The organism is Streptomyces sp. RK62 (assembly GCF_018070255.1).
In the GTDB taxonomy this organism is placed as follows: domain Bacteria; phylum Actinomycetota; class Actinomycetes; order Streptomycetales; family Streptomycetaceae; genus Streptomyces; species Streptomyces nigra.
Genome location: NZ_JAGPYD010000011.1, coordinates 113,427 through 171,097 on the forward strand (window position 1 = coordinate 113,427; position 57,671 = coordinate 171,097).

Here is a 57,671-nt window from a genome sequence, read left to right on the forward strand (position 1 = left end):
ACTTCCGCGAGGTGCGGCCGGGTGGCGCGATGGAGCGGGTGTTCCTGTGCTGGCGCGGTCCGCGGCGGCGGCTGCGGGACTCGCTCTGCCTGGAACTGCCCGCGCTGCCCCTGGAGGACCTGGTCGGACGGCTGCCGACGGGCCGGGCCCGGCGGATCCGCAGCAAGGTCAACCAGCTGTCCCGGCTGGGCGTGCAGTGGCGGGTCGTGCCGCACGAGGAGACGGAGGCCGCGCTGCGCCGGCTCCTGGAGCTGCACCGGCTGCAGTGGCAGGGCCGGCAGGTGTCGCCCGAGCATCTGCGGCCGCGGTTCATGGAGCACCTGGTGCGCGCGGCGGTCCCGCTGGCCCGCTCCGGGGAGGCGGCGACCACGGAGTTCGTGCTGGACGGCTCGGTGGTGGCGGTCAACATCTCGCTGCTGTCGGGCGCGCTGGCCGGCATGTACCTGTACGGCTTCGACCCGGAGCTGCGGCAGCGCCGGGTGGACGTGGCGACGATGCTGCTGCACGGCGCGACCGGGCACCTCGGCTCGGGCGGGCTGCGCACGCTGAGCCTGCTGCGGGGCGCGGAGCCGTACAAGTACCGCTGGCTGCCGACGACCGTCGTCAACCAGCGGTACCTGCTGGCCCGGAACCGCACCGCGCCGCTGCTGGGGGCCGCGCTCGCGGAGGCGGCGGCGCGGCGGCGGGCCAAGGAGATGCTGCGCAGGGAGGCCGAACCGGCGGCTCAGCGGTAGCGCTCCGCCCACTGCAGACACGCGGAGAGCCGGCCGCCGATCTGCTGCTCCAGCCACTTCTCCAGGTCCAGCAGGGTGCAGTGCGGGGCCTGGGCGGTGGTGGGTGCCGGGGCCGGTGTCGCCGCGGCGGCCGGCTCCGGCGCGGGGGACGGGGTCGCCTCCGGCAGCGAGGGGACCGGCCGGGGGCGGGAGTACAGCGGGGCGGACAGCAGGAGCCGGTACAGGGCGGAGGCGCGGGGGTTGTCGGAGCACAGCCACACACCGTGCGGGCAGTAGTCGGTGATGGTGTTGTAGAGCGGCTTGTGCTGGTCCATCCAGGCCAGCATCCGCAGCATGTACGTGATGTTGTCGCCGTTGCGGAACAGGCCCCACTCCGGGTACGAGATCGGCTTGCCGTGCCGGCGGGCGAAGTCCACGTGGTACTGCAGGCCGTACGGCTCGGAGACCTGCTCGTCGAAGCTCAGGCCGCGCGGCTGGTCGTAGGCGTCCATGCCGATGATGTCGACGACGTCGTCGCCGGGGTAGCACTCGGGCCAGGGGACGGCGTCCACGCCCCGGCTGGGGGCGAAGTCGAAGCGGAAGCGCTGCCCGTCGACCGCGCGCATCACCCGGACGATCCGGCGCCAGTACTGCTTCCAGCTCTCCGGGTCGGGGCCGCAGCGGTGGGTGTAGGTGATGCCGTTCATCTCCCAGCCGAGCACGATCACCGTGTCCGGGATGCCGAGGTCGACCAGGCGTTCGGCGAGCGCCTCGAAGTGCTCGTCGAAGGCGCCGGACGCGGCGCGGCGCAGCAGGGTGCGGACGGTGGCGTCGGGGAGGCCGCGCTCGTTGCGTTCCATCATCGGCACGTTGAGCACGAGCATCCGGTCGGACTTGGCGCGCCGCCAGGCCGCCCAGCTGTCGAGGAAGCCGTGCCCGCCCTCGATGTTGGTCCACAGGTCGCCCGGCAGATAGGTGTGCCCCACGCGGGGTTCCTGGCCGCCGAGCCAGCGGCTGAGCTGCTTCATCCGCTGCACTCCGGCGGGCCCGTAGTGCAGGTAGGCGCCGAACGCGGGCGCGTGCGCGGGCACTCCGGCCGGGGCGTGCGCGCCCTCGGACGACTGCGGCGCGGCGGGCGGAGGCGTGGGCTGGGCCACGGGCACCGGGCGGGCCGGGTCGGGGTGGGAGGCGGAGTCCGCCGCGAGGGCCGGGCCCGGCGCCAGGGCCGCCGCGGCGATCACGGCGGCGGTGATCAGCGCCGGTCCTCTTCGGGCGGACCGTCGGCGGTCACGGGCCATGCGTCCTCCTCGGCGGGGCACTTCCCCTGTAGGTGACAGGAGGTCATATCCGCCGGGGCGGCACCATCGGAGCGCCGCCGAACGGGCCATCGGCCACCGAACGGACCATCAGCCGCCGTACAGCGCCTCGATGTCGGCGGCGTACGTCTGGGTCACGGCCTGCCGCTTGACCTTCAGCGACGGGGTGAGCAGTCCGTTGTCCTCGGTCCACTCCCCCTCGACGAGCCGGAACGCGCGGATCGACTCGGCGCGCGAGACGGCCGCGTTGGCGTGGTCGACCGCCTTCTGGACGTCGGCGAGCATCCGGGGGTCCTGGACGACCTCGGACATCGGGGTGCCGGCGGGCAGTTTGCGGACGGCGAGCCAGTGCGCCACCGCGTCGGGTTCGAGGGTGATGAGGGCGCCGACGAAGGGGCGGCCGTCGCCGACGACGAGGCACTGGCCGACGGGCGGGCGGCTGCGCAGCCGGTCCTCCAGGACGGACGGGGAGACGTTCTTGCCGCCGGAGGTGACGAGGATGTCCTTCTTGCGGCCGGTGATGGTGAGGTAGCCGTCCTCGTCGAGGGCGCCGAGGTCGCCGGTGGCGAACCAGCCGTCGCGCAGCACGGCGTCGGTGGCGGCCGGGTCGCCCCGGTAGGCGCCGAAGACGATGCCGCCCTCGATGAGCACCTCGCCGTCGTCGGCGATGCGGACGGCGGTGCCGGGGACGGGCCGGCCGACCGTGCCGGGGCGGGGCCTGAGCGGCGGGACGATGGTGGCGGCGGCGGTGGTCTCGGTCAGTCCGTAGCCCTCGTAGACGAGGATGCCGGCGGCGTAGAAGAACAGGTTGAGGTCGCGGTCGAGCGGGGAGCCGCCGCTGATGGCGTAGCGCAGCCGGCCGCCGAGCTCCTTGCGGACCCGGCGGTAGACCAGCAGGTCGTACAGGGCCCAGGCGGCCCACAGTCCGATGCCGGGGCCCTTGCCGGTGCCGAGGAAACGGCTCAGGTGGGCCTCGGCGAAGCGGACGGCGATCCGGTGGGCGCGGTCGAAGGAGGCACCGCGGCCCAGCTTCTCGGCGGTGGCCCGGCCGGTGTCGTGGATCTTCTCGAAGAGGTAGGGGACGCCGACGAGGAAGGTCGGCCGGAACTCCCGGAGCGCGGGCCGCAGTTCGTCGGGTTTGATGCTGGGCCAGTGGCCGATCTCGATACGGCCCATCAGGCAGGCGATCTGGATGGTGCGGCCGAGGATGTGGGCGAGCGGGAGGAAGAGCAGGGTGGAGGCGGTCTGGCCGGTGACCGCCTGGAAGACGGGGTGCAGCAGTTCGACGGTGTTGGCCGCCTCGGCGTGCAGATTGCCGTGGGTGAGGACGCAGCCCTTGGGCCGGCCGGTGGTGCCGGAGGTGTAGCAGATCGTCGCGACCGTGTCGGGGGTGAGGGCGGCACGGCGTTTGACGACCTCCTCGTCGGACAGGTCGCGGCCGAGCGCGGTGAGCGTGCCGAGGGCGTCGTCGTCCAGCTCCCAGACGCGCGGGGGCTGTTCGTGCGCGGCGGTGCCCGTCGTCACCGCGGCGGTGTTCTCCGCCGTCTCGGTGACGACGTGCCGGACGCCGGAGTCGCGGACGATCCACTCGATCTGGTCGGCGGACGAGGTGGCGTACACCGGCACGCTCTGCCCGCCGGCGGCCCAGATCGCGAAGTCCAGCACGGTCCACTCGTAGCGGGTGCGGGACATGACGGCGACCCGGCCGCCGGGTTCCAGTCCGGCGGCGATCAGCCCCTTGGCGACGGCGGTGACCTCGCGGGCGAACTCCGCCGCCGTCACCGGCCGCCAGCCGTCGCCGGTGTGCCGGCGCAGGACGACGGCGTCGGGCGCCTCGGCCGCGTTGGTGTGGGGCAGATCGGCGATGCTTCCGGTCGCCGGGCGGGGCACGAGCGCCGGGGTGCGGGCCTCGCGGACCACGCCCCCGGCGTCCTTCACGACCTCGACCTCGCCGCGTTCCAGCAGTTCGGTTCGCTGCGCGGCCCGCTTCAGATCCTTGCGTACGCCCATGTCGGCTCCCGTGCCCGTCGTACTTACCGGAGAGTAAACTTACTCAAGCGTAAGTAGACGTCAATGGGTGCGGCACGACTCAGTCCCGGTCGGTGAGGCGGCTCGCCCGGCGGATCGCCTCCGCGAGCCGGGAGACGTCCTTGTCCTCGGTGGTGGAGGCCAACTCGTCGGCCCGCTCGGCCAGTTCCCCGAGCCGGACCCGGCCCGGCAGGGTCGTACGGCCGTCGCTCCCGCGCAGGGTGTCGGCGAAGTAGGCCGCCGTCGCCGTGACCTGGAAGCGGGGGCTCGCGCTCCACACCGAGTCCTCCAGGGCGCCGGTCTCGATGTCGCCCGACTCCTCGTGCGGGGCGCGGGTGCGCGGGTCGAGCCAGCGGACGCTCGCCGTCGCCAGATGGCCCTCGGCGTCCGGTGCGGTGCGCACGGCGTACAGGGCGGTGACGGTGTGGCCGGGGCCGACCTCGCCGCCGTCGACCCGGTCGTCGCGGAAGTCCTCGTCGGCGACCTGCCGGTTGTCGTAGCCGATCAGCCGGAACTCCTTCACCGTCTTCGGGTCGAAGGCGACCTGGGCCTTGGCGTCGCGGGCGGTCAGGTCGACGTTGCGGGGCAGGTCCTGGCTGAAGACCTTGTGCGCCTCGCGCTCCCCGGAGACGTACACGGTGTGGCCGTCGCCCTTGTCGGCGAGGCGCTCCATCAGGGCGTCGCCGTAGTCGCTGCCGACGCCCACCCCGAACAGGGTGATGCCGTGCTCGCGGCGCTCGGAGGAGATGCGCTCCAGGATGGTGTCGGCGTCGGTGTCGCCCGTGTTGGCCAGGGCGTCGGAGACCAGCACGACCCGGTTGGTGGCGCCCTCGCGCAGGCCGTCCTCGGCGGTCTCGTAGCCGGTCTCGACCCCGGCGCCGAGGTTGGTGGAGTCGGTGGGCTCCAGGCTGTCGATGGCGTCGTGGATCTCGTCCCGGTGCCCGCCGACCCGGGTCGGCCTCAGCACCCGCTCGGCCTCGTCGCTGAAGGTGACCAGGGCGACCGAGTCGTCGTCGCGCAGCCGGTCCGTCATCACGCCGAGGGAGTCCTTCGCGAGGTCCAGACGGCCCGGTTCGGCCATGGAGCCGGAGATGTCGACCACGAAGGTGAGTGCGGCGGGCGGGCGTTCGCCGGAGTCCTCGGCGGGCCGGGTGGCGAGCCCCACCCGGACCAGGGACCAGTCCTCGCGCGCGGTGCGGGCGCCGTCGACGGTGACCGTGAACCCGTCGCCGCCGGGGCGGTCGTAGTCCTGGCGGAAGCTGTTGACGAACTCCTCGGGGCGGACCGTCGACGGGTCGGGCAGGCGGCCCTCGGCGAGCGTGCGGCGGGCGTAGCCGTAGGAGGCGGTGTCGACGTCCAGGGCGAAGGTGGAGAGCAGGTCGGGCTCGGGCGCGAACTCGCGGCTGTCGTCGCCGTTCTTCTGCTCGTCCGGACCGCTGTCGCCGTCGTACTCGGGGGCGGCCGGGAAGCCCCTCTCGTCGGTGCTCCGGTCCGCCTTCGACATGCCGCCGTCCTGTGCGCTGCAGCCGGTGAGCAGCAGGCCGCCCGCCGTGAGCGCGAGCAGCGCGCCCCTCAGCCGTCGCACGTGGTGTCGCTCCATCGTCCGTTCCCCCTTGGTCCGTTGACGTCGACTTCTGTGACTGTGACGGGCCAGGGGGCCGGAACGTGCGTGACGGAGTGTTGCGGATGGGTCTCGAAGCGGGCACGACGGGCCCCCACCGAGACCGGTGGGTGACCCTCCGTTGACCTACGACACGATGTCCTTGCGGGTGAAACCCCGGAAGGCCAGCGCGAACAGGACCAGCGCGTACGTCACGGAGACCGCGGCGCCCTGGATCATGCCGGACCACTCGGGGCGGGGCTGGACGGCGTCCGCCCAGGCGAACTGCCAGTGCGCGGGCAGGAAGTGGCGCCAGTCGCCGAGGGCGGTGACGGCGTCCAGGACGTTGCCGACGATGGTCAGGCCGACCGCGCCGCCGACCGCGCCCAGCGGGGCGTCCGTCCGGGTCGACAGCCAGAACGCCAGTCCCGCGGTGACCAGTTGGGACACGAAGACGTACGCGACGACGATCAGCAGGCGCTGGGCCGCCGTGCCCGTGCCGAGCGAACCCCCGGTGGGGATCTGCAGCGGCCCCCAGCCGTACGCGGCCGTGCCGACGGCCAGGGCGACCACCGGCAGCAGCACCATCGCGGCCAGGCTGAGCCCGAGGCCGACGACGAGCTTGGACCACAGCAGCCGGACCCTCGGCACGGGGGCGGCGAGGAGATAGCGCAGCGAGGACCAGCCCGCCTCCGAGGCGACGGTGTCCCCGCAGAACAGGGCGACCGGGATGACCAGCAGGAAGCCCGCCGACACGAAGAGGTTCACGGCGGCGAAGTTGGCGCCGGACGCGGTGGCCGTGTCCATCAGGGTGATGCGGTCGCCGCGGCCGTCCGGCTCGCCGCCGATCGCGAAGGCGGCGACCAGCACGAACGGCAGCACGGCGAGGATGCCGAACATGACCAGCGTCCGGCGCCGCTTGAGCTGGCGGAGCAGTTCGACCCGCACGGGCAGGGTGCGGCCCGCCCGGTAGCCGGAGGCGACCTCGGTGCGCTCGGTGAGCGTGCTCATGCGGAACCTCCGATCAGGGTGAGGAAGGCGTCCTCCAGCCGGCGGTGCGGGCCGACCGAGCGGACGGGCACCTCCAGCCGGACGAGTTCGGCGACCAGGTGCTCGGCGCTGCCGTCGGCGTCGAGCCGCACCAGCAGCCCGTCGTCGGTGGGGACGGCCGAGACCACCCCGGGCAGCGCGGCGACCTTCTCGACGACGGGTCCGTCCGGGACCGTGGCCGTGCCGACCAGGAGGGTGTCACCGGAGCCGATGATCTCGGCGACCGGGCCGGCCTGCACCAGCCGGCCGCGGTCCATGACCACCAGATGGGTGCAGGACTGCTCGACCTCCGCGAGGAGATGGCTGGAGACGATCACCGTGCGCCCCGCGGCCGCGTACCGGATCATCACCTCGCGCATCTCGCGGATCTGCGGCGGGTCGAGGCCGTTGGTCGGCTCGTCGAGGATGAGCAGGTCCGGCAGGCCGAGCATGGCCTGGGCGATGGCGAGGCGCTGGCGCATCCCCTGGGAGTAGGTGCGCACCGCGCGGGCCAGGGCGTCGCCGAGACCGGCGATCTCCAGGGCCTCGTCCAGGTGGGCGTCCTCCGGCGGGCGGCCGGTCGCCTTCCAGTACAGCTCCAGGTTCTCCCGGCCGGACAGGTGCGGCAGGAAGCCGGCGCCCTCCACGAAGGCGCCGACCCGGGACAGGACCGGGGCGCCGGGGCGGATGGCGTGCCCGAAGACGCGGATCTCCCCGGCGTCGGGCCTGATCAGGCCCATCAGCATGCGCAGGGTCGTCGTCTTGCCGGCGCCGTTGGGGCCGAGGAGGCCGAGCACCTGGCCCTTCTCGACCCGGAACGACAACTCGCGCACCGCGTACCGGTCCTGGGCGCGGGCGTACCGCTTGCTCAGGCCGGTGATCTCCAGCGGGACCTCGGCCAGTGCAGGGTCGGGCGCGGGGGCGACGGTGCGGCGGCGGGCCGTCAGCAGCAGGGCCAGGGCGACGGCCGCGCCGGTGGCGGGCAGCCACCACACCCAGGACGGCAGGGGGGCGGCGGCGCTGCTGACACCGGGGGCGGTCGGCACGGACAGCGCGCTCTTCAGGGAGACGGTGTACGTCGCCGGGGCGGCCGGGGAGGCGTAGCCGAGGTCCGTGGAGGAGAGCACCAGACGCAGCCGGTGGCCCTTCTCGATGTCGTGGTCGATGGCCGGGAGGGTGATCCGCACGTCCTTGCCGGACTTGGCGTCCGTCACCCGCAGCGGGGTGACCAGCTGGGAGGGCAGGACCTGCTGCCGGCCGCCGGGGCCGACGTCGTAGACCTTGGCGAACAGGACGGCGTCCTCGCCGCTGGAGCGGACGTGCACGGTGGCCGTCGGGGAGCCGGTGATGTGCAGGTTGTCGGCGACGGGCGCGGACTCGAAGCGGGCGAACTGGCCGGGGAAGTCCAGCGAGACGCCGACGCCGAGCGAGGACAGCTGGGCGAGGCCGCCGGAGCCGCCGAGGCCGGGCAGCGCGGACACGGCGGGCGGGCTGGCGCCCGCCGGGTTGGCGACGGACTGCTCGCCGCCGGTGAGCGGCACCCGGCGTATGCCGCTGCCGAGTCCGGGGTACGTGTCGGCGCTCGCGCCGCGCAGCTGGGCCTCGCCGTCGGTGGTGTCGATGCCCCCGGTGCGGGTGACGCGGAAGGCGGGGCCGGTGTCGGCGCCCTTGTCGCCCTTGAGGTACCGGTCGAACCAGGCGGTGGTGCGCGCCTGCAGACGGGACGTCTCCATGTCGCCGCCGTCGTGTCCGCCGGCGATCCAGTCGACGTCCACGGGCGCGCCGTTGGCGCGGATCGCGCGGGCCGCCTCGTCGGCCTGGCCGAGCGGGAAGAGGGAGTCGGACTGGCCCTGGAACAGCAGGGTGGGCACCTTGATCCGGTCGCCGACGGCGGACGGGGAGCGTTTCTCCAGCAGGGCGCGGGCCTCGGCATCGGGGACACCGGACTCGGCGACCCGCTCGTACATCGCGCACAGCGCCGGCTCGAACTTCGCGCAGCCGCCGCCGGAGTTGACGAAGATGCCGGCCCACAGCTTCTTGAAGACGCCGTTCGGGAAGAGGGCGTCCGCGAGGTTCCAGTAGGTGATGGCCGGGGCGATGGCGTCGACGCGGGCGTCGTGTCCGGCGGCCAGCAGCGCGATGGCGCCGCCGTAGGAGCCGCCCGCCATGCCGGCGCGCGGGTCGCCGGGCTTGTCGAGCTGGACCTGGGGCTGCCGGGCGAGCCAGTCCAGCAGCCGGGAGACGTCGGCGACCTCGCCCTTGGGGTCGTTGAGGCCGATCGCGCCGGTCGACCTGCCGAAGCCGCGTGCGGACCAGGTGAGGACGGCGTACCCGTCCCGCGCGAGGTCCTCGGCCTGCCGCCGTACGTCGTCCTTGCTGCCGCCGAAGCCGTGCCCCAGGAGGACCGCGGGGCGTCGCCCGCCGCCCGGCGTGGTGAAGAACGAGGTGTCGACGCGCACTCCGCCGTCCATCGCCATGACCCGGTCGGCGCGCCGCACCTTCGGGGCGTCGTCGCCGGAGGCGGCCGCGGTCCAGGTCCCGGCGCCGGCCAGCACCACGACGGCGGCCGCGGCGGCCGTCAGCCGTCGCGGCCCGCGCAGCGCGCGCAGTGCGGCCCGTCCGGGCAGTCGAAGATCCATGCGTCAACGGTACGGGTCGAAGCTGTCGGTCCGTTGTCGACCGGGGACCGAACTCCGTCACCTCCTCTGGAGGTACGCCGTGCCGCCCGCGTACACCAGGCGCGGTACGCGGGCGGGCGGGACGGTCAGTCCCGGGCGTCCTCCGGCAGGGTCACCAGCCAGCGGGTGGCGCGGCGCGGGCGCAGATACAGGGCCCAGTAGAGGGTGGCTACGGCGGTGATGCCGCCGGTCCACAGCAGATGCTCGGGTTCCTGCCGGGTGAGGATGTAGCCGAGGACGACGATCAGCAGGACCGGCACCGCGGGCCACAGCGGCATCCGCCAGGCCGAGGTGTGGCGGTGGGAGCCGCGCCGGGCGAGCAGGGCGGCGACCGCGACGAGCAGATACATGCCGGTGACGGAGACGCCCGTGACGCCGTACAGGGTGTCCAGGTCGACGAAGCACAGGGCGGCGCCGGGCACGCCGACGGCGAGGGTGGCGACCCACGGGGAGCCGAAGCGGCCGAGCCGGGAGAGGACGCCGTTGACCGGCCGGGGCCACGCCTTGTCGCGGGCCGAGGCGAACAGGACGCGGGAGTTCTGGATGACCATGACGATGCCCGCGTTGACGATGGCGAGGGCCACGCAGAGGCTGACGAAGGTGCCGACGGCCGAGTTCGACCAGGCGGTGACCATGGCGGAGAGGTCGCCGCCGGTCAGTTCGGCGACGTCCGAGGCGCCCAGGGTGAGGGCGACGACCGGCACCAGGATGATGACGGTGGAGAGGGCGAGGGTGGCCAGGACCGTGCGGGCGACGTTGCGGCGCGGGTTCTCCAGCTCCTCGGAGAGGTAGACGGCGGTCGAGAAGCCCTGGGTGATGAACAGCGCGACGGCGAGTCCGGAGACGACCAGCAGCGCCGTCACCGTGTCGGTACGGCCGTCGGCGCCGGCCACCTCCAGGGAGACCAGGCTCGCGGGGCCGCGCTCGGCGTGGGCGAAGCCCAGGACGGCCACGACGGCCGCCGCGATGACCTCCAGGACCAGGAAGATCCCGGTGATCCAGGCGTTGGCGCGCAGGTCGAGCAGGCCGGCGAGGGTGGCGAGCAGCATGACGCCGGCGCCGGCGAGGGCGGGGTCGAGGTGGACGATCGGGGCGAGGTAGTCGGCGGTGCCCATCGCGATCACCGGCGGTACGACCATGACGACCAGCAGGGACAGCACGAACACCAGCCAGCCCGCGAGCCGTCCGGCGAGCGTGGACACCATCGCGTACTCGCCGCCGGCGCTCGGGACGAGGGTGCCGAGCTCCGAGTAGCAGAAGGCGACGGCGACGCAGAGCAGGGAGCCGATGGCGATCGTCAGGGCCGTGGCGGTGCCGAGCGAGCCGAACAGGTCGGGGACGACCACGAAGAGCGTGGAGGCGGGCGTCACGCAGGAGAGCGTGAGCAGCCCGACCACGCCGATGGAGCGCTTGAGCTGCCGGGGGCTGTCCGACGTCTCTACGGCGGGGGCCTCGGCGGGGGTGAGGGTGTCGGTCACGAGGGGGATGCAACATCGACGGAAACCGTCACGTCAATGGGTGTTTCCCTACGGAATTCGTTGTCCGCGATCTTGATTTCGCGCGTTAACGTCGCGTCAAGGCCCACGCCCGTGAGGATTTCGCAGCTGCGGGAACCGCAGTGGACGCGCGCGAAAAAAGGGGCCGTCCGCGATGCGGACGGCCCCTTCCGGCGAGTGTCAGTGGTTGCGCGGGAAGCCCAGGTCGACACCGGTGGGGGCGTCGGCCGGGTCGGGCCAGCGGGTGGTGACGACCTTGCCGCGGGTGTAGAAGTGCGTGCCGTCGTTGCCGTAGATGTGGTGGTCGCCGAAGAGGCTGTCCTTCCAGCCACCGAAGGAGTGGTAGCCGACCGGGACCGGGATCGGGACGTTGACGCCGACCATGCCGGCCTCGACCTCCAGCTGGAAGCGGCGGGCGGCGCCGCCGTCCCGGGTGAAGATCGCGGTGCCGTTGCCGAACGGCGAGGCGTTGACGAGGGCCAGGGCCTCCTCGTACGTCTCGGCGCGCAGCACGCACAGGACGGGGCCGAAGATCTCGTCCTGGTACGCCTTCGCGGACGTGGGCACCTTGTCGAGCAGCGAGATGCCGATCCAGTGCCCGTCCTCGTACCCGTCGACGGTGTAGCCGGTGCCGTCGAGGACGACCTCGCAGCCCTCGTCGGCGGCGCCCTTCACATAGGAGGCCACCTTGTCGCGGTGCACGGCGGTGATGAGCGGGCCCATCTCGGAGGCCGGGTCGTCGCCGGGGCCGATCTTGATCTTCTCGGCGCGCTCACGGATCTTGTCCACCAGCTCGTCGCCGATCGCGCCGACGGCGACCACCGCGGAGATCGCCATGCAGCGCTCGCCCGCGGAGCCGTAGGCGGCGCTCACGGCCGCGTCCGCCGCCGCGTCCAGGTCGGCGTCCGGGAGGACCAGCATGTGGTTCTTGGCGCCGCCCAGCGCCTGCACCCGCTTGCCGTTGGCGGAGGCGGTGGTGTGGATGTAGCGGGCGATCGGAGTGGAGCCGACGAAGGAGACGGCCTTGACGTCCGGGTGCTCCAGGAGGCGGTCGACGGCCACCTTGTCACCGTGGACGACGTTGAAGACGCCGTCGGGCAGACCGGCCTCGGCGAGCAGCTCGGCGATCTTGATGGACGCCGAGGGGTCCTTCTCGGACGGCTTGAGCACGAAGGTGTTGCCGCAGGCGATGGCGATCGGGAACATCCACATCGGGACCATCGCCGGGAAGTTGAACGGCGTGATGCCGGCGACGACGCCCAGCGGCTGCCGGATCGACGACACGTCGACGCGGCTGGCGACCTGCGTGGACAGCTCGCCCTTCAGCTGCACGGTGATGCCGCACGCGAGGTCCACGATCTCCAGGCCGCGCGCCACCTCGCCGAGGGCGTCGGAGTGCACCTTGCCGTGCTCGGCGGTGATCAGCTCGGCGATCGCGTCACGGTTGGCGTCCAGCAGCGCGCGGAACGCGAACAGGATCGAGGTGCGCTGCGCGAGGGAGGACTGCCCCCAGGTCAGGAAGGCCTCCTTGGCGGCCGCGACCGCCGTGTCCACCTCCTCGACCGAGGCGAAGGCGACCTTCGTGGTGACCGCGCCGGTGGCCGGGTCGGTGACCGGCCCGTAATTGCCCGACGCGCCTTCGGCGGTCTTCCCGCCGATCCAGTGGTTGACGATCTTCGTCATGCCCGGTTACTCCTTCACAGATGGCGGCGTCGGGAGGACACGTGCCGTTCGTACAGCTCTCGGGCCCTGACCGCCGACGCTCCGGTCGCGGTCTCGGCCACAGGTACATCCCACCAGGCCGGCGCGGGCGACGGGCCCGACACAGTGTCGGCCGTTTCGGTCCCGTCGTAGACACATGTGGGAGTGTCGGCGGCGAGCACCTGGCACAGACCCATGGTGCGGGACGACCGGGCTGTGCGGGGACCTCCGGCGCGGGGCCGTAGCGGGCGGGGAGTCATCGCTCGCTCTTCGCTCCTGCCAAAGCAAAGCGGCCTCCCGCGCCGGAGGCGTTCGGGTCGCCGGGGCCGCGCTGGGCGGGCCGGCGGTGTCGTGCCGGGCCGGACGGGGGCCGTGGTCCGCGGAGGCGCGGGGCGGGGCGTCCGGCACGTCGTCATGGCGGGCTCACAGCAGTCCCACCGCGGTGTCCACGGCGGCGGCCACATCGCCGTCGGCCGGGTGCCGGGCGCGCAGCCGGACCAGCTTCGCGACGTCGACGCTCACCGGACCGCCCCCGCGGCGAGCGCGGCCTCGATCTCGCCGGGTGTCGGCATCGCGGAGGAGCACTCCAAGCGGGAGGCGACGATGGCGCCGGCCGCGTTGGCGCGCCGCATGACCGTCTCCAGGTCCCAGCCCTCGAGCAGGCCGTGGCAGAGGGAACCGCCGAAGGCGTCGCCAGCGCCGAGGCCGTTGAGGACCGTGACGGGCAGCGGCGGCACCTCGGCCACGCCCCCGTCCCGGTCGACGGCGAGGACGCCCCTGGGGCCCTGTTTGACGACGGCCAGTTCGACCCCGGCGTCCAGCAACGCCCGTGCGGCGGCGTGGGGTTCGCGGACGCCGGTCGCCACCTCCACCTCGTCGAGGTTCCCGACGGCGATGGTGGTCTGCTTCAGCGCCTCGGCGTAGAAGGGGCGGGCCTCGTCGGGGTCCTGCCAGAACATGGGGCGCCAGTCGAGGTCGAAGACCGTGACGCCGGACTTCGCGCGGTGGGCGAGGGCCGCGAGCGTCGCCGTACGGCTCGGCTCCTCGCTGAGGCCGGTGCCGGTGACCCAGAAGACGCGGGCGTCTCGGATGGCGTCGAGGTCGAGCTCGTGCGCGTCGATCTCCAGGTCGGGGGCCTTGGGCCGGCGGTAGAAGTACAGCGGGAAGTCGTCCGGCGGGAAGACCTCGCAGAAGGTGACCGGGGTGGGCAGTCCGGGGACCGGGGTGACCCAGCGGTCGTCGACGCCGAAGCCCTGGAGGGCCTCGTGGAGATAGGTGCCGAAGGGGTCGTCGCCGGTGCGGGTGATCACGGCGGTCCGGCGCCCGAGACGGGCCGCGGCGACTGCCACATTGGCCGCCGAGCCGCCGAGGAACTTGCCGAAGGACGTGACCTGGGACAGCGGGACCCCCGTCTGCAGCGGGTAGAGGTCCACCCCGATCCGGCCCATGGTGATCACGTCGTACGCCATCGGTGCCCTCGGTCTCCCTCGTCACGAGTCCCCGGAGCCGGCGGCGAGGCGCGGCCCTCCACGGCTTTGTAGCCCGCCCCGGGGAGCATGTCAATGTTTTGTCCAGACATTCGAACGAGGGTGTTGTGGGGAGGCGTTGGCCGCGCGCCGGTGATCGACCCCTCTGTCAACCTGCCGCGCCGATACGCCCGCGTGCGCCTTTGCTGCACACGCGTCACAAAGACCACCTCCCTGTCACGGGTGTCCCAGGTCCGCGCGACCTGCGTCACACCCGGCGCACAGGCCCTGCCCACGATCACGCTGCGTCGTTGACCGGACACAGGCTTGTGATCGCCGAAGCAGCGCCCGGTCCCCCCGACGACCGCTCCCGGTCGCCACCGGGCGCGCGAGGAGGTGCCACCGATGACCGACCGAAGGCTCTGGTCGTACAAGGAGATCGCGGCGCACATCAAGGTGCAGCCCGACACCGTGCGCTCCTACCGCAAACACGGACTGCTGCCCCCACCCGACCATGTCGAGAACGGCAAGCCCTTCTGGCACCCCGACACCGTGCGCGCCTGGGTGGCGTCACGGCCCCGCAACCGGGGACTGCGGCCGGACTGACCCCCGGTTCGCGGACGGACGGCCACCCGGAAAACCACCTGTGCCCCACGTGGCCCGTGGGGCACAGTCGTCCTCATGAGCGATTTCTCCGTCAAACCCGTACTGACCGGCGAACGGACCGTGCTGCGGCCGTTCACCGAGGCCGACGCCGCCGCCATGGCGGAGATCATCGAGGACCCCGACGTCGTCCGCTTCACCGGCGAGCCCTCCGCCGAGCTGACGGAGGAACGGCTGCGCTCCTGGTACGGCTCACGGTCCGAGCAGACCGACCGTCTCGACCTCGCCGTCACCGACCGGGCCACCGGCGAACTCGTCGGCGAGGTCGTGCTGTTCGAGTGGGACGCGCACGCCCGCGGCTGTACGTTCCGCACGCTCATCGGACCCCGGGGACGCGGGCGGGGGCTCGGCACCGAGGCCACCCGGCTCATCGTCGGGTACGGCTTCGAGCAGCTCGGCCTGCACCGGATCCAGCTGGAGGCATACGGCCACAACGCCCGTGCCCTGCGCGTGTACGAGAAGGTCGGCTTCGTCCGGGAGGGCGTCCGACGTGAGGCCGACCTCCGGGACGGCGTCTGGCGGGACTGGGTGCTGATGGCGATGCTCGAGCGGGAGTGGGCGGGGCATCGGGGGCACCCGCACCTGGATCCCGCCTAGGGGGTGGCCCCGTGGGCTTGCGGCTCGGCAGCCGGCGTGTGGGTCGGCTGCCGGCGTGTGGGGTGGGTCGGCTTGCGGACCGTACTCGCTTCGCGGGCCCCGCGGACGTCAGCTGTCCCGGCCCCACGGCTCGATGACCGTCACCCCGGCGCCCGGCGCCGAGCCCATCGCCTCCAGGGCGGCCGGCACGTCGTCCAGCGGTATCGACGACGTCACCAGCAGATCCGGCCGCAGCACACCGGCCCGCACCAGCTCCAGCATCGGCGGGTAGGTGTGGGCCGCCATGCCGTGGCTGCCGAGGATCTCCAGCTCCAGGGCGATCGCGCGGGCCATGGGGACCGGGGTCGTGCCGGACTCCGAGGGCAGCAGGCCCACCTGGACATGCCGGCCGCGACGGCGCAGACCGCCGATGGAGGCGGCGCAGGTGACGGGCGATCCGAGGGCGTCCAGGGAGAGGTGCGCGCCGCCGCCGGTGAGGTCGCGGACCGCCGCCGCGGTGTCGGGTACGACGGACGCGTCCAGGCACTCCGCCGCACCGAACTTCCGCGCGAGGTCCAGGGCCTGCGGTGACACGTCGACCGCGACGACCCGGGCGCCCGACGCGGCCGCGATCATCACGGCGGACAGACCGACCCCGCCGCAGCCGTGCACGGCGACCCACTCCCCCGCCGCCACCCGGCCCTGCTGCACGACCGCCCGGAACGCGGTGGCGAACCGGCAGCCCAGGGAGGCCGCCGTCGCGAAGGACATCTCCTCGGGCACCGCGACGAGGTTCACATCGGCGTGGTCCAGGGCCACGTACTGGGCGAAGGAGCCCCAGTGGGTGAAGCCGGGCTGCGTCTGCCGCTCGCACACCTGCTGGTCGCCCGCCGCACACGCCCCGCAGGCGCCGCACGCGCAGACGAACGGCACGGTGACCCGGTCGCCGGGCCGCCAGCCGGTGACCCGGTCGCCGACGGCCTCGACCACCCCGGCCAGTTCATGCCCCGGGACATGCGGCAGCACGATGTCCGGGTCGTGTCCCTGCCAGCCGTGCCAGTCGCTGCGGCACAGGCCGGTCGCCTCGACCCGTACGGTCACGCCGTGCGGCGCGGGAACCGGGTCGGGCACGTCCCGCACCCGCGCCGGCTCACCGAACCGCTCGAACACCACAGCGCGCATCCCGACTCCTCCTGACCTCGGCCCCCGCTCCCCGGCGGCCCGCGTCACGCTATCCGCGTGCGGTCACCTTGTCCCGGTCCGGGTCCGGCTTCCCGGCGTCCACCACCGCGCCCGCGGGTGCGCCGTCGGACTCGCTGACGCCGAAGCGCTCGTGGAACCGCCGCAACGGTCCCGGCGCCCACCAGGTCGCCCGGCCCGTGAGCCGCATGACCGCCGGGACGAGCAGACTGCGGACGATCATCGCGTCCATCAGCACGGCCAGCGCGATCCCGAGGCCCAGCATCTTGGTGTTGGTCACCCGGGAGGTGCCGATGGCGACCATCACCACGGCGAGGATCACAGCGGCGGCGGTGATCAGTCCGCCGGTGCGCTGCAGCCCGTGCCGGACCGCCTGCTCGTGGTCGCCCGTCGCGTCGTACTCCTCCTTGATGCGGGACAGCAGGAACACGCCGTAGTCCATGGAGAGTCCGAAGGCGACACAGAACATCAGCACCGGCAGGGTCGTCTCGATCGAGCCGGGGCTGGTGAAGCCCAGCAGCCCGGACAGATGCCCGTCCTGGAAGACCCAGACCACCGCGCCGAACATCGCCGTCAGACTGAGCGCGTTGAGCACCACGGCCTGGAGCGGGATCAGCACGCTGCCGGTCAGCAGGAACACCAGCAGCAGGGTGACGACGGCGATGAAGGCGACCGCCGCCGGCAGGCGCTCGGCTATGGCGTCCTTGGAGTCGACGAGGACCGCCGCGGCGCCGGTCACCTTGGTGTCGAACGGCGCCGGTGCGGCGCGCAGCTCGTCCACGAGGGCCTGGGCCGGGTCGTCCACCGCCTCGCCCTTCGGGAGCACGGTGAAGTACGCCGACTCGCCCCGCACCAGGGGCCCGTCGACCCGGAGCACCTGGGGCAGCGCGGAGATCCGCTCCTTGTACGCGGTGTACTCGGCCGGGGTGGCGCGCCCCTCGGCGAGCACCTCCAGGCCGCCGCCGGGGCTGCCCGGGAAGCCGTCCCGGATGTGCTGCTGGACGACATGGGACTCGGCGCTCGACGGCAGCTGCCGGTCGTCGGCGGTGCCGAACTTCACGCCCAGGAAGGGCAGTCCCAGCAGGACCAGCACCGCGGTGGTGCCGAGGGCGAAGAAGGGGGCGCGGCGCATGACGATCCGCGCGGTGCCGGCCCATGCCCCGCCCTGGGTCCGCGCGGGGCCCCCGGCGGTCTCGTCGGCCCCCGCGGCCTCGGGCTGCCGTCCGCGCCGGAACAGCCGGCGCAGGTCGAGCGCATTGACCCGGTGCCCGAGCAGGATGAGGGCCGCGGGGAGCAGGATCAGCGCGGCCGCCGCCGCCAGCAGGACGACCGCGATACCGGCATAGGCGAAGGACCGCAGGAAGTACTGCGGGAAGAGCAGCATCGCCGCGAGGGAGACGGCGACGGTGAGCGCCGAGAACAGGACCGTGCGCCCTGCGGTGCGCAGGGTGGTGCCGACCGCGGTCAGCGGCTCCGCTCCGGCCGTCAGCTCCTCGCGGAAGCGGCGGACGATGAACAGGGCGTAGTCCACGGCGAGACCGAGGCCGAGGGCCGTGGTGAGGTTCATGGCGAAGACCGACACGTCGGTGAACTCGGTCAGTCCGCGCAGCACGGCGTTGGTGCCGAGGATCGCCACGATGCCGATGCCGAGGGGCAGCAGGGCCGCCACCGCGCTGCCGAAGACCATGACGAGCAGCACCAGGGTGACCGGCAGGGCGATCACCTCGGCCCGGATCAGGTCCTCCTGGATGGTCGTCTGCATCTCGTGCCGTACGGCGACGGGGCCACCAACGGACACCTGCACCGGGCCGTGGGCGCCCCGCAGCTCCGGCGCGATGCGGTCCAGCGTCTCGCCCATCCGTGTCTCGTCACCTGTGATACGGGCGGCGATCAGCGCCTCGTGCCCGTCCTCGGCGCGCAGGGCGGGGGCCGAGGCGGCGTCCGCCCGCCAGTAGGAGCCGACTCCGACGACGCCCTTCTCGCGGGCCAGGCGCGCGGTGAGCTTCTCGGCCTCCGCGGCGACACCGGGGTCGTCCACCGAGGCCTCGCCGGCGTCCACCAGGAGCAGCAGGTTGGGCTGGGAGGCGGGGAACGCCCGCTCCAGGGCCCGGGTGGCGTAGGTGGACTCGGCGTCCGGGTCCTCCCAGCCGCCGCTGCCCAGGCGGTCGGCGACCCCGCTGCCCGCCAGCACGGCGAGCGCGGTGAGCACCAGGGCCACGAGCAGGGAGAGCCGGGGGCGTGCCGTCACGAAACGGGTCCAGCCTCCGACGCGGGGTGAGCTGTCGGCGTCTTTCATGGTGCGGGTCCCCTTCACCCTGATCCGGCTGTGCGCAAGGAGGGCAGCATGGAAGCGTCACTGCCATAGACTGGCAAACACGAGCGATCGCTCGCGTTTCAAGAATGCGAGCGGTGACTCGTGTTTGTCAATCGCGTTCGGAAAGCTGGGGATACGCGTGTCCGCCAACCGGGAGAAGGACGGCCAGGACGGCCAGGAGAAGGAGCAGCCGCGCCGCCGCCAGGCCCGCGGCGAGCGCCGTATCGCCCAGCTGCTGGAGGCCGCGGCCGCCGTCTTCACGACCACCGGCTACTCGGCCGCCAGCACGAACGCCATCGCCCGTGAGGCCGGCGTCTCGCCCGGCACGCTGTACCAGTTCTTCCCGAACAAAGAGGCGATCGCCATCGAGCTCGGCGGGCGTCTCATGCGGCAGATGCGCGAGACGTACGGCGAGGCGCTGGCCCCGGTGGACCCCACGACCTCCCTGGAGGAGGCGGTCACCGCAGCCGTCGACCGGTTCATCACGTTCAACTGCGACCACCCGGTGTTCTTCACCCTCATGCACGGCCCCGACGTCCCCGGCCGGATCGCGGAGGACCACGACGCCCTGCACGCGACCCTGCTGAGCCGTATCGAGGCGCTGCTGTCGTCCCTGCTCCCCGACGCCGCCCCGGCCGACCTCACCCGCACCGCCCAGATGTGCCTGGGCCTGTACAAGGCGGGCCTGGAGCTGGTGCTCGCCCATGAGGGCGCCGAGCGCGAGGCCTATGTGCGGGAGCTGAAGAACGTCCTGATCCGCTATCTCGCGCCGCTGGTGGGCGACCGGATGGGCCACGCGGACACCACGGGATCCGCACCCACCCCGTGAGGCCCGGCATCACCGCGCATGGGCGCGGTACCCGCCGAACACGCGTGCTGTGCCGACAGGGCCGACCCCTCTTGGAGCAGTACCCCGTAGGGGTATACGGTTGAGCGTGGTAGGGGACCCCCTGGGCCCCCTCGGCCCCACACGCCTCGACGAGGAGAACGACATGACCGCCCAGACCGACACGACCGGTTCCGTCACCGCCGTCTACAAGGTGAGCGGCATGAGCTGCGGGCACTGCGAGGGGGCCGTCTCCGGCGAGATCTCCGAGCTGCCAGGCGTCAGCTCGGTGAAGGCCGTCGCCTCGACCGGCGAGGTCACCGTGGTCTCGGCCGCCCCGCTGGAGGAGGCCGCCGTGCGCGAGGCCGTCGACGAGGCCGGTTTCGAACTGGTCGGCCGGATCTGATCCCGCCATGCCCCGCACCACCGGCGATCCGGCGATAGCCGAGGCCCCGGCCTCCCCCGACGCGGCGGCCGCCTCCGAGGTCGAGCTGCTCATCGGCGGGATGACCTGCGCGTCCTGCGCGGCCCGCGTCGAGAAGAAGCTCAACCGCATGGACGGCGTGACCGCCTCGGTGAACTACGCGACCGAGAAGGCGAAGGTCAGCCGGCCCGCCGACGTCTCGGTCGCCGATCTGATCGCCGTCGTGGAGCGGACGGGGTACACCGCGCGCGAGCCGGAGCCGCCCCGGCCCGCACCCGAGGAGCCAGGCGCAACCCCGGAGAACACCGGGGACACCGGGCCGGACTCCTACCGGCAGCGCCTGACCGTCTCCGCACTGCTCACCGTGCCGGTGATCCTCATGTCGATGGTCCCGGCCCTGCAGTTCGACTCCTGGCAGTGGCTCGCGCTCACCCTCGCCGCCCCGGTCGTGGTGTGGGGCGGATGGCCCTTCCACCGGGCCGCGTTCACCAATGCCCGGCACGGCGCCGCCACCATGGACACGCTGGTCTCGATGGGCACCCTGGCGGCGTTCGGCTGGTCGCTGTGGGCGCTATTCCTCGGCGACGCCGGCATGAGCGGGATGCGCGACGGCTTCTCGTTCACGGTGTCCCGCGGGGAGAGCGCCTCGCAGATCTACCTGGAGGTCGCCTCCGGGGTGGTCACCTTCATCCTCCTCGGCCGCCATCTGGAGGCACGCGCCAAGCGCCGCGCGGGCGACGCGCTGCGCGCCCTGATGGAGCTGGGCGTGAAGGACGTCGGCGTCCTGCGGGACGGGCGCGAGGTCCGGGTGCCGGTCGGCGAACTGGCCGTCGGGGACCGGTTCGTCGTACGGCCCGGCGAGAAGATCGCCACCGACGGCACCGTCGTCGAGGGCGCCTCCGCCGTGGACGCCGCCCTGCTGACCGGGGAGTCGGCGCCGGTCGACGTGGGTGTCGGGGACGCCGTCACCGGGGCCACCGTCAACGCGGGCGGCCGGCTCGTCGTGGAGGCGACCCGGGTCGGGGAGGACACCCGGCTGGCCCGTATGGCGAAGCTCGTCGAGGAGGCGCAGAACGGCAAGGCCGAGGTGCAGCGGCTCGCCGACCGGATCTCCGCCGTCTTCGTGCCCGTGGTCATCGTCCTCGCGGTCGCCACCTTCGGCGCCTGGCTCGGCGTCACCGACGACACGGCCGCCGCGTTCACCGCCGCCGTCGCGGTCCTGATCATCGCCTGCCCGTGCGCGCTGGGCCTGGCCACGCCCACGGCCCTGATGGTCGGCACAGGGCGCGGCGCGCAGCTCGGCATCCTCATCAAGGGCCCCGAGGTCCTGGAGTCCACGCGCCGGGTCGACACCGTCCTGCTGGACAAGACCGGCACGGTCACCACGGGCCGGATGACGCTCCAGGGCGTGTACGCCGCCGACGGGGTGGACGAGGGGACGCTGCTGCGGCTCGCGGGCGCCGTGGAGCACGCCTCCGAGCACCCGGTGGCCCGTGCGGTCGCCGCCGGCGCCGTGGAGCGGGCCGGACGGCTGCCCGCGGTCGAGGACTTCGCGAACGTGCCCGGGAAGGGCGTACGCGGCCGCGTGGAGGGCCATGACGTCTCCGTGGGCCGACTCGCCGAGAACACGGCCGCCCTGCCCCCGGAGCTGGCCCGCGCCGCCGAGAAGGCCGAGCGGGAGGGCCGTACGGCCGTCGTGGTCGGCTGGGACGGGTGGGCGCGGGGCGTCCTCGCCGTCGCGGACACCGTGAAGGAGAGCAGCGCCGAGGCGGTCCGCTCGCTGCGCGCGCTGGGGCTCACACCGATCCTGCTGACGGGCGACAACCGGCGGGTGGCCGAGGCGGTGGCGCACTCGGTCGGTATCGATCAGGTGATCGCGGAGGTCCTGCCCGAGGACAAGGTGGAGGCCGTACGGCGGTTGCGGCGCGAGGGCCGTTCGGTGGCCGTGGTCGGCGACGGCGTCAACGACGCGGCGGCGCTCGCCACCGCCGATCTGGGGCTCGCGATGGGGACGGGCACGGACGCGGCGATCGAGGCGAGCGATCTGACGCTGGTGCGCGGTGACCTTCGGGTGGCCGCGGACGCGATCCGGCTGTCCCGGCGGACGCTGGCCGTCATCAAGGGCAATCTGGTGTGGGCCTTCGGCTACAACGTCGCCGCGCTGCCGCTGGCCGCGGCGGGGCTGCTGAACCCGATGATCGCGGGGGCCGCCATGGCCTTCTCGTCCGTGTTCGTGGTGACCAACAGCCTGCGTCTGCGGACGTTCCGGTGAATTCGTAGGAAGAACCTCCCCGGACCCCCCTGGAGTCCTGCGCCGGGCTCACATAAGCTCTTCACAAGGCTCACGCATCATCCTTACGCTGGAGCCCCGATCGCCGTATCGGTCTCTTGCGCACCTAACGGACATATGCAAGAGACGCAGATCACAGTGATGTGAACGTAACCATCGAAGGGGTTCGAAGGTCTAAGTTGACGATGTCAGGCGGCGTCTTGGGGGGCGCCCACTGGCATCTGAGGATGTCTTGGGGGACTTCCTCAGAGTTGCGTTGCCGGGGCACGCATCTCGGGAAGCTTTGAGCGGCCCTCCCGAGTGTGCGCTGTCCCGGCAGACCGCACAGAACAACCGCATACATGAGTACGTCGAGTTCTGCTCATTGTGCTCAACAGCGATTCAGGCGCTGTCCTCACAGACGCCCGGCCGGATCCCGTGGGGGGAATCCGCACCGGGACATGGGAAGGCGCCCTGGACGTCGGCCCGTGGGGGGACCGCCGCCAGGGCGCCTTCTTCTATGCCCGATCCGTGTTCCTCCGGACGCGTCCGCGTTCTTCCATGACGCACGGAAGCCCCGCACCCGACCTGCTCGGTCGGACACGGGGCTCCAGGACGCGGTGGGGGCGGCTCAGCGCTCCTCGACCGGGACGAAGTCGCGCTCGACGACGCCCGTGTAGATCTGGCGCGGGCGGCCGATACGGGAACCCGGCTCCTTGATCATCTCGTGCCACTGGGCGATCCAGCCCGGCAGCCGGCCGAGGGCGAACAGGACCGTGAACATCTCGGTCGGGAAGCCCATGGCCCGGTAGATGAGGCCGGTGTAGAAGTCCACGTTCGGGTAGAGGCTGCGCGAGACGAAGTAGTCGTCGGAGAGCGCGTGCTCCTCCAGCTTGAGCGCGATGTCCAGCAGCTCGTCGGACTTGCCGAGGGCGGAGAGGACGTCGTGCGCGGCGGCCTTGATGATCTTGGCGCGCGGGTCGAAGTTCTTGTAGACCCGGTGGCCGAAGCCCATCAGGCGGACGCCGTCCTCCTTGTTCTTCACCTTGCGGATGAAGGAGTCGACGTCGCCGCCGGACGCCTGGATGCCCTCCAGCATCTCCAGCACGGACTGGTTGGCGCCGCCGTGCAGCGGGCCCCAGAGCGCGGAGATACCGGCGGAGATCGACGCGAACATGTTCGCCTGCGACGAGCCGACCAGGCGGACCGTCGACGTCGAGCAGTTCTGCTCGTGGTCCGCGTGCAGGATCAGCAGCTTGTCGAGGGCGGCCACGACGACCGGGTCGAGCTCGAACTCCTGCGCCGGCACCGAGAACGTCATGCGCAGGAAGTTCTCGACGTAGCCGAGGTCGTTGCGCGGGTAGACGAACGGGTGGCCGATCGACTTCTTGTACGCGTACGCCGCGATCGTCGGAAGCTTGGCGAGCAGCCGGATCGTGGAGAGGTTGCGCTGCGTCTCGTCGAACGGGTTGTGGCTGTCCTGGTAGAAGGTGGACAGCGCGGAGACGACCGAGGACAGCATGGCCATCGGGTGGGCGTCGCGCGGGAAGCCCTTGTAGAAGTTCTTGACGTCCTCGTGCAGCAGGGTGTGCTGCGTGATGTCGTTCTTGAACGACGAGAGCTCGTCGACCGTCGGCAGTTCGCCGTTGATCAGCAGGTAGGCGACCTCCAGGAAGGTGGAGCGCTCGGCCAGCTGCTCGATCGGGTAGCCGCGGTAGCGGAGGATGCCCGCCTCGCCGTCGAGGTAGGTGATGGCGGATTTATACGCGGCCGTGTTGCCGTAGCCGCTGTCCAGCGTCACCAGACCGGTCTGGGCGCGGAGCTTGCCGATGTCGAAGCCCTTGTCGCCGACGGTGCTGTCGATCACCGGGTAGGTGTACTCGCCGTCGCCGTACCGCACTACTACAGAGTTGTCGCTCACGTCTTCCCTCACCGACGTTGTGCCTCATCTTCGAGGTTGCCCTGACTGTCTCTACCCTCCCCCATTCGGCTCAGGAGAGTGCACTCGGGGTCGACCATTGGGCCTATTGGCGGCACTGAGTGCCGCCAACCTGCCATCCTGCCCCCTGTCTTGCTCATCTGGAAGTGGTCTGTGACCTTCGCGACTCATTTGATCGATCATTTTTTTCGCGAGCTGACGAAAGTCCTGGTCACGGGGGGCTGTGTGCAGGGGCCGGACGGCGGGGTTCAGCCACCCGTGAGCCCGCTCGCGGGTCCGCCCGCGAGGCGGAAGTCGAGGGCCGTGCAGCGGCGTCCCGCCGACACCGTGCGCACCGCCTGGCCGATCGCCTTGCGCGAACCCACGAGGACGACCAGGCGCTTGGCGCGGGTCACCGCCGTGTACAGCAGGTTCCGCTGGAGCATCATCCATGCCCCGGTCGTGACGGGGATCACGACAGCGGGATACTCGCTGCCCTGGGAGCGGTGGATCGTGACCGCGTACGCGTGCGCCAGCTCGTCCAGCTCGTCGAAGTCGTAGGGCACCTCCTCGTCCTCGTCCGTCAGCACCGTCAGGCGCTGGTCGACCGGGTCGAGCGAGGTGACCACGCCCACGGTGCCGTTGAAGACGCCGTTCTCCCCCTTCTCGTAATTGTTACGGATCTGCGTGACCTTGTCGCCGACACGGAAGACGCGGCCCCCGAAGCGCTTCTCCGGCAGGTCGGGGCGGCCGGGGGTGACCGCCTGCTGGAGCAGGCCGTTGAGCGTGCCGGCGCCGGCCGGGCCGCGGTGCATGGGTGCCAGCACCTGCACGTCCCGGCGCGGGTCGAGGCCGAACTTTTCCGGGATACGGCGGGCCGCCACGTCCACGGTGAGGCGGCCGGCCACCTCGGTGTCGTCCTCCACGAAGAGGAAGAAGTCCTTCATGCCGTCGGTGACCGGGTGCTGCCCGGCGTTGATCCGGTGCGCGTTGGTCACCACCCCGGACTGCTGGGCCTGGCGGAACACGCGGGTGAGGCGTACGGCCGGGACGGGGCCACCGTCGGCGAGCAGATCCCTCAGCACCTCGCCGGCGCCGACGCTGGGGAGCTGGTCGACGTCCCCGACGAACAGCAGGTGGGCGCCCGGCGGTACGGCCTTGACCAGCTTGTTCGCCAGCAGCAGGTCCAGCATGGACGCCTCGTCGACGACGACCAGATCGGCGTCCAGCGGGCGGTCTCGGTCGTACGCCGCGTCGCCGCCCGGCTTGAGCTCCAGGAGGCGGTGGACGGTGGACGCCTCGGCGCCGGTCAGCTCGGCGAGGCGCTTGGCCGCGCGGCCGGTGGGCGCGGCGAGCACCACCTTCGCCTTCTTGGCGCGGGCCAGCTCCACGATCGAGCGGACCGTGAAGGACTTCCCGCAGCCCGGGCCGCCGGTCAGCACGGCGACCTTCCGGGTCAGGGCCAGCTTCACGGCGGCCTCCTGCTCGGGGGCGAGGTCGGCGCCGGTACGGCTTCTGAGCCAGCCCAGCGCCTTGTCCCAGTCCACGTCCCCGAACCCCGGCATCCGGTCCTCGTCGGTCCGCAGCAGCCGCAACAGCTGGGCGGAGAGGGACAGTTCCGCCCGGTGGAACGGCACCAGGTAGACGGCCGTCACGGGCTCGTCGGCGCCGTCGGGGCCCGGCACCCTCTCCCGTACGACACCGGGGTCGGAGCCGTCCTCGGGGATCTGCGTGAGCTCGGCCAGGCAGTCGATGACGAGGCCGGTGTCGACCTGGAGGAGCTTGACCGCGTCCTTGATCAGCTGCTCCTCGGGGAGGTAGCAGTTGCCCTGGTCGGTGGCCTGGGACAGGGCGTACTGCAGACCGGCCTTGACCCGCTCCGGGCTGTCGTGCGGTATGCCGACGGACTGGGCGATCCGGTCGGCGGTGAGGAAGCCGATACCCCAGACGTCGGCGGCGAGGCGGTACGGCTCGTTCTTCACGACGGAGATGGAGGCGTCCCCGTACTTCTTGTAGATCCGCACCGCGATCGACGTGGAGACCTCGACGGTCTGGAGGAAGAGCATGACCTCCTTGATCGCCTTCTGCTCCTCCCAGGCATCGGCGATCTTCTTGGTCCGCTTGGGCCCGAGCCCGGGGACCTCGATGAGCCGCTTGGGCTCCTCCTCGATGATTCGCAGCGTGTCCACGCCGAAGTGCTGCGTGATCCGGTCGGCGAAGACCGGCCCGATGCCCTTCACCAGCCCCGAGCCGAGGTAGCGCCGGATGCCCTGCACGGTGGCGGGCAGCACGGTCGTGTAGTTCTCGACGTGGAACTGCTTGCCGTACTGGGGGTGCGACCCCCAGCGGCCCTCCATCCGCAGGGACTCCCCCACCTGCGCGCCGAGCAGCGCGCCTACGACGGTCAGCAGGTCACCGGCGCCCCTGCCGGTGTCGACGCGGGCGACCGTGTAGCCGTTCTCCTCGTTGGCGTAGGTGATGCGCTCCAGCACACCTTCGAGCGTGGCAAGCCGCCGCTCCCCGGCGTCCGGTCCGGACTGGTTGGCCATGATCCGACGGTACCGGTGGGGTGTGACAGTGGGGGCACCTCAGCGCCGCTTGAGGTCTTCGACGAACGCGGAGAATGCGGGGCTGGGGAAGGTGAGGGTGGCCCGGTGGGGGGCCTTGGAGTCGCGGACGGCCACATGTGTGGGTGAGTTGGCGATCTCCACGCACTCGTTGCCGTCGCCCGGGCCTGAGTAGGACGACTTGTGCCAGTTGTCCATGGGGTCTACAGCTCCTTCGCGAGAGCGTGGATCAGGTCACGTGTCCGCCCAGGGGCGAGCGACGCACCTTCCACCTTATGGAAGCCCGTTCGATAGGTGTTGAGTTGAGCCTCGGAATCGATGAAGTTGGAGCCGTGCAGGGCGTCGCGAACCACGGTGTCCAGCTTGGGCAACGGCCCTCCCGCGTACGTCATCGTGCTGGACGCCATGGCGAAGCCGTCCAAGTCGAACGGGATGGCACGCAAGGTGATGTGCGGTGCCTCCGACAGCTCCAGAAGGCGGGCGAGTTGTGCTCTTGAGGTCGCCCTGTCGCTGACTCGGATGCGGAGTGCCGCCTCATGGATCACCGCCTCGTAGGGGATGTCGAACTGCTGGCGCGCCTTCCGATGCTCGATGCGCAGTTCCAGTTCCTCGGGCGTCAGTTCGGGGAGCCGGGACGAGAAAACTGCGCGCGAGTAGTCCTCGGTCTGCAGAAGTCCTGGCACGTACAGGATGGCCACATGGCGGAGGAAGCAAGCGTGATGCTCCAACTCCGACAGATCCAGGAACGACGTCGGCAGGAGGCCGCGGTACTCCTCCCACCAGCCCCGCGTCCGGTCCGTCGCCATCGCTACCAGCGCGTCTACGAACTCCTCGTCCGTGCAGGCGTAGTGCGCCGCCAGCCGGCGCAGTCGTTTTTCGCTGACGCCTGCGAGGGCGGACTCGATGTGGGTGATCTGGGCCGGGCTCACCCCCAGCAGGGCCGCCGCCTGGCGTGAGGTGAGGCCCGCCGCCTCGCGGAGTCGGCGCAGCTCCGTCGCCAGCCGCATCTGCCGTGCTGTTGGTTCGCGTCTCAAAGCCTCGACCGCCCTCTGGACCAACGCGCGCTCGAGCGCGACCCGTTCGGGGTCAGATTACGCGACGGGCTTGCCGCGTCTCTAGATTTATATCTACTGTCAGTGACGTAGCGAGCACCTTGCGATACCGGCCTCCGGAAGCGCACCGCCCCGTCATGCCCTGACGGGTGCGGCAATGACACCGGGGCCTGCCCCCACCACCCCCTCACCGAGACGGACTTCCGCATGCCCGATAGCGCCCCCTGGGAGTACTCCCTCCACCTCCCCAACGACCTCCGTGCCGTCACCGTCAGTCGTCGCACCCTGCGGCTGATCCTGACCATGCACGGGCTCATCGGACTCGTGGACGTCGCCGAACTGCTCGCCGCCGAGCTGGTCTCCAACGCCGTACGGCACACCAAGGGTCCCGCCGCCCTTCGCGTCCGCTGGGCGCCGCCCGGCACCCTCCGCCTCGCGGCCTGGGACGCCGACCCGGAACCTCCGCAGCCCCCACGCGCGTTCGCACACACCACCGACGACGAGGACGGGCGCGGTCTCGCCCTCGTGCGGGCCTGCGCCGACGTGTGGGGGTGGCAGCCCTCCGCCCGGGACGGCAACCGGGGCAAGTACGTCTGGTGCGAGCTGGCGGCGGGCTGACCGCCGTACGAAAACCAGTTGCCCGGCGCCACACCGCGGCCGATGCTCGACGTTTCGTCACGCACGAGGGAGAGCCGCTTGAGCCGACCGCTGGTGGACACCGTCCAGGAGCTGTGCGCGGCCATCGCCGCGTTCGACCCCGCCGTCGCCGGGGAGTTGGTGGAGGGCGGGGCCGACCCCGACCGGGTGCTGCCCGAGGGGACCACCCCGCTGTGGCGGGCCGTGGACAGCGGCTCACCCGCTCTCGTCACCGCCGTCCTCGGGAACGAGCCCCGGCTGCGACTCCCTGAGGAGACGCGTGAACGGCTTCTCACACTCGCCCGGGCCTGGCACGAGACCGGTGTGCAGCAGGAGTTGCGGCGACGCACCGGGGCGTCTGGGATGGTCCAGACGGTTCGCGTTCCGGACGACGAGAACGAGTTCAACCGCGTCCTCCAGCACTCCCTCGGCGGACTGACCGTCCGGGACGGTTCACGCCGGTATCCTCACCGCCCTGGAGTGGGCCTTCCGGATCCTGACCCCGGTCGACGAGCTCGTCGCCCGGGCCGCCGCCCAACCCGACGAGGATCACGCGACCCGGTGGGAAGTGCTCCGGGTCCTCCTCGACCGGCAGAGCGAGGAGACCTGGTCGGCCCTGGTCGCCCACCGACACCACCCCGACCCGGCGCATCGCCGCTTCCTCGCGGAGTACCTGCGCGTCCACGGCATCCTCGCGGACGACTCGCCGCGCGCCCGCCGCGAGAGCGATCTCGTGAGCGCCTGGGCCGCCGAGGAGACCGACCCCGACATGCTCGCGAGGGTGCTGCGGGCCCTGGACGAGTTCGATCACCCCGGGCGGGAGGCCGCAGGGCTGCGCCATGCCGCGCACCCCGATGCGGAGGTGCGGCGAGCGGTCACCGCGCTCTTCCTGCCCCTCGGGGACGACGCCCGGCAGGCGCTGCGCGCCCTCCTCCGCGACCCGGACGCCGAAGTACGGCTCGGCGCCTGCCGTACCGCCGCGAGCGACGCCGACCTCGTCCAGGAGGCCGTACCCCAACTGCTGCTGCTCGCCGAGGAGCCCGAGCCCGAACTGCACGCCCCCGCCGCAGCCCTCCTCGCGTCCTGCCCCGACCGTTCGCCCGCCGTCGCCGACGCCCTCGCCGGGTTCCTCGACCGCGACGATCCGGTGGCGCTCCTTGAGGCCGGCTACGGGCTCGCCCTGCGCGACGACCCCCGTACCGCCGAGGCGTACCGGCGGATCCGGAGCGTCGGCGCCGTCCACGAGTACGACCACCGGTGGGACGCGGTCTGGGAGTGGAACCGGAACAACGGGCTCATTCAGCCCGTCGACTGAGGACGCCCTCCACCCCCTGCAGGAACGTCGCACACACCAGCTCCGGATCGAACAGACACCCCGCCGCCATCGCCCCGTCCCGCAGCATCACGACATGGCGCCCCGCCTCGTCGGCGGGCTCGTGGCCGGCCCGCGCCAGCAGCTCCGTCATCGTCTCCAGGAACCACTGCCGGTGGGCCAGCACCGCCTGGTGGACCGGGTGCGCCGGATCGGGGTACTCCGCCACCGCGTTGAGGAAGGCGCACCCCCGGAAGCCGGGTGAACGGATGCCGTCCGCGATCGCGCCGGCCACCGCCCGGACCTCGTCCGCCGGGGACCCCGCGCCCTCGCGCGCCTTCGCCACCTGCGCCCGGATGCCCTGGTCGGCCACGCCCAGGTAGGCGAGGACCAGTTCCTCCTTGCCGGTGAAGTGCCGGTAGAGGGTCGCACGGGTCACCTGCGCCTCGGCGATGATCCGGTCGACCCCGACGGAATGGATGCCCTCGGCGTAGAAGATTTTCGTCGCCGTGCCGAGCAGCCGCGCCCGCGCCTCCGACACGCCACCCGACGTGCCCCGTTTCGCTGTGCCCTGACTCATGGCTCCGAGGCTACCAAGCGATGAGGGAGAACGTTCGGTCTTGACAATCACTCCGTCCACGCCTTGGATGGAAATCAAAGAGACCGAACGTTCTCCCTCGCGCTCCCCCTCCCGTCACCCGCGAGCCCCCGAAAGGCCCCGCCATGGACACCACCACCCTCGGCGCATCACCCACCCCCACCGCCACCACCGACCTTCGCCGCCTCTATCTCCTCCGCTTCGCCTTCGCCGCCGTCTGGGCCGCCGCCCTCTTCGCGACCGCCGGTGAGCTGTCCCCCGCCTCCGCCACGCTCCTCGTGATCTACCCCCTCTTCGACGTCGCCTGTGCCGTCGTCGATCTGCGCTCCGCCCGCGCGGCCGACGGCCCCGTACAGCAGCTCTACGTGAACATCGCGCTCAGCACCCTCACCGGCATCGGTCTCGCCGTCGCCGCCACCTCCGGCATCCCCGCCGTGCTGCGCGTCTGGGGCGTCTGGGCGATCACCGCGGGGCTCGTCCAGTTGCTCGTCGGGGTCTCGCGGCGCCGGATGGGCGGGCAGTGGGCCATGATCGCCAGTGGCGGGATCTCGACCCTCGCCGGTGCGTCGTTCTTCGGGCAGGCCGGTCAGGCCGATCCCGCACTGGGCGCCCTCGCCGGATACGCCTTCCTCGGCGGGGTGTTCTTCCTCGTCTCCGCCCTGCGCCTGGGCCGTACCCGGCCGACCGCCTGACGCGGCCCGGCCCGCCGCCCGACGCGCACAGCCCACCGCCCATCGCCCACCCCCCGACGCGCGCGGCCGGCCCGGCTCTCGGGTCGGCCACCCGCCGGTAAAGCTTTGGTTTCGGCCAACGACCGCCTCTTGCTTCTGCTCGTGTAATCGATTCCAATCCTCCGTGTAATCGATTCCACGAGGAGGTGGAACGGTCATGGCGAGCATCAAGGACGTCGCCGCCGAGGCAGGCGTATCCGTCGCCACGGTGTCGCGCGTCCTGAACGGGCATCCCTCCGTCAGCGAGGACGCCCGCCGGCGCGTGACCGCCGCCGTGACGGCCCTGGGCTACCGCCCGAACGCCGTCGCCCGGTCCCTGCGCACCGACCAGACCCGCACGCTCGGCCTGGTCATCAGCGATGTGCTGAACCCCTACTTCACCGAACTCGCCCGCTCCGTCGAGGAGGAGGCCCGGGCGCTCGGGTACAGCGTGATCATCGGCAACGCCGACGAGCGCCCCGACCTCCAGGACCACCACGTACGGACCCTGCTGGACCGCCGTATCGACGGGCTCCTCGTCTCCCCCACCGACGGCGGCTCCCCGCTGATGCTGGACGCCGCGCGCGCGGGGACCCCGATGGTCTTCGTGGACCGGTGGATCCCCGGCGTGGACGTGCCGGTCGTGCGCGCCGACGGACGGGAGGCCGTGCGGGACCTCGTGGCCCATCTGCACGCGCTCGGGCACCGCCGGCTCGCGATCATCGCGGGCCCCGCGGCCACCACCACCGGCCGCGAGCGTGTGGACGCCTTCCGCGAGGCGCTGGCCGACTTCGGGCTCGAACTCCCCGGCGCCTACATAGGGCAGGGCGACTTCCAGGCCGAGAGCGGACGCCGGGTCACCGAGGGCTTCCTCGACCTGCCCGAGCCGCCCGAGGTCGTCTTCGCCGCCGACAACCTGATGGTGCTCGGCGCGCTGGACGCCGTCCGCGCGCGGGGCCTTCGCGTGCCCGACGACATCGCGCTCGCGGCGTTCGACGACATCCGCTGGTTCGTGCACACCGATCCGCCGATCACCGCCATCGCCCAGCCGACCGGCGAGCTGGGCCGGGCCGCCGTACGGGCCCTGATCGACCGCGTCGAGGGGCGGGCCGGCCAGTCCGTCACCCTGCCCGCCCGACTCGTGGTGCGCCGCTCCTGCGGCGCGCACCCCACCGCAGTGCAAAGGAGCACGTCGTGAGCGACCCCGAGGAGTTGCTGCGCATCGAGGGCATCCGGAAGACCTTCCCGGGCGTGGTCGCGCTGGACGGCGTCGACTTCGACCTGCGCCGGGGCGAGGTCCATGTGCTCCTCGGTGAGAACGGCGCCGGGAAGAGCACCCTCATCAAGATGCTCTCCGGCGCGTACACGCCCGACGCCGGGCGGATCCTGGTCGGCGGCGAGGAGGTGCGCATCCACGGGGCGCAGGACTCCGAGCGCCTCGGGATCGCCACGATCTACCAGGAGTTCAACCTCGTCCCCGATCTGACGGTCGCCGAGAACATCTTCCTGGGGCGCCAGCCCCGCCGGTTCGGGATGATCGACCGGGGCCGGATGGAGGCCGACGCCGAGGTCCTGTTGAAGCGGGTCGGCCTCAGCGTGTCGCCCCGCGCGCGGGTGCGTGAACTGGGCATCGCCCGGCTCCAGATGGTAGAGATCGCCAAGGCGCTCAGCCTGGACGCGCGCGTGCTCATCATGGACGAGCCGACCGCCGTGCTGACCTCCGAGGAGGTCGAGACGCTGTTCGCGATCGTGCGCCGGCTGCGCGAGGACGGCGTGGGCATCGTCTTCATCACCCACCACCTGGAGGAGATCGCCGCCCTGGGCGACCGGGTCACGGTCGTCCGGGACGGGAGGAGCGTCGGGCAGGTGCCCGCCGCCACCCCGCAGGACGAGCTCGTGCGGCTGATGGTGGGCCGCTCCATCGAGCAGCAGTACCCGCGCGAACGGGCCGACGCCGGTCCCGCGTTGCTCACCGTCGAGGGGCTCACCCGGGACGGCGTCTTCCACGACGTCGGCTTCGAGGTGCGCGCCGGAGAGGTCGTCGGCATCGCCGGGCTGGTCGGTGCCGGCCGTACCGAGGTCGTCCGGGCCGTCTTCGGGGCGGACCCGTACGACAAGGGCACCGTGAAGGTGGCGGGCGCGGCCCTGAAGGGGCACGACGTGAACGCCGCCATGGCGGCCGGGATCGGGCTGATCCCCGAGGACCGCAAGGGCCAGGGGCTGGTCCTCGACCAGTCCGTGGAGGAGAACCTCGGCCTGGTGACCCTGCGGGCCGCCACGCGCGCGGGACTCGTCGACCGCAAGGGCCAGCAGGAGGCGGCCGCGCGGATCGCGAAGCAGCTGGGCGTGCGGATGGCCGGGCTCGGCCAGCATGTGCGCACCCTCTCCGGCGGCAACCAGCAGAAGGTCGTCATCGGCAAGTGGCTGCTCGCCGACACCAAGGTGCTGATCCTCGACGAGCCCACGCGCGGGATCGACGTCGGCGCCAAGGTCGAGATCTACCAGCTCATCAACGAACTCACCGCGAACGGCGCCGCCGTCCTCATGATCTCCAGCGACCTCCCGGAGGTGCTCGGCATGAGCGACCGGGTGCTGGTGATGGCCCAGGGCCGGATCGCGGGCGAACTGTCCGCCGACGAGGCCACCCAGGACTCCGTGATGGCACTCGCCGTCAGCAACCCCACGACCGACAAGGAGGCCGCTCGTGGCCACTGACACGCTCAAGAGGAACCCGGGCGCCGGTGGCGCGACCGGCGGGCTGCGCCGCCTGCTCCTCGACAACGGCGCGCTCACCGCGCTGATCGTCCTGGTCATCGCCATGTCGGCGCTGTCGGGCGACTTCCTGACCACCGACAACCTGCTCAACGTCGGTGTGCAGGCGGCGGTGACCGCCGTCCTCGCCTTCGGCGTCACCTTCGTCATCGTCTCGGCCGGCATCGACCTGTCGGTGGGGTCGGTGGCGGCCCTGTCGGCCACCGTGCTGGCCTGGTCCGCCACCTCGCACGGGGTGCCGGTCGTCATAGCGGTGCTGCTGGCGGTGGCCACCGGTATCGCGGCCGGACTCGTCAACGGCTTCCTCATCGCCTACGGCAAACTCCCGCCGTTCATCGCGACGCTCGCGATGCTGTCGGTGGCCCGCGGTCTGTCGCTGGTGATCTCCGAGGGCTCGCCGATCCCGTTCCCGGACTCGGTCTCGCACCTCGGTGACACGCTCGGCGGCTGGCTGCCCGTGCCGGTCCTCGTGATGATCGTCATGGGCCTGATCGCCGCGTTCGTGCTGGGCCGCACCTACATCGGCCGCTCGATGTACGCCATCGGCGGCAACGAGGAGGCCGCGCGGCTGTCCGGCCTGCGGGTGAAGAAGCAGAAGCTCGCCATCTACGCCCTGTCCGGCGTGTTCGCCGCCGTCGCCGGTGTCGTGCTCGCCTCCCGGCTGTCCTCCGCGCAGCCGCAGGCCGCCGACGGCTACGAGCTGGACGCGATCGCCGCGGTCGTCATCGGCGGCGCCTCCCTCGCGGGCGGCACCGGCAAGGCGTCCGGCACCCTGATCGGCGCGCTGATCCTCGCGGTGCTGCGCAACGGCCTGAACCTGCTGAACGTCTCCGCGTTCTGGCAGCAGGTCGTCATCGGTGTCGTGATCGCGCTGGCCGTCCTCTTCGACACGCTGCGCCGCAAGGCGGGCGCCACACCGCTCGCCGCCGGCACCGGTTCGGGCGGCGGCAAGGGCAAGCAGGCGGGGACGTACGCGCTCGCGGCCGTCGTGACCGTGGCGATCGTCGGCGCGACCTCGTTCCTGCACGACGGCTCGAAGGCGTCGGACCAGCGGATCGGGCTGTCGCTGTCGACGCTCAACAACCCCTTCTTCGTACAGATCCGGGCCGGTGCCCAGGCCGAGGCGAAGAAGCTGGGCGTGGACCTCACCGTGACGGACGCCCAGAACGACGCCTCGCAGCAGGCCAACCAGCTGCAGAACTTCACCAGTTCCGGGGTCGGGGCGATCGTCGTCAACCCGGTGGACTCCGACGCGGCGAGCAACTCCGTGAAGGCCGCCGACAAGGCCGGCATCCCGGTCGTCGCCGTCGACCGCGGGGTCAACAACGCGAAGACCGCCACGCTGGTCGCCTCGGACAACGTGGCCGGCGGTGAGCTGGCCGCCAAGTCGATCGCCGAGAAGCTGGGCGGCGAGGGCAAGATCGTGATCCTGCAGGGCCAGGCCGGCACCTCCGCCGCCCGTGAGCGCGCGCAGGGCTTCGCCCAGGGCCTCAAGGCCTTCCCCGGCATCAAGGTCGTCGCCCAGCAGCCCGCCGACTTCGACCGCACCAAGGGCCTCGACGTGATGTCGAACCTGCTCCAGGCGCACCCGGACGTCCAGGGCGTCATCGCCGCCAACGACGAGATGGCGCTCGGCGCGATCAAGGCGCTGGGGTCGAAGGCCGGGAAGTCGGTGTCGGTGGTCGGCTTCGACGGCACCCCGGACGGGCTGAAGGCCGTGGAGAACGGGTCGCTGTACGCGTCCGTCGCCCAGCAGCCGAGCCAGCTCGGGAAGATCGCCGTGGACAACGCCCTCAAGGCCCTCGACGGCGACAAGGTCGAGCAGACGGTGAAGGTCCCGGTGAAGGTGGTCACGCGGGAGAACGTGGCCGGATTCAAGGGCTGACATCGGCCGAACGGCCCACGGGTGGGCGGTCGTTGCCGGAGCATGGATCCGGTGGCGGCCGCCCGTCCCGGCGTCATCACGGGGACCGGATTCAGGGGAGCAACCTCATGTACGACTACGACCTGCTGGTCGTGGGGTCGGCCAACGCCGACCTGGTGATCGGTGTGGAGCGCCGGCCGGGCGCCGGCGAGACCGTGCTCGGCACCGATCTGGCCGTCCACCCGGGCGGCAAGGGCGCCAACCAGGCCGTCGCGGCGGCCCGCCTCGGCGCCCGTACGGCCCTGCTCGCGCGGGTCGGCGACGACGCGTACGGCCGGCTGCTGCTGGACTCGCAGCGCGCGGCCGGCGTGGACACGGTGGGCGTGCTGGTGGGCGGGGCGCCGACCGGCGTCGCGCTGATCACCGTGGACCCGTCCGGCGACAACAGCATCGTGGTCTCGCCCGGCGCCAACGGGCGGCTCACCCCGGCCGACGTCCGGGCCGCCGCCAGCCTGTTCCAGGCGTCGCGGGTGGTCTCGACACAGCTGGAGATCCCGCTGGAGACGGTGGCGGAGGTGGTGCGCGACCTCGCCGACGGCAGCCGGTTCGTGCTCAACCCGTCCCCGCCGCAGCCGCTTCCGGCGGACATCCTGGCGGCCTGCGACCCGCTCATCGTCAACGAGCACGAGGCGCGGGTGATCCTCGGGGACGCGGCGGTCGGCGACTCCCCCGAGGACTGGGCGCGGATCCTGCTCGCCAAGGGGCCCCGCTCGGTCGTGGTGACGCTCGGCGCCGAGGGCGCGCTGGTGGCCTCCGCCGAGGGGGTCGCGCGGGTGCCGTCGGTGGCGGTGGACGCGGTGGACACGACCGGCGCGGGCGACGCGTTCACGGCGGCGCTGGCCTGGCGGCTGGGCGCGGGCGCCACCCTGGCCGAGGCGGCGGCGTACGCGGCCCGGGTCGGCGCGGCGGCGGTGACGCGGGAGGGCGCGCAGGAGTCGTTCCCGACCGCGGCGGAGGTCGAGGCGCTGTGAAACGGGCCGGAATACTGAACCGTCATCTCGCGGGCGCGCTGGCCGAGCTGGGCCACGGCGACGGGGTCCTCGTCTGTGACGTGGGGATGCCGATCCCGGACGGGCCACGGGTCGTGGACCTGGCGTTCCGGGCCGGGGTGCCGTCGTTCGCCGAGGTGCTGGACGGGCTGCTCGACGAGCTCGTGGTGGAGGGCGCGACGGCGGCGAAGGAGGTCCGGGACGCGAACCCCGAGGCGGCGGCCCTGCTGGACCGGACGTGTCCCGCGCTGGAGCTGGTCCCGCACGAGCGGCTCAAGGAGCTGTCGGCGGGCGCGCGGCTGGTGGTGCGCACCGGCGAGGCCGCGCCGTACGCGAACGTGCTGCTGCGCTGCGGCGTCTTCTTCTAGAGCTGCGGCGGGGACGTTTCGAGGGGCCCGGTCCGTCGACCGGGCCCCTCGCGTCCCCTCCCGTCAGAACCCCCGCGATCCCCCCAGATCCCCCTCCAAAGGTCCTGACGCGAAGTACGACCCGCGAGGTGCGGGGAGGGTTGCACGGCTCGCCGATATTTTTTTCGCCGTCTTCCGGGCCCGCCCTCGGCATGCCGTTCCACCTGGGCGGACGTAGCGTTTCAGATATGCAGGAGCTGGACGAGAACCCCCTCGTGTCCCTCCAGGACGACGTGCTCGACGAGCTCGGCGACGAGGCGGTCGGGGACATCGCGAGGCTGCTGGGCACGGACGAGACCGGGGCGCGGCAGGTGATCTGCACGACGGTCGCGGCGCTGTCCGGCGAGGCGGAGACGGTCGCCACCCCGCACGACGCCCCGCTGACCGGGGTGGCCACCGTGGGCGGTCCCGCGACCGGCGGTCTGATGGCCGGCCTGCTCGCCGCGGAGGCGGGCCCGCTGACCACCGCGGTGGCCGCCAGGACGGGGCTGCCCCGGCCGGCCGTGTCCCGGACGGTGGGCGCGGTGGTCCCGGCGGTCCTGACGGCGCTGAACCGGCGGGCGGCGAGGCGGTAGGCCGCGGTCGCGCGCGACGCCGGCACCGGACGGCCGGTGCCGACGCCCTGGGCGTACGTGTGCCTCGAAGGACGGGGATGTGCCTCAAAGGGCGTTGAGGTGTCTCGGAGGGCGTGCCTGTGTCTCAGCGGGCGGGCTTGTGTCTCAGAGGGCGTGCCGGGTGAAGCGCTCCACGGTCTCCGCCAGCACCTCCCGGCCGTCGCGGGCCCACAGGGCGTCGTTGAACAGCTCCACCTCGATGGGCCCGGTGTAGCCGGCCGCCTCCACACGGGCCCGCCACTCCCGCAGGTCGATCGCGCCGTCGCCGAGCTGGCCCCGGCCGTTGAGGACGCCCGCGGGCAGCGGGGTGACCCAGTCGGCGAGCTGGAAGGTGTGGATCCGGCCGCCCGCGCCCGCCCGGGCGATCTGCGCGGGCGCGTCGTCGTCCCACCACACGTGGTACGTGTCGACGGCGACGCCGACCTGCCGGGCCGGGAAGCGTTCCGCCAGGTCCAGCGCCTGGGCCAGCGTGGACACCACACAGCGGTCGGCGGCGAACATCGGGTGCAGCGGTTCGACGGCCAGCCGTACGCCGTGCGCCTCGGCGTACGGCCCGAGCTCGGCCAGCGCGTCGGCGATCCGCTCCCGCGCGCCCCGCAGATCACGGGAGCCCGCGGGCAGTCCGCCGGAGACCAGCACCAGGACCTCGGTGCCGAGCGTGGCCGCCTCGTCGACGGCCCGCCGGTTGTCGTCCAGGGCGCGGGCCCGCTCGGCCGGGTCGGTCGCGGTGAGGAAGCCGCCCCGGCACAGCGTGGTGACCGCCAGTCCGGCGTCCCGCACGAGCTTGGCGGCGGCCTCCACGCCGTACGCCTGGACGGGCTCGCGCCACAGGCCGACGGCCGGGACGCCCAGGTCGGCACAGGCGGCGACCAGGTCGGGGAGCGGGAGCTGTCTGACGGTCATCTGGTTGAGGGAGAAGCGCGCGAGGTCCCCGGTCACCGGTCCACCCCGTACAGGCTCAGCAGGTTCCTCATCCGTTCCTCCGCGCGTTTCGGGTCCGGGAAGAGACCCAGGGTGTCGGCGAGTTCGTAGGCGCGGGCGAAGTGCGGCAGGGAGCGCGCCGACTGGAGCCCGCCGACCATCGTGAAGTGGCTCTGGTGACCCGCGAGCCAGGCCAGGAACACCACGCCGGTCTTGTAGAAGCGGGTGGGCGCCTGGAAGAGGTGGCGGGAGAGTTCGACCGTCGGGTCGAGCAGGGCGCGGAAGCCCTCGCGGTCCCCGGTGTCCAGGACCCGGACCGCCTGCGCGGCCAGCGGGCCGAGCGGGTCGAAGATGCCGAGCAGGGCGTGGCTGAAGCCCTGCTCGTCGCCCGCGATCAGCTCGGGGTAGTGGAAGTCGTCGCCGGTGTAGCAGCGCACGCCCTTCGGGAGGCGGCGGCGCAGGTCGATCTCGCGCTGGGCGTCCAGCAGGGAGACCTTGATGCCGTCGACCTTGTCGGGGTGGGCGGCGATGACGTCGAGGAAGGTGTCCGTCGCCGCGTCCAGGTCGGACGAGCCCCAGTAGCCCTCCAGCGCCGGGTCGAACATGGGGCCGAGCCAGTGGAGGATCACCGGCTCGGCGGCCTGGCGGAGGAGGTGGCCGTAGACCTCCAGGTAGTCCTCGGGGCCGCGAGCGGCGGCGGCGAGGGCGCGGGACGCCATGAGGATGGCCTGCGCACCCGACTCCTCGACGACCGCGAGCTGTTCCTCGTAGGCCGCGCGGACCTCGGTGAGGTTCGCCGGGCCGGTGAGCTGGTCGGTGCCGACGCCGCAGGCGATCCGGCCGCCGGCCGCCTTCGCCTCGGCGGCGCTGCGGCGGATCAGCTCGGCCGCGCCCGCCCAGTCCAGGCCCATCCCGCGCTGGGCGGTGTCCATGGCCTCGGCGACGCCGAGCCCGTGGGACCACAGGTGGCGGCGGAAGGCGAGGGTGGCGTCCCAGTCGACGGCGGCCGGTGAGTCGGGGGTGGTGTCGGCGTACGGGTCGGCGACGACGTGCGCGGCCGAGAAGACCGTACGGGAGGTGAAGGGGGCGCCCGGGGTGAGGGCGAGGGGCTCGGTGCGGGGTTCGTAGGCGCGCAGGGTGCCGTGCGCGTCGGGGAGGTGGAGCGTCACAGGGCGATCTCCGGTACGTCGAGACGGCGGCCCTCGGCGGAGGACTTGAGGCCCAGTTCGGCGAGCTGGACGCCACGGGCGCCGGCCAGCAGGTCCCAGTGGTAGGGGGCGTCGGCGTACACGTGCCGGAGGAACAGCTCCCACTGGGCCTTGAAGCCGTTGTCGAACTCGGCGTTGTCCGGGACCTCCTGCCACTGGTCGCGGAACACCTCGGTGGCGGGGATGTCCGGGTTCCAGACCGGCTTGGGGGTGGCGGAGCGGTGCTGGACGCGGCAGCGGCGCAGCCCGGCGACGGCGGAGCCCTCGGTGCCGTCGACCTGGAACTCGACCAGCTCGTCGCGGTTCACACGGACCGCCCAGGAGGAGTTGATCTGGGCGATCGCGCCGCCCTCCAGCTCGAAGACGCCGTAGGCGGCGTCGTCGGCGGTGGCGTCGTACGGCTTGCCGTTCTCGTCCCAGCGCTGCGGGACGTGGGTGGTGGCGAGGGCCTGCACGCTGGTGACCCGGCCGAAGAGCTCGTGGAGCACGTACTCCCAGTGCGGGAACATGTCGACGACGATGCCGCCGCCGTCCTCGGCGCGGTAGTTCCAGGACGGGCGCTGCGCCTCCTGCCAGTCGCCCTCGAAGACCCAGTAGCCGAACTCGCCGCGCACGGACAGGATCCGGCCGAAGAAGCCGCCGTCGACGAGGCGCTTGAGTTTGCGCAGGCCCGGCAGGAAGAGCTTGTCCTGGACGACGCCGTGCCGGACGCCGGCGGCGGTCGCGAGCCGGGCGAGTTCCAGGGCGCCCGCGAGCCCGGTGGCGGTCGGCTTCTCGGTGTAGAGGTGCTTGCCCGCGGCGATGGCCTTGCGCAGGGCGTCCTCGCGGGCGGAGGTCACCTGGGCGTCGAAGTAGATCTCGACGGTCGGGTCGGCGAGGACCGCGTCGAGGTCGGTGGACCAGTGCTCCAGTCCGTGCTGTTCGGCGAGCGCTTTCACAGCGTGCTCACGGCGGCCGACCAGGACCGGTTCCGGCCACAGCACGGTGTCGTCGCCCAGGTCGAGGCCGCCCTGTTCGCGGAGGGCCAGGATCGAGCGGACCAGGTGCTGGCGGTGGCCCATCCGCCCGGTCACACCGTTCATGGCGATACGCACCGTCTTGCGTGTCACGTCGTTCCCTTCGTAGGTGCCGAACACGGCGTTCGTACGCGTTCCCCGCGCGGGTGCGCGCGCTGCGTACGCCGTCTCTCGCGGAGCGTCACAGCAAGCGCTTTCTACGTGAGGCCTGAAGCTAGCCCCCGAGCAGCACCGGAGACAAGACCGTGACGGGGTTGAGTTGTTCGAGGGGACGAACAACCGGGGTGGTTGGCCTTAAGGTCTGCTCGACACACACGGAACCGCGGCCGCGATCGGCCTGTCTACGAGGGGGCGGCCCGAGCACGGGCGGCCCCAGGGGGGTTCCACGACACATGCGCGACCGGAGGACGACGAGATGACGGTGACCCTGGCGGACGTGGCGGCCCGCGCCCAGGTCTCGCCCGCGACGGTGTCGCGCGTACTGAACGGCAACTATCCCGTCGCCGCCTCGACCCGGGAACGGGTGCTGCGCGCGGTGGACGAGCTGGACTACGTGCTGAACGGCCCCGCCAGCTCGCTGGCCGCCGCCACCTCCGACCTCGTCGGCATCCTCGTCAACGACATTGCCGACCCGTTCTTCGGGATCATGGCGAGCGCCATCCAGTCGGAGATCGGCGGCCCCGGCGGCCGGGCCGGCGGCGAGCGGCTCGCGGTCGTCTGCAACACGGGCGGCTCGCCGGAGCGCGAACTGACCTATCTCACCCTGCTGCAGCGGCAGCGGGCGGCCGCGGTGGTGCTGACCGGCGGTGCCGTGGAGAGCGCGCCGCACGCCGAGGCCGTCGCGGCGAAGCTGCGCAAGCTGTCGGACGCCGGGACCCGGGTGGTGCTGTGCGGACGGCCGCCCGCGCCGGACACCGGGGCGATCGCGCTGGCCTTCGACAACCGCGGGGGCGCCCGCGAGCTGACGGAACATCTGGTCGGGCTGGGGCACCGGCGGCTCGGGTACATCGCCGGACCGCAGGAGCGCACGACCACCCGGCACCGGCTGGAGGGCCACCGGGCCGCGCTCGAGGCGCACGGGATACCGGTGGACGACCGGCTGACCGTGCACGGCCGCTACGACCGGCAGTCCGGCTACGAGGCCACGCTGGAACTGCTGCGGCGCGATTCGTCCCTGACGGCCGTGGTCGCCGCGAACGACTCCGTCGCGCTGGGCGCCTGCGCGGCGCTGCGCGACTCCGGTCTGCGCATCCCGGACGACGTCTCGGTGGCCGGCTTCGACGACCTGCCGTTCGGCATCGACGCGGCGCCCTCCCTCACGACGGTCCGTCTCCCGCTCTCCGAGGCGGGCGCCCGCGCGGGCCGCATCGCCATGGGCCGCGAGGAGCCGCCGCCCGGCGGGATGGCGACCATCCGGGGCGAGCTGATGGTCCGGGGGTCCTCGGGGGTGCCCCGGGGCTGAGGCCCACCCGGTGTCCGGCCGGATGTGTGGACCTCGTTTCCCTGGCAAGGTGAGGTACATGAAGCTGGCGTTCTCCACCCTCGGCGTCCCCGGTCTCCCCCTCCCCGACGTGCTGCGGCTCGCGAGCGCGCACGGCTACCACGGCGTGGAGCTGCGCGCCCACCCCGAGGAGCCGGTGCATCCGGGCCTCGGCCCCGGCGAACGGGCCGACGTGGCCGCCGAGTTCAAGGCGGCCGGCGTGGAGCCGCTGGGTGTCGCCGGGTACACCAGGATCGCCGCGCCCGGCGACGACGGGCCGGTCATCGAGGAGGTGCGCACGCTCGTCGACCTCGCCCACGACATCGGCGCGCCCTACGTGCGGATCTTCCCCGGCGCCGACCCCGAGCAGACGTCCGAGGCCACCGACGCGATCGCGGCTCGGCGGCTCGGCACGGCGGCGGAGTACGCCGCGGACCTGGGGGTGCGCGTCCTGCTGGAGACCCACGACTCGCACCGGGCGGCCGCCGACGCGATGCGCGTGCTGGGCCTGGTGGGGCACCGCAACGTCGGGGCGCTGTGGGACGTCATGCACACCTGGCTGGCCGGCGAGCAGCCCGCGGAGAGCTACGCGGCGCTCGCGCCCCATCTGGGCTATGTCCAGGTCAAGGACATCGCCGGCGCCGACGACACCACGCCGCTGCCGCTCGGCGCCGGGGTGCTGCCGCTCGCCGAGTGCGTCGAGGTCCTGTCCCGGCACGGCTGGGACGGATGGCTGTGCTGGGAGTACGAGAAGCGCTGGTACGAGGACGCCGCCCCGCTGGAGGGCCTGCTCGACGGGGGCCGGGAGCATCTGTCGCGGCTGCTGAACGAGTCCGCGTAGGCGGGACGGGCGCCGGGCCCTGATACGGCACCGAGCCGTTATTCGGTAGCCCGGCTTCGAGGGGCGCTATAACGTACCCCCTCGTGCCTGAACCCGCCCCCCACCCCGTCCCGCCGTCATGAGCCTCACGCGTGCCCTGATCGACGTGGGGCCGCTGCGCGGCTCGCCCGTCTTCCGGCGGCTGTGGATCGGGCGGACGGTGTCCGTGCTCGGCGGCTTCATGACCATGGTGACGGTGCTGTACCAGGTCTGGGACATGACCCACAGCGCGGTCTGGAGCGGCGCGGTCGGGCTCGCGCAGGTCATCCCCATGGTCGTCGTGGGCCTGCTCGCCGGATCGTGGGTGGACCGGGGCGACCGGCGCCGGATCTATCTGATCGCCACCGTCGGCCAGGCGGTCTGCGCGCTGCTGCTGGCGGCGCAGGGCTTCACCGGCGGGGTGCCGGTGGCCGGGGTCCTCGTCCTCGTAGCGGCGAGCTCCTGCTTCGGGGCGATCGGCGGCCCGGCGGCCGGGGTGTTCGTACCGCGGCTGCTGCCGAAGGAGCAGGTGGCCGCGGGGCTCGCCCTCAACCAGGTGTCCGGCCAGGCGATGATGCTGCTCGGCCCGGCCCTCGGCGGGCTGTTCCTCGGCTGGTTCGGCGTCGGCGCCTGCTATCTGCTCGACGCGCTGACCTTCGCGTGCGCCTTCTACGGCGCCTTCGGGCTGCCCGCGCTGCCGCCGGAGGGCGAGCCGTCGCGGGCCGGTGTGCGGGGCGTCCTGGACGGGGTGCGCTTCCTGACCGGGCACCGGGTGGTGCGCGGCGCCCTCATCACGGATCTGGCCGCCACGGTGCTGGCGATGCCGGTCAGCCTCTTCCCGCTCGTCAACGCGGAGCGGTTCGGCGGCGATCCGCGCACCCTCGGCCTGTTCATGTCGGCCGTGGCGGTCGGCGGGGTCACGGCGACGGCACTGTCGGGTCCGGTCACCCGGCTGGGCCGGCCGGGCCTGGTGATGCTGTGCGGGGCCGGCACCTGGGGTGTGGCGCTGGCACTGTTCGGCCTGGTGAGCGACCCGTGGACGGGGCTCGCGCTGCTGGCGGTGGCCGGCGGAGCCGATGCCCTGTCGGTGGTCTCCCGTGTCACGATCGTCCAGACGCGGACCCCGGACGCCCTGCTGGGCCGGGTCACCGCCGCCGAGCAGATCGTCGGTCAGGGCGGCCCGCACCTCGGCAATCTGCGCGGCGGACTGGTCGCCGGCTGGACGTCCGGCGCGACCGCCCTCGTCCTCGGCGGCCTGCTGTGCGTCCTCGCGGTGACGTACGTCGGCACGACCACACCGGAACTGCGGGACGGCACCCCCGCAGAGGACCAGTAGGACCTCACCCGTCACCCCCGTCCCGACTTCGCGTCCGGCGCCCGCTGCCGGGAACCCAGCCCCTCCCCCGGTCGTCCAATGCGCAAGCTGCCGGAGAGTCACCGTGGCTCGGTGTCGGCCCTCGCTGCTGGCTGCGATCGCCGACCACCCTCTCCAGCCGTGCCACGGCCGGCAGCACGCCGTCATCGGCGCGCCCCCCTCCAACTGCGCCGATGGCGGCCCCTCTTACGGTCCATTCCCTTGACTGGCAGAAACTTCCCGGATATTGGTGACTCCTCGGAAGTTTCCTTCACAGCGCCACCTCCGGAAGGAGCGCACGTGCCCGACACCAGCACGGGAAGCACCGCATCGCCTTCAAGACGCTCGGTCCTCGCGGCCACCGCCGGTCTCACCGGCGCCCTGGCCCTCGGCGGCACCGCGCACGCCGCCCCGCACGACGACAGGAGGCTGCGCGCCCTCATCGACCGGATGACGCTGCCCGAGAAGGTCGGCCAGCTCTTCGTCATGCGGGTCTACGGCCACTCCGCGACCGCCCCGGACCAGGCGGACATCGACGCCAACCTCAAGGAGATCGGTGTCCGTACGGCCGCCGACCTGCTCGCGAAGTACCGGGTGGGCGGCATCATCTACTTCACCTGGGCCCACAACACCCGTGACCCGCACCAGATCGCCGGTCTGTCGAACGGCATCCAGAAGGCGTCGCTCGCCCAGCCGCGCGGCCTGCCCGTGCTCATCTCCACCGACCAGGAGCACGGCATCGTGTGCCGGGTCGGCGAGCCCGCCACGCTCTTCCCGGGTGCCATGGCCGTGGGCGCCGGGGGCTCCCGCTCCGACGCCCGCGCCCTCGGCCGGCTCGCCGGGCAGGAGCTGCGCGCGCTCGGCATCCGGCAGAACTACTCCCCGGTCGCCGACGTCAACGTCAACCCGGCCAACCCGGTGATCGGCGTGCGCTCCTTCGGCTCAGAGCCGGACGCGGTGGCCGGCCTGGTCGCCGCCGAGGTGGCCGGGTACCAGCACGCGCGGCAGGTCGCGGCGACCGCCAAGCACTTCCCCGGCCACGGCGACACCGCCGTCGACAGCCACACCGGCTTCCCGGTCATCACGCACACCCGGGAGCAGTGGGAGAAGCTGGACGCGCCGCCGTTCCGGGCCGCGATCCGGGCCGGCATCGACTCGATCATGACCGCGCACCTGATGGTCCCGGCCCTGGACGACTCCGGGGACCCGGCCACCCTCTCCCACCCGATCCTCACCGGCATCCTGCGCGAGGAGCTGGGCTACGACGGGGTGGTGGTGACCGACTCGCTCGGCATGGAGGGCGTCCGCACCAAGTACGGCGACGACCGGGTCCCGGTCCTCGCGCTCAAGGCGGGCGTGGACCAGCTGCTGAACCCGCCGAACCTGGACGTGGCCTGGAACGCCGTACTGAAGGCCGTACAGGACGGCGAGCTGACCGAGGCGCGGCTCGACGAATCGATCCTGCGCATTCTGCGGCTGAAGGCGAAGCTCGGCCTGTTCGACGACCCGTACGTCAGCCAGTCCGGTGTGGACGACTCCGTCGGCACGCCCGCGCATCTGCGGGCCGCCGACCGTATCGCCGAGCGCACCACGACCCTGCTGGTCAACGAGGGGTCGCTGCTGCCGCTCTCGCGCCGGTCGCACCGCAAGGTGCTGGTGGTCGGGGCCGATCCGGCCTCCCCGTCCGGCACGACGGGCCCGCCGACCGGGGTGCTCGCCGCGGCCCTGACCGAGCTGGGCTTCACGGCGACCGCCCTGTCGACCGGGACGGCGCCGTCCGCGGCGACGATCGCCCGGGCCGTGGAGGCGGCGCGCGAGGCGGACGCGGTGGTGGTCGGGACGTACAACGTCACGGCGGGCAGCGCGCAGAAGACGCTGGTCGAGCAGTTGCTCGCGACAGGGAAGCCGGTGGTGGCGGTGGCCGTCCGCAACCCCTACGACGTGGCCCATCTGCCGGGCGTGCGGGCCTTCGTGGCCGCCTACTCCTGGACGGACGTCGAACTGCGGGCCGCGGCCCGGGTGATCGCCGGGCGGGTGGCGCCGCGCGGCAGCCTGCCGGTGCCGGTGCAGCGGGCGGACGACCCCGCGCAGGTGCTGTTCCCGGTCGGCCATGGCCTGTCGTACCGCCGCGGCTGACCTCCTGACGCATCGGACGTAGCGCCCGTACGCCACACAACGGGCGCACTCACCACCGACCGGCGCAAAGGACCCCGTATGTCTGGCGTGTACCCGCGGTCGCGGGTCACGCTGGACGGGGGTGTACGGGGGGTGCGATGCGTGGAGTACGGGGTGGGGCGGCCGTGTGCGCGGTGCCGATGCTGCTCGCCGCACTGCTGACGGGATGCCAGGGCCTGTCGGAGACACCGAAGGAGAGCCCGCCCACGAGCGCGGGCGCGGGCGGGGAACCGGCCGGTGCGTCGCTGCCCGGCGGGCACGGGGCGGTGTTCCTCGACGTCGACGAGTGCAGCTCGTTCGGCAGGACCAGCTTCACCGAGGTGCCCTGCGCGAGCGAGCGGGCGGCCGCGCGGGTCGCGGCCCGGCACGACGGCACGGTCCGCGACGGCCCGCCCTGCCCCGGGACCACGGACTTCGTGCTGCACATCAGCGCCCAGAACCGGGCCTCCGACGAGGACGGCGACGGCGCGGTCCCGCAGGGCTACGCCTGTATGCGCAACCTCACGCCGCCCCACCCCGGCGACCCGGGCGGCGGGGGCGGCCCGCGCACGATCGTCGGCGACTGCGTGTACGGCTCGGGCGACGGCCAGGTCCGGGAGACGGCGTGCGACGGCGAGGGCGGGCACGAGCCGGGCTACCGGGTGACGCGGATCGTGGACCGGCGGTCCCAGTGCCCCTCGTCGACGGCCCTCTACGTCGACGTCGGCGGCGAGAAGCCGGTCGGCTGCGCCCGGCGGCTGTGACGGCGGCCCGCGCCGGTCAGCACAGGATCCAGCCCTTGCTCACCGAGCCGCCGCCCACCTGGCCCTTCACCCACACACAGCGGTGCCCGGCGTGGACGGTGACCGGTCCGGCGCGACGGCTGTAGCGGCCCTCGTCGGTGACCGCCGTGGCCCGGTACGCCCGCACGCTGACCATCATCCGCTGCTTGCGCCCGGGGTTCTTGGCGTAGGTGACGGCACAGACGTAGCCGCCCTTCTTGTACACGTGCAGCGTCCCGGTGGAGAACGAGTACGTCCTGACCTTGCGTCCCTCGCAGCGGGTCGGCGCGGCGTGCGCCTGCGCCGGCACGGCGATCGCGAGCAGCCCGGACGCGGTCACCAGCGCCAGGCAGACGGCCAGTCGTCGGCGTATCCCACCCTTGTCCACTGTGAAGTCCTCCCCGTACACCGGCGATGAGCGTACTGGTGTACGGACGCCTGGCGTATGCCGGATGGTTGCACGGCCGTCACGCCGGCGCGGGACCGCCCCTGGGCGGACCGCCTCTCAGCGGGCCTCCCTTCAGCGGACCGCGCCTCAGCGGGCCACGCCGACCTTCTCCTCCGGCTCGGCCTCCCCGAGGAAGGTCCGCCACAGCTCGGCGTACCGTCCGCCGCGCGCGAGCAGTTCGTCGTGCGTGCCGTCCTCGGCGACCCGGCCGTGGTCCATGAGCACCACCCGGTCGGCCCGCGCGGCCGTCGTCAGCCGGTGCGCCACCACGAGGGTCGTACGACGGCCCGCGATCCGGTCCGTGGCCTGGTTGACCTGTGCCTCGGTGGCCAGGTCCAGGGCGGCGGTCGCCTCGTCCAGGAGCAGGATGTCGGGGTCGACCAGCTCCGCGCGGGCCAGCGCGATGAGCTGGCGCTGCCCGGCGGAGAGGTTGCGGCCGCGCTCGGCGACCTCGTGGAGGTAGCCGCCGTCGAGGGTCGCGATCATCTCGTGCGCGCCCACCGCCCGCGCCGCCGCCTCGACCTCGGCGTCGGTGGCGTCGGGCCGCCCGTAGGCGATGGCGTCCCGGACCGTGCCGGGGAAGAGGTACGCCTCCTGCGGCACGACCCCGAGCCGGTGCCGGTAGGAGGTGAGGTCCAGCTCCCGCAGATCGGTGCCGTCGACGGTGACCCGGCCCCCGCTCGGGTCGTAGAACCGGGCGACCAGCTTCACCAGCGTCGACTTGCCGGCGCCGGTCTCGCCGACGAACGCGACCGTCTGCCCGGCCGGGATGCGCAGGTCGATGCCGGTCAGCGCCTCCTCGTCGTCGCCGTAGGCGAAGTACACGTCCTCGAAGGCGATCTCGCCGCGCAGCTCGCGCACCTCGCGCGGCTCCTCGGCGGCCCGCGTGGACGTCGGCTCGCGCAGCAGCTCCTGGATGCGGCCGAGCGAGACCGTGGCCTGCTGGTAGCCGTCGAAGACCTGGGAGAGCTGCTGGACCGGCGCGAAGAACAGATCGATGTAGAGCAGGTACGCCACCAACGCGCCGGTCGTCAGCGTGGCCGCGTCGATCCGCACCCCGCCCACGATCAGCACGGCCGCGGCCGCCGCCGACGCCAGGAACTGCACGAACGGGAAGTAGATCGAGATGAGCCACTGGCCGCGGATCCGGGCCTGGCGGTAGCTGTCGCTGCGCTCCGCGAACCGGGCGCCGCCGTCGCGCTCGCGCCGGAACGCCTGCACGATCCGCAGGCCCGCGACCGACTCCTGGAGGTCGGCGTTGACCACCGACACCCGCTCCCGGGCCAGCTCGTAGGCCTTCACGCTCGCCCGGCGGAAGAAGTACGTCGCGACGATCAGCGGCGGCAGCGTCGCGAAGACCACCAGCGCCAGCTCGACGTCGAGCACCAGCAGGGCGCCCATGATGCCGAAGAAGGTGACGACCGAGACGAACGCGGTGACCAGGCCGGTCTGCAGGAACGTGGACAGCGCGTCCACGTCCGTCGTCATCCGGGTCATGATCCGGCCGGTCAGCTCGCGCTCGTAGTAGTCCAGGCCGAGCCGCTGGAGCTGGGCGAAGATCTTCAGCCGCAGCGCGTACAGCACCCGCTCGCCGGTGCGCCCGGTCATCCGGGTCTCGCCGACCTGCGCGGCCCACTGGACGGTGACCGCGAGCAGCCCCAGCAGGGCCGCCGCCCACACGGCGCCGAGCGCTGCCTGGCCGACACCCGAGTCGATGCCGTGCCGGATCAGGATGGGCAGCAGCAGGCCCATGCCGGCGTCCACGGCGACCAGGGCGAGGCTGATCAGCAGCGGCCGCCCGAAGCCGCGCAGCAGCCGCCGCAGCCCGTACGACCGCTCCGGGCGGACCGCGCTCGCCTCGTCGACGTCGGGGACGTCGAGCGCCGGGGGCAGGGCCTCGACCTGCTTGAGCAGTTCCGGGGTGGCGGGCGACTGGGCGAGCGCGAGGTCCTTGGGCTCGCGGTCGCCGGTCCACAGCCGGGGTGTCACTCCGCGTTCGGCGTCGAACTCGGCGTCCAGCTCGTCCCGGACGGAGGTGTCCTCCTGGGGACAGGACGGCTGGGTGTGGCCGGGCGAGACGCCGCCCAGCTCGTCGGGGTCGGTGAGCAGCCGGCGGTAGAGGGCGGAGCTCGCCTGGAGCTCCTCGTGGGTGCCGATGGCGGCGAGCCGGCCGGCGTCCAGGACCGCGATGCGGTCGGCGAGGCCGAGGGTGGAGCGGCGGTGGGCGATGAGGAGGGTGGTGCGGCCCTCCATGACGTGCTTGAGCGCCTCGTGGATCTCGTGCTCGACGCGGGCGTCCACCGCCGAGGTGGCGTCGTCGAGGACGAGGAGGCGGGGGTCGGCGAGGATCGCGCGGGCCAGCGCGATCCGCTGGCGCTGGCCGCCGGAGAGGGTGAGACCGTGCTCGCCGACCTTGGTGTCGTAGCCCTCGGGCAGGTCGGCGACGAAGCGGTCGGCCTGGGCGGCGCGGGCGGCGGCCTCGATCTGCTCGTCGGTGGCGTCGGGGCGGCCGTAGGCGATGTTGGCGCGGACGGTGTCGGAGAAGAGGAACGAGTCCTCGGGGACCAGCCCGATCGCGGCGCGCAGCGAGTCCAGGGTCAGATCGCGCACATCGTGGCCGCCGACGAGGACGGCGCCGTGGGTGACGTCGTAGAAGCGCGGGAGCAGCAGGGAGACGGTGGACTTGCCGGAGCCGGAGGCGCCGACGACGGCGAGGGTCTCGCCGGCGCGGATCTCCAGGCTGAGCCCGTCGAGGACGGGGCGCTCCTCGTCGTAGCCGAAGGAGACGTCGTCGAACTCGACGGTGGCGGGGGCGTCGGCCGGGAGGGTCTTGGTGCCGTCCTTGATCGAGGGCTCGGTGTCGATCAGTTCCAGGACGCGTTCGCTGCTCGCGCGGGCCTGCTGGGCGACGGTGAGGACCATGGCGAGCATCCGGACCGGGCCGACCAGCTGGGCGAGGTAGGTGGAGAAGGCGACGAAGGTGCCGAGCGTGATGTGCCCGCGCACGGCGAGCCAGCCGCCGAGGGCGAGCATGGCGACCTGGCCGAGCGCCGGGACGGCCTGGAGGGCGGGGGTGTACGTGGCGTTGAACCGGATGGTGCGCAGCCGTCCCGCGTAGAGACGGCGGCCGACCTCGCGGAGCTTGCCGGTCTCCTGCTCCTCCTGCCCGAAGCCCTTGACCACGCGCACTCCGCTGACCGCGCCGTCGACGACGCCCGCGACGGCCGCGGCCTGGGCCTGCGCGTACCAGGTGGAGGGGTGGAGTCTGCTGCGGCTGCGCCGGGCGATCCACCACAGGGCGGGGGCGACCGCGAGGGCGACCAGGGTCAGCGGCGGCGACAGCCAGACCATGATGCCGAGCGAGATCAGGAAGAGCATGAAGTTCCCGATGGTCATCGGGAGCATGAAGAGCAGGCCCTGGATCAGCTGGAGGTCGCTGGTGGCCCGGCCGACGACCTGGCCGGTGGACAGCTCGTCCTGCCGGCGCCCGTCGAGCCGGGTGATCGTCTCGAACATCTCGGTCCGCAGGTCGTGCTGGACGTCGAGGGCGACCCGGCCGCCGTAGTAGCGGCGCAGGAAGGTGAGGACGTAGACGGCGACGGCGGCGGCGATCAGCGCTCCGGCCCAGACGCCCATGCTGCGGGTGTCGGCACCGATCACGTCGTCGATGATCACCTTGGTGATCAGCGGGACGAGCGCCATGACGGCCATGCCGGCGAGGGAGGAGCCGAGGGCGAGGACCACGTCCTTCGGGTGGCGCCAGGCGTAGCCCCACAGTCGTCGTGCCCATCCTGGCTGCGCTGCCACGCCGATGCCTCCCGTTGGTCCTGGTCTACCGGAAGGCACCAACGCCGGTGAGCTCGGATTTCATCCCGCTGCAACAATCCGGCGGGGCGTGAGGGGGGTCAGCTGGCCTTGAGGTCCTTGTGGATCACCTTGGCGACGCCCTGGATGGTGGTGATGCCGTAGTTCATGGTGCTGTTGCCGTGGCTGAGCACGGTGATCATGTAGTCGTGGCCGCCGCCCTTGAAGGCGCCGACGCTGTGCACCCGCCAGCCGTGGGTGGCGCGCTGCAGCCAGCCGTTCTTCACGGCCACGGAGACGCCGGACGCGCCGTAGGGGGTGCCCCAGCGCTGCGAGGAGACGACCTGGCCCATGAGCTTGAGGATGTAGGCGCGGGAGTTGTCGCTGAGCACGCTGTTCTTGGCGGTGAGGAGCTTGAGGAGCTTCTGCTCGTCGGTGACGGTGATCTGGGTCAGGCCCCAGTAGCCGTCGGCGCCCGGCTTGGTCTGGGTCATGCCGGCGGCGGCGAGGAAGCCCTTGATCTTGGTCATGCCGAGCTGCTTCCACAGGGTGGTGGTGGCCGCGTTGTCGGACTTGGTGATCATGGCTTTGGAGAGGGACGCCTCACGGTCGGTGAGGTAGCGGTTGTGCTTCTTGGCGTCCCACAGCAGCGTGGCCAGCACGGTGACCTTGACGACGCTGGCCGAGTCGAAGGCGCTGGACGCCCGGAGCGTGCAGGTCGTCTTCGTGGAGCGGTCGTAGAGGCCGACCGCGACGGTGCCCTGGCGGTTGGCCAGGGCGGCGGTGATGTCCCGCTTCAGCTTGTCGGCCAGCCCCGCCTTGGCGGAGGTGCAGCTGACGGCGGGGGTCGCCGCGGCGGCCGGTGCGGCGGCGGCGAGGGGCGCTATGACGAGGCCGGCGCCGAGGCCCGCCGCGACGACCGCTCGCGCGCGCCCGGCGGCGCCCTTGGAGTTCTCGCTCGCTGTCCCGTGAGTCATGGTCTGTTGACCAACGAGGACGCGGGAATGGTTGTACGGGTACGGGCGCGGAGTTGACGCCACACGAGCGCAACTCGCCCGCGTTCATCCCGAATTGAGGCACCCCTTCACCTGATGGACACGCGGAGGACCTCGACACGACTTCATGCCCATGTCACGCTCCGGATGCCGCCTTCGCTCAACCCGCGTAGACACACGCGAGAGGAGACCCCCCATGCCGGCGACATCCCCACGTCACCGCCGCTGGACCTCCGTGGCCCTGACCACGGCCGCCCTCCTGGCCGGGCTCACCGCCCCGGCCCTGACCGCCGCCCCGGCCGCCGCGACCACGACGGCGTACGACGACACGTACTACGCCGCCGCGCTCGGCAAGACCGGGCCCGCGCTGAAGACCGCCCTCCACGGGATCATCAGCAACCAGACGAAGCTCTCCTACTCGGCCGTCTGGGACGCCCTGAAGGTCACCGACCAGGACCCGGCCAACAGCAACAACGTCAAGCTGCTCTACAGCGGCATCTCCCGCAGCAAGTCGCTGAACGGCGGCAACACCGGCAACTGGAACCGCGAGCACGTGTGGGCCCAGTCCCACGGCGACTTCGGCACCTCGGCCGGGCCCGGCACCGATCTGCACCATCTGCGGGCCGAGGACGTCCAGGTCAACTCCACGCGCGGCAACAAGGACTTCGACAACGGCGGCAGCAGCTTCACCAACTCCGGTGGCAGCCTGACCGACTCGAACTCCTTCGAGCCCCGCGACGCCGTCAAGGGCGACGTGGCCCGCATGATCCTCTACATGGCCGTCCGCTACGAGGGCGACGACGGCCGGCCCGACCTGGAGGCCAACGACTCCATCAACGGCAGCGTCCCGTACCACGGGCGGCTGTCCGTCCTGAAGCAGTGGAACGACGAGGACCCGCCGGACGCCGTCGAGCAGCGCCGCAACGACGTAATCGACTCGTCCTACCAGGGCAACCGGAACCCGTTCATCGACCACCCGGAGTGGGTCGAGTCGATCTGGTAGCCCATAAGGGCTGTCCCGTAATTCCCGGTGGATCAGCGCGCGGCGTCAGATGCGGTGCATCGCAAGGCGGAGGGCCGTCCGCATACTGGATGTATGCGGACGACCCGACAACGCGGCGAGGTGCCGTAGCTGTCGTCGCGCGCCCGCCGGGAATCACGGGACAGCCCTTAGGCCGGCGACCCCTCGGATCACTCCCGAACATCCCCCATCCAGAGTCGTCGGCCCAACTCGTCGAGGTCCGCGCGCCGCTCCTCGTACTCGGGCAGCGCGGTCCGCAGCAGCCGCCAGAAGTCCTCCCGGTGCCCGGACACCTTCACGTGGGCCAGTTCATGGGCGATGACGTAGTCGATCAGATGCATGGGCAGCTGGAAGAGCGGCCACCCTAGGCTCATCAGTCCCTTGGCGCCCGCCCCGGCCTGCGGCGGCCGGTAAGACCCCCATCGGTCCCCCAAGTCCCGGACGTCGAGTTCCGGCTCGGTCACCCCCATGCGGGCCGCCCAGGGCTGAAGCCGCTGTCCCGTCCAGTTCCGGCCGGCCCGGCAGTACCAGTCGACCAGCGCCGCCCGACCCACCTGCGGCTCCGCCGCCAGATCCGGGCCCATGACGAGGCGCCCCGCGATCAGCCGGACCCCCCCACCCGCCCCCTCTTCACGGGACACGGCCAGCCGGTACGTCCTCCCCAGATAGCGGAAGACCTCTCCGTCCGCGAGCTGCTTGACAGGGCTGAGCGGGCGTGTGCGCTCCCGCTCCCGCCGCTTGGCCAGCAGCCAGTCCCGGTGCGCGCGGACGAACTGCTCCGCCTCGGCCGTCGAGCGCCCGGCCGGGGTGTGCAGGGTGAGGGTCGCGTCGGTCTCGACGGTCAGGGCGAACCGTTTCCTGCGGGCGCTGGCACGTACCCGCAGGGACAGTCCGTCCACGGTGAGGAGGGCTTCGGGGGCGGAGTACGTCGAAGGATCGGCCGGCGCGGTCACCCGCCTATTCTCCCCTCGCCCTGTTTCGGAACTGCCGCAGGTTGTTCTGCGCGAAGGACGCCAGGCGCTCGGCCGCGTTCTCCAACGACTCCCAGTCCCCGCCCACGGGCCGGACATCGCTACTGAGCAGGACGTCCTGGAGATCTCCGGCCAGCATGCTGATGTCCTGGTGCTGTCCCTGGTACGACGCCCTGGCCATGGTCCGGGTGGCCACGTCGCACACCTTGCCCGTGAGCCGCCTGACGTCTCCGCCACCGGCGAGCCTGATCCCGGGGGTGTCCTCGAGGATCTGCTCCACCAGCCGGTACACCCTCTGTTCGAGCGGCGTGAGACCGGCGAGTTCCGGGGACTCCTCCTGTTCCTGCCTGGCCTCCTCGATCAGCGGGCCGAACTCCTCGATCTGCTCCTCGAAGCGGCCGGGCATTGTGCGCAGGATCTCTTCCAGGCGCTTGGAGAGCCGCTCGTATTTCGCGGGGTCCTCCCGCTTCGTCCGCTCCTCCAGGTGAAAGCGGAGCGCGTGCCCCATCTCCGCCGCCGCCTCCTGCGGCGGCAGCCGCCGCACGGCGTCATCGAAGGTGAGGGCCGTGAGCGAGACCGGCGGGATGACCTGGTCGATCTCCGGCCCTTCGAGGTGGTCGGCGATCATCGCCCGGACCTTGCGCCCGTACCGGCGCAGAGTGAACGTGCCGCCCTCGGCGTCCCGGCACAGCCGCCGCACCCGCTTCTGGAGGAGGCTCCAGCGCCGGGCGTCCGCCACGTAGTCCAAAGCGTCCTCGTGCGGAAGGACGCGTTCGAGGGTGGCGAGGAACGCGTGCAGCACCTCGTCGAAGTCGGACCGCAGGTCTTCCGGTTGCAGTGCGAGGGCCGCGGGCCCCAGCTTGGCGAGCTGGTCGAGCTGCGCGTCGTCGATGCCGTTGCGCTGCAGGAAGTCACGGACCTCTTGGGCGGCGGGCCCGAGCTTGTCCACCTCGTAGGACAGATCGCGCATGGTGTCGGTGACGTCGGCGTTCCGGTACCCGGCGAGTGCGCTGGAGAGGTGCTCGAAGACGCCGTAGTAGTCGACGACGTAACCAACCTCCTTGCCGGGCGAGGTGCGGTTGACCCGCGCGACGGCCTGGAGCAGCTCGGCGTCCCGGATCGGCCGATCCAGGTAGAGCACTTGTTCGCGCGGGGCGTCGAATCCCGTGAGCAGCATGGACTTCACGATCAGGAACGCGATGGGGCTGTCGGGATGGACCGGGTCGGGCATCGAGGTGGGGAGCGGCGACGGTTCACTGTTCGCCGCCTCGGACCACGGAGTGTTCATACCCCCGGCGGGATCGGTGGGAGGGGCCGGGTCCTGCGGCGGGTTGAAGGGGGTCACCGCGACCCACTCCGGATCGGGCGCCAGCTCGGGAAAGGCCTTCTGGAAGCGCTCGGTGTACGCCTCCTGGCGACCGGCGTCGGTCCACTCCCTCCATTCCCCCCGCTTGCGGCCGGCCCCAGGAGAGATGACGGGAACGAAGTCGATCCGCCGCAGCAACGCCCGGAACTGGTAAGCCTGGTGGAGGTAACGCTGTCTGGCGGACAGCTTCTCCAGCGGTGTCCCCGTCACCGACTCCGGATCGAACTCGGCCAACCGCGCCAGCAGTTCGTCACGGGCCTTGCGCAGGGCGTGGTGGTATTGCACGGCCGACTTCCGGCTGACGGCCGCGACCTGTGCTTTGAAGCCGCCGGGCAGCACCGTGGTCACCCAGTGCTCCAGCATGTCCTCGGCCTTCGCCTCGATCATGGGAACGGACTCGGCGACATCCCGCTCGGTGGGCCACTTCTTGAGGAGTGCGGCCCGCTCCTTCAGGGTGCGATCCCGGACGAGGTCGTCGAACCCCCTGTCGAGTACCTCCCCGTCACGAACCTCGCCCTCCCCCGTCCGTCCCTCGTAGCGGATGCGGACGACGACGCCGTCGTGCTGGGCGTCCTCCATCCGGTACTCGTCGAGGAAACCCCGCGGTGAGTCGCCCCGCCCGAAGATCCGGCGCGTGTCTTCCTCGCGCCCGGTGATGATGGGCGTACCCGTGAACCCGATCTTGGCGGCGTTCGGGATCGCCTTGCGCAGGGCGGCGTGCAGGACGCTGGTATGGGAACGGTGGGCCTCGTCGACGAGGACGAGGATGTCGGGTGAGGTGTTGCACTCGGGGAAGTCCGGTACGGGTCCGGGGCTTTCGTCCTCGCTCCCGCCCGCGCTTACTCCCGTCAGGTCCCGGTCGTCCCCGCTGCCTTCCGCCTCCCCGGCGAAGGTGAACCCTGTGCCGTACTTCTGGATCATGCCGAAGACGACGCGCCGCCCGCCGTCGCGCAGCAGCCCCTCCATCTGCGTCCGGGTCTTCGCCGTCTCGACATCGGACTCGCTGAGTTTCAGCGTCCGGGAGAGCTGGGTCTGCAACTGGGTGCGGTCGGTGACCACGACCACCATGAACTCACTGAGCCGATGGTGCAGATGCACCCGCCGCACCAGGAACGTCATGGTCAGCGACTTGCCGGAGCCCTGCGTGTGCCAGATGACACCGCCGCGCTCGTCCTCGGTGTCACGCCCTGCACGGGCCCGCCCGGTCAGCAGCCTGCGTACGGCCTTCTCGGCGGCCCGGTACTGCTGATGCCGGGCGACGGCCTTCACGGTCCGCACCGCCCCGCCGTCCGCATCCGACTCGACGGCCATCGGGATCACGTAGTGCCGTACGACGTTGAGCAGGGCGGTCGGCCGCAGGACCACACCGACGAGCTTCTGCTGCTCGCCGAGCGGCGGAGGAGCGGCCGGGTCGGCGCCGTCCGCGAGGAGGCCGGCGGTACGCAACTCCCGCCGAAGCGTGCTCTCCTCCTCCGGTTGGACACTGCGCCATGG

At 72.3% G+C, this 57,671-nt stretch carries 44 protein-coding genes and 1 pseudogene (2 of these 45 cut by a window edge); 21 read left to right on the forward strand and 24 right to left on the reverse strand.

Annotation, left to right across the window (positions count from 1 at the left end; genetic code table 11):
- Positions 1–734: the 3' portion of a GNAT family N-acetyltransferase gene (locus tag KBY32_RS22095; RefSeq protein WP_210981315.1), read on the forward strand. 376 nt of this gene lie to the left of the window's left edge; only the last 734 of its 1,110 coding nucleotides appear in the window; its start codon lies beyond the left edge, outside the window; its stop codon occupies positions 732–734.
- Here the strand turns inward: KBY32_RS22095 and KBY32_RS22100 are convergent.
- From KBY32_RS22100 to iolC, 9 genes and pseudogenes are all read right to left on the reverse strand, one after another.
- Positions 725–2,011: a glycoside hydrolase family 26 protein gene (locus KBY32_RS22100; protein ID WP_210981316.1), complete on the reverse strand. Its 1,287-nt coding sequence runs from the start codon at positions 2,009–2,011 to the stop codon at positions 725–727. The two genes, KBY32_RS22095 and KBY32_RS22100, sit on opposite strands and share 10 nt — an antisense overlap.
- 108 nt (positions 2,012–2,119) lie before the next feature.
- A complete protein-coding gene (locus tag KBY32_RS22105) occupies positions 2,120–4,039 on the reverse strand; it encodes a long-chain fatty acid--CoA ligase (RefSeq protein WP_210981317.1) in 1,920 nt (639 codons plus the stop codon).
- A 79-nt stretch (positions 4,040–4,118) separates the two neighbouring features.
- Positions 4,119–5,657 (reverse strand): VWA domain-containing protein, encoded by a 1,539-nt coding sequence (locus KBY32_RS22110; RefSeq protein ID WP_210981318.1) that lies wholly within the window; start codon positions 5,655–5,657, stop codon positions 4,119–4,121.
- Positions 5,658–5,804: 147 nt separating this feature from the next.
- On the reverse strand, positions 5,805–6,668 hold the full coding sequence (locus KBY32_RS22115) for an ABC transporter permease (RefSeq protein ID WP_055623500.1): 864 nt from the start codon (positions 6,666–6,668) through the stop codon (positions 5,805–5,807).
- The gene (locus KBY32_RS22120) at positions 6,665–9,325 is read right to left on the reverse strand and encodes an alpha/beta fold hydrolase (protein ID WP_210981319.1); all 2,661 of its coding nucleotides are present in this window, start codon (positions 9,323–9,325) and stop codon (positions 6,665–6,667) included. Before KBY32_RS22120 ends, KBY32_RS22115 begins: the two co-directional genes overlap by 4 nt.
- A 125-nt stretch (positions 9,326–9,450) precedes the next feature.
- Positions 9,451–10,842 (reverse strand): APC family permease, encoded by a 1,392-nt coding sequence (locus KBY32_RS22125; protein WP_210981320.1) that lies wholly within the window; start codon positions 10,840–10,842, stop codon positions 9,451–9,453.
- A gap of 198 nt (positions 10,843–11,040) precedes the next feature.
- Entirely contained in the window at positions 11,041–12,543 is a 1,503-nt protein-coding gene (gene mmsA, locus KBY32_RS22130) for a CoA-acylating methylmalonate-semialdehyde dehydrogenase (RefSeq protein WP_210981321.1), read from the reverse strand.
- 14 nt (positions 12,544–12,557) lie between these two features.
- Positions 12,558–12,743: pseudogene (locus tag KBY32_RS35490) on the reverse strand (hypothetical protein); the annotation flags it as partial.
- 336 nt (positions 12,744–13,079) lie between these two features.
- Positions 13,080–14,030 carry a 5-dehydro-2-deoxygluconokinase gene (gene iolC / locus KBY32_RS22135; protein WP_210981322.1) on the reverse strand — a complete coding sequence of 317 codons (951 nt, stop codon included), beginning with the start codon at positions 14,028–14,030 and terminating at the stop codon, positions 13,080–13,082.
- A 402-nt stretch (positions 14,031–14,432) separates the two neighbouring features.
- Here iolC and KBY32_RS22140 point away from each other — a divergent pair, with 402 nt between their 5' ends.
- Entirely contained in the window at positions 14,433–14,633 is a 201-nt protein-coding gene (locus tag KBY32_RS22140; protein ID WP_055623495.1) for an AlpA family transcriptional regulator, read from the forward strand.
- Between the two features lie 75 nt (positions 14,634–14,708).
- Entirely contained in the window at positions 14,709–15,287 is a 579-nt protein-coding gene (locus KBY32_RS22145; protein ID WP_210981323.1) for a GNAT family N-acetyltransferase, read from the forward strand.
- Between the two features lie 108 nt (positions 15,288–15,395).
- Here KBY32_RS22145 and KBY32_RS22150 read toward each other — a convergent pair whose 3' ends face one another.
- Complete coding sequence (locus KBY32_RS22150) at positions 15,396–16,448, reverse strand: zinc-dependent alcohol dehydrogenase family protein (RefSeq protein ID WP_055623494.1); 1,053 nt, start codon at positions 16,446–16,448, stop codon at positions 15,396–15,398.
- 49 nt (positions 16,449–16,497) lie between these two features.
- On the reverse strand, positions 16,498–18,762 hold the full coding sequence (locus KBY32_RS22155) for an MMPL family transporter (RefSeq protein WP_210981324.1): 2,265 nt from the start codon (positions 18,760–18,762) through the stop codon (positions 16,498–16,500).
- 157 nt (positions 18,763–18,919) lie between these two features.
- Here KBY32_RS22155 and KBY32_RS22160 point away from each other — a divergent pair, with 157 nt between their 5' ends.
- From KBY32_RS22160 to KBY32_RS22170, 3 genes are all read left to right on the forward strand, one after another.
- Positions 18,920–19,609: a TetR/AcrR family transcriptional regulator gene (locus tag KBY32_RS22160; protein WP_055623492.1), complete on the forward strand. Its 690-nt coding sequence runs from the start codon at positions 18,920–18,922 to the stop codon at positions 19,607–19,609.
- 163 nt (positions 19,610–19,772) lie between these two features.
- Positions 19,773–20,012 carry a heavy-metal-associated domain-containing protein gene (locus KBY32_RS22165; RefSeq protein ID WP_055623522.1) on the forward strand — a complete coding sequence of 80 codons (240 nt, stop codon included), beginning with the start codon at positions 19,773–19,775 and terminating at the stop codon, positions 20,010–20,012.
- 7 nt (positions 20,013–20,019) lie between these two features.
- Positions 20,020–22,302 (forward strand): cation-translocating P-type ATPase, encoded by a 2,283-nt coding sequence (locus tag KBY32_RS22170; RefSeq protein ID WP_210981325.1) that lies wholly within the window; start codon positions 20,020–20,022, stop codon positions 22,300–22,302.
- Positions 22,303–22,930: 628 nt separating this feature from the next.
- Here the strand turns inward: KBY32_RS22170 and KBY32_RS22175 are convergent.
- The 4 genes from KBY32_RS22175 to KBY32_RS22190 all read right to left on the reverse strand — a co-directional run bounded on the left by KBY32_RS22175 (position 22,931) and on the right by KBY32_RS22190 (position 27,791).
- Positions 22,931–24,220: a citrate synthase gene (locus KBY32_RS22175; protein WP_055623491.1), complete on the reverse strand. Its 1,290-nt coding sequence runs from the start codon at positions 24,218–24,220 to the stop codon at positions 22,931–22,933.
- A 266-nt stretch (positions 24,221–24,486) separates the two neighbouring features.
- A complete protein-coding gene (locus KBY32_RS22180) occupies positions 24,487–26,766 on the reverse strand; it encodes an ATP-dependent RecD-like DNA helicase (protein ID WP_210981326.1) in 2,280 nt (759 codons plus the stop codon).
- Positions 26,767–26,805: 39 nt separating this feature from the next.
- Positions 26,806–26,982, reverse strand: a complete 177-nt coding sequence (locus KBY32_RS22185; protein WP_210981327.1) for a DUF397 domain-containing protein — start codon at positions 26,980–26,982, stop codon at positions 26,806–26,808.
- A 5-nt stretch (positions 26,983–26,987) separates the two neighbouring features.
- Positions 26,988–27,791 (reverse strand): helix-turn-helix transcriptional regulator, encoded by an 804-nt coding sequence (locus KBY32_RS22190; RefSeq protein WP_210981328.1) that lies wholly within the window; start codon positions 27,789–27,791, stop codon positions 26,988–26,990.
- A 252-nt stretch (positions 27,792–28,043) separates the two neighbouring features.
- Here KBY32_RS22190 and KBY32_RS22195 point away from each other — a divergent pair, with 252 nt between their 5' ends.
- Entirely contained in the window at positions 28,044–28,454 is a 411-nt protein-coding gene (locus KBY32_RS22195) for an ATP-binding protein (protein WP_210981329.1), read from the forward strand.
- 586 nt (positions 28,455–29,040) lie between these two features.
- A complete protein-coding gene (locus tag KBY32_RS22200; protein ID WP_210981330.1) occupies positions 29,041–29,787 on the forward strand; it encodes a HEAT repeat domain-containing protein in 747 nt (248 codons plus the stop codon).
- On the opposite strand, the gene KBY32_RS22205 is transcribed toward KBY32_RS22200, so the two are convergent.
- Entirely contained in the window at positions 29,768–30,364 is a 597-nt protein-coding gene (locus KBY32_RS22205; protein WP_055623485.1) for a TetR/AcrR family transcriptional regulator, read from the reverse strand. The genes KBY32_RS22200 and KBY32_RS22205 overlap by 20 nt on opposite strands.
- A 143-nt stretch (positions 30,365–30,507) precedes the next feature.
- Between KBY32_RS22205 and KBY32_RS22210 the strand changes: the two genes are divergently transcribed.
- The 7 genes from KBY32_RS22210 (at position 30,508) to KBY32_RS22240 (ending at position 37,759) form a co-directional block, all read left to right on the forward strand.
- A complete protein-coding gene (locus KBY32_RS22210) occupies positions 30,508–31,074 on the forward strand; it encodes a hypothetical protein (protein WP_210981331.1) in 567 nt (188 codons plus the stop codon).
- Between the two features lie 196 nt (positions 31,075–31,270).
- Complete coding sequence (locus KBY32_RS22215) at positions 31,271–32,290, forward strand: LacI family DNA-binding transcriptional regulator (RefSeq protein ID WP_210981332.1); 1,020 nt, start codon at positions 31,271–31,273, stop codon at positions 32,288–32,290.
- Complete coding sequence (locus KBY32_RS22220) at positions 32,287–33,807, forward strand: sugar ABC transporter ATP-binding protein (protein ID WP_210981333.1); 1,521 nt, start codon at positions 32,287–32,289, stop codon at positions 33,805–33,807. Before KBY32_RS22215 ends, KBY32_RS22220 begins: the two co-directional genes overlap by 4 nt.
- Entirely contained in the window at positions 33,797–35,749 is a 1,953-nt protein-coding gene (locus tag KBY32_RS22225; protein ID WP_055623481.1) for a substrate-binding domain-containing protein, read from the forward strand. Before KBY32_RS22220 ends, KBY32_RS22225 begins: the two co-directional genes overlap by 11 nt.
- Before the next feature lie 107 nt (positions 35,750–35,856).
- Entirely contained in the window at positions 35,857–36,759 is a 903-nt protein-coding gene (locus KBY32_RS22230; protein WP_055623480.1) for a ribokinase, read from the forward strand.
- Positions 36,756–37,145 carry a D-ribose pyranase gene (rbsD, locus tag KBY32_RS22235; RefSeq protein WP_115508555.1) on the forward strand — a complete coding sequence of 130 codons (390 nt, stop codon included), beginning with the start codon at positions 36,756–36,758 and terminating at the stop codon, positions 37,143–37,145. Before KBY32_RS22230 ends, rbsD begins: the two co-directional genes overlap by 4 nt.
- Positions 37,146–37,372: 227 nt before the next feature.
- Entirely contained in the window at positions 37,373–37,759 is a 387-nt protein-coding gene (locus KBY32_RS22240) for a DUF937 domain-containing protein (RefSeq protein ID WP_055623478.1), read from the forward strand.
- A gap of 144 nt (positions 37,760–37,903) precedes the next feature.
- Here the strand turns inward: KBY32_RS22240 and KBY32_RS22245 are convergent, their stop codons facing one another.
- Genes KBY32_RS22245 through KBY32_RS22255 form a run of 3 tightly spaced genes read right to left on the reverse strand, consistent with a single transcriptional unit; the run spans position 37,904 to position 41,036 of the window.
- A complete protein-coding gene (locus tag KBY32_RS22245) occupies positions 37,904–38,701 on the reverse strand; it encodes a sugar phosphate isomerase/epimerase (protein WP_210981430.1) in 798 nt (265 codons plus the stop codon).
- 32 nt (positions 38,702–38,733) lie between these two features.
- Positions 38,734–39,888 carry a dihydrodipicolinate synthase family protein gene (locus KBY32_RS22250; protein WP_210981334.1) on the reverse strand — a complete coding sequence of 385 codons (1,155 nt, stop codon included), beginning with the start codon at positions 39,886–39,888 and terminating at the stop codon, positions 38,734–38,736.
- A complete protein-coding gene (locus KBY32_RS22255; RefSeq protein WP_210981335.1) occupies positions 39,885–41,036 on the reverse strand; it encodes a Gfo/Idh/MocA family protein in 1,152 nt (383 codons plus the stop codon). The genes KBY32_RS22250 and KBY32_RS22255 overlap by 4 nt, the downstream gene beginning before the upstream one ends.
- A gap of 322 nt (positions 41,037–41,358) precedes the next feature.
- Here KBY32_RS22255 and KBY32_RS22260 point away from each other — a divergent pair, with 322 nt between their 5' ends.
- From KBY32_RS22260 to KBY32_RS22280, 5 genes are all read left to right on the forward strand, one after another.
- Positions 41,359–42,405 (forward strand): LacI family DNA-binding transcriptional regulator, encoded by a 1,047-nt coding sequence (locus tag KBY32_RS22260; protein ID WP_210981336.1) that lies wholly within the window; start codon positions 41,359–41,361, stop codon positions 42,403–42,405.
- Between the two features lie 58 nt (positions 42,406–42,463).
- Complete coding sequence (locus KBY32_RS22265) at positions 42,464–43,264, forward strand: sugar phosphate isomerase/epimerase (RefSeq protein ID WP_210981337.1); 801 nt, start codon at positions 42,464–42,466, stop codon at positions 43,262–43,264.
- Between the two features lie 118 nt (positions 43,265–43,382).
- A complete protein-coding gene (locus KBY32_RS22270; protein WP_210981338.1) occupies positions 43,383–44,618 on the forward strand; it encodes an MFS transporter in 1,236 nt (411 codons plus the stop codon).
- A gap of 318 nt (positions 44,619–44,936) precedes the next feature.
- Positions 44,937–46,772, forward strand: coding sequence for a glycoside hydrolase family 3 protein (locus KBY32_RS22275; protein ID WP_210981339.1), 1,836 nt, complete (start codon positions 44,937–44,939; stop codon positions 46,770–46,772).
- Between the two features lie 137 nt (positions 46,773–46,909).
- Positions 46,910–47,554, forward strand: a complete 645-nt coding sequence (locus tag KBY32_RS22280) for a hypothetical protein (protein ID WP_210981340.1) — start codon at positions 46,910–46,912, stop codon at positions 47,552–47,554.
- A gap of 16 nt (positions 47,555–47,570) precedes the next feature.
- Here KBY32_RS22280 and KBY32_RS22285 read toward each other — a convergent pair whose 3' ends face one another.
- From KBY32_RS22285 to KBY32_RS22295, 3 genes are all read right to left on the reverse strand, one after another.
- Positions 47,571–47,960 (reverse strand): hypothetical protein, encoded by a 390-nt coding sequence (locus KBY32_RS22285; protein ID WP_055623472.1) that lies wholly within the window; start codon positions 47,958–47,960, stop codon positions 47,571–47,573.
- Between the two features lie 147 nt (positions 47,961–48,107).
- Positions 48,108–51,827 (reverse strand): ABC transporter ATP-binding protein, encoded by a 3,720-nt coding sequence (locus tag KBY32_RS22290; protein WP_210981341.1) that lies wholly within the window; start codon positions 51,825–51,827, stop codon positions 48,108–48,110.
- A gap of 98 nt (positions 51,828–51,925) precedes the next feature.
- Entirely contained in the window at positions 51,926–52,801 is an 876-nt protein-coding gene (locus KBY32_RS22295; protein WP_210981342.1) for a serine hydrolase, read from the reverse strand.
- 214 nt (positions 52,802–53,015) lie between these two features.
- Here KBY32_RS22295 and KBY32_RS22300 point away from each other — a divergent pair, with 214 nt between their 5' ends.
- Entirely contained in the window at positions 53,016–53,822 is an 807-nt protein-coding gene (locus KBY32_RS22300; protein WP_210981343.1) for an endonuclease I family protein, read from the forward strand.
- 188 nt (positions 53,823–54,010) lie between these two features.
- Here KBY32_RS22300 and KBY32_RS22305 read toward each other — a convergent pair whose 3' ends face one another.
- Together KBY32_RS22305 and KBY32_RS22310 are read right to left on the reverse strand one after the other, a co-directional pair.
- Entirely contained in the window at positions 54,011–54,793 is a 783-nt protein-coding gene (locus KBY32_RS22305) for a SprT family zinc-dependent metalloprotease (RefSeq protein ID WP_308293771.1), read from the reverse strand.
- A 4-nt stretch (positions 54,794–54,797) separates the two neighbouring features.
- Positions 54,798–57,671: the 3' portion of a type I restriction endonuclease gene (locus KBY32_RS22310; RefSeq protein ID WP_210981345.1), read on the reverse strand. 699 nt of this gene lie beyond the right edge of the window; only the last 2,874 of its 3,573 coding nucleotides appear in the window; its start codon lies off the right edge, out of view; its stop codon occupies positions 54,798–54,800.

Coding starts and splice junctions, on each gene's coding strand:
- KBY32_RS22230 (WP_055623480.1), top strand. CDS start 35,857: ATGTACGACTACGACCTGCTGGTCGTGGGGTCGGCCAACGCCGACCTG.
- KBY32_RS22155 (WP_210981324.1), bottom strand. CDS start 18,762: ATGAAAGACGCCGACAGCTCACCCCGCGTCGGAGGCTGGACCCGTTTC.
- KBY32_RS22260 (WP_210981336.1), top strand. CDS start 41,359: ATGACGGTGACCCTGGCGGACGTGGCGGCCCGCGCCCAGGTCTCGCCC.
- KBY32_RS22120 (WP_210981319.1), bottom strand. CDS start 9,325: ATGGATCTTCGACTGCCCGGACGGGCCGCACTGCGCGCGCTGCGCGGG.
- KBY32_RS22190 (WP_210981328.1), bottom strand. CDS start 27,791: ATGCGGCTGGCGACGGAGCTGCGCCGACTCCGCGAGGCGGCGGGCCTC.
- KBY32_RS22140 (WP_055623495.1), top strand. CDS start 14,433: ATGACCGACCGAAGGCTCTGGTCGTACAAGGAGATCGCGGCGCACATC.
- KBY32_RS22280 (WP_210981340.1), top strand. CDS start 46,910: ATGCGTGGAGTACGGGGTGGGGCGGCCGTGTGCGCGGTGCCGATGCTG.
- KBY32_RS22150 (WP_055623494.1), bottom strand. CDS start 16,448: ATGCGCGCTGTGGTGTTCGAGCGGTTCGGTGAGCCGGCGCGGGTGCGG.
- KBY32_RS22205 (WP_055623485.1), bottom strand. CDS start 30,364: ATGAGTCAGGGCACAGCGAAACGGGGCACGTCGGGTGGCGTGTCGGAG.
- KBY32_RS22240 (WP_055623478.1), top strand. CDS start 37,373: ATGCAGGAGCTGGACGAGAACCCCCTCGTGTCCCTCCAGGACGACGTG.
- KBY32_RS22185 (WP_210981327.1), bottom strand. CDS start 26,982: ATGGACAACTGGCACAAGTCGTCCTACTCAGGCCCGGGCGACGGCAAC.
- KBY32_RS22145 (WP_210981323.1), top strand. CDS start 14,709: ATGAGCGATTTCTCCGTCAAACCCGTACTGACCGGCGAACGGACCGTG.
- KBY32_RS22210 (WP_210981331.1), top strand. CDS start 30,508: ATGGACACCACCACCCTCGGCGCATCACCCACCCCCACCGCCACCACC.
- KBY32_RS22170 (WP_210981325.1), top strand. CDS start 20,020: ATGCCCCGCACCACCGGCGATCCGGCGATAGCCGAGGCCCCGGCCTCC.
- KBY32_RS22165 (WP_055623522.1), top strand. CDS start 19,773: ATGACCGCCCAGACCGACACGACCGGTTCCGTCACCGCCGTCTACAAG.
- mmsA (WP_210981321.1), bottom strand. CDS start 12,543: ATGACGAAGATCGTCAACCACTGGATCGGCGGGAAGACCGCCGAAGGC.
- KBY32_RS22270 (WP_210981338.1), top strand. CDS start 43,383: ATGAGCCTCACGCGTGCCCTGATCGACGTGGGGCCGCTGCGCGGCTCG.
- KBY32_RS22115 (WP_055623500.1), bottom strand. CDS start 6,668: ATGAGCACGCTCACCGAGCGCACCGAGGTCGCCTCCGGCTACCGGGCG.
- KBY32_RS22100 (WP_210981316.1), bottom strand. CDS start 2,011: ATGGCCCGTGACCGCCGACGGTCCGCCCGAAGAGGACCGGCGCTGATC.
- KBY32_RS22105 (WP_210981317.1), bottom strand. CDS start 4,039: ATGGGCGTACGCAAGGATCTGAAGCGGGCCGCGCAGCGAACCGAACTG.
- iolC (WP_210981322.1), bottom strand. CDS start 14,030: ATGGCGTACGACGTGATCACCATGGGCCGGATCGGGGTGGACCTCTAC.
- KBY32_RS22180 (WP_210981326.1), bottom strand. CDS start 26,766: ATGGCCAACCAGTCCGGACCGGACGCCGGGGAGCGGCGGCTTGCCACG.
- KBY32_RS22245 (WP_210981430.1), bottom strand. CDS start 38,701: ATGACCGTCAGACAGCTCCCGCTCCCCGACCTGGTCGCCGCCTGTGCC.
- KBY32_RS22195 (WP_210981329.1), top strand. CDS start 28,044: ATGCCCGATAGCGCCCCCTGGGAGTACTCCCTCCACCTCCCCAACGAC.
- KBY32_RS22265 (WP_210981337.1), top strand. CDS start 42,464: ATGAAGCTGGCGTTCTCCACCCTCGGCGTCCCCGGTCTCCCCCTCCCC.
- KBY32_RS22300 (WP_210981343.1), top strand. CDS start 53,016: ATGCCGGCGACATCCCCACGTCACCGCCGCTGGACCTCCGTGGCCCTG.
- KBY32_RS22110 (WP_210981318.1), bottom strand. CDS start 5,657: ATGGAGCGACACCACGTGCGACGGCTGAGGGGCGCGCTGCTCGCGCTC.
- KBY32_RS22295 (WP_210981342.1), bottom strand. CDS start 52,801: ATGACTCACGGGACAGCGAGCGAGAACTCCAAGGGCGCCGCCGGGCGC.
- KBY32_RS22215 (WP_210981332.1), top strand. CDS start 31,271: ATGGCGAGCATCAAGGACGTCGCCGCCGAGGCAGGCGTATCCGTCGCC.